Genomic DNA, 57,671 nt, shown 5'->3' with positions numbered 1-57,671 from the left:
GTTTCGGGTAGCGTTCGAATACGCCGCCCCAGATCATGAAGGTCAGCGGACGATACAACCACCACATCACCTCGGACACGTAGATGCCCATGGCGCCGGGCAGACTGTCACTGCGGTCTTCCTCCGGCCAGTTGGCACCAAAATACTCCGGGTGTGGCGCCGGCCCGGAGTGGAAGTGAATGATGACCCCGAGGTCTTCACACACCTCCCAGAAGGGATCGTATTTACGGTCGTGGTAGGGGGCCTGGTCTTCCCACAGGGTCGGGATCATCACCGAGGTAATGCCGTTGTCCACACACCAGCGCACTGCATCGACCGCTTGCTGTATATCCCACAACAGGGGAATGGAGGCCACCCCGATATGCCGCGCCGGGTTGTGGGCACAGAATTCCGCCAGCCAGCGATTGTGGGCCATGGCGCCCGCCCACTGCAGTTCGGGTACCGCGTTGCGGGGGGACAGGCCGAGGCCCGCCCCGAAGGGCGGCGTGTTCATTTCCGTGATGCCGTCGGGAAAAATAATCTCCGCCGCGATACCATCACCGGCGAGCATTTTCAGGCGCTCGTTATAATCCCAGGCGCCGGTCAAATCCTGCTCAATGGGTGCGCGCCACTGGTCGTTGATTTCCTTGATCAGGAAGCTCTGCTCGGCTTTCTGCATCATGTCGACCTGGATGGGGACCGCCATATCCAGCATTTCGTGGTAACGGGACTCGACATAGGGTTTATAGTCGGCAATACGCAGGCCGGCGTGGCAGTCGGAGGACACCACTATCAGGCGATCAGACATGACAACAACACTCACACACTACGGGCACGTGATTATTAATCGGCATAAGGGTGGCCCCGCTCACAACTTATGCTCATATGAGCATGCTTGCACATATGTATACAAACTAGTTTAATGAAAACCGGAATGCAAGACCCCCAGGAAAAATTCATGGAGACCACTGCCCCCCTCGACCGACGGGAAAAACGTAAACTCGAGACCCGGGCCCGGATCGAGGACGCCGCCTACGCCCTGTTCCAGCGCCAGGGCATTGAGGACACCAGTATCGAGATGATCTGCCGGGAGGCGGATGTGGCGAGGAGGACCTTCTACAGCCACTTTCCCAATAAACACGCCCTGCTGGGCGGACTGGGTGTCTCGCGGCTCTACAGCCAAGCGGAGCCCATGCTGCGACACCTCATGGAACAGTTCGAGAGCACCCGGGAGCGACTTGAGGCGATGATCGACTACATCGAGGCGAGCTTTTCCAAGTACCAGGAGATTGACCGGCAGTTGATCCTGACCGCGCCGGCGGTATTCGCCAACGACCCCGACCAGCAGCGCCAGATCAACCGCAGCGCCAAGGACAGCTTTGCCAGCCTGATTGCCGCCGGCCAGGCGGCGGGGGATGCCAGCCGGGCCTACTCCCCCGAGATCCTGGCGGCGATGATCGTCGGTACGCTCAATACCCTGACGGTGAGTTGGGCCATCGACCCGGACTATCCCATCTTCGCCAAGCTGGAGGAGGCCCGGGGGATGTTCGAGGCGTTGATCTGTAGCGATTAGGGGGGATCAACCCCTCAGGCAGCGAAGGACGACATCAATGTCCTCCACCGTGTTATAGACGTGCGCTGACAGGCGCAGACCTTCTGCTCTCTCGTCAAAAGCGACCCCCGCCTCGCCCAGCCGCGCCACCGCAGCGGGGTCTTCGGGTTTGACAATCACCGTTCCGCTGCGTTGTGCCGGCGCTGCCGGCGAACGCAATTCCCCGGGCGCGAGGCCGGCGATCAAGCGGTCGCCGAGCGCCAGGTTGTGATTGCGGATGTGCTGGATGCCGATACGGTTGACCAGCCCCACACTGTTGGCGGCCAGCACGAAGGGCATGACCGACGGGGTACCGCCCATGAACCGGCCGGCGTCCGCGGCGTAATCGAAGTGATGGATGTCGAACTCGAAGGGATTGCTATGGGAGAACCAACCCACGTCGAGGGGCTCCATTTCGGCAAAACGTTCCGGCGCCAGCCACAGGAAGCCGGCTCCAGGTCCGCCACAACACCATTTCACGCAGGAGCCCAGCACCACGTCGGCCTGCCACTGCTGCAGGTCGATGGGGATGACCCCCAGGGACTGGGCGACATCGACAATACCCAGTATGTCACGCGCGCGGGCCAGGGCGAGGATCTCCTCCACCGGCGCCAGCTGGCCGGTATTCGACCAGGCATGCGTCACCAGCACCGCGCACACGTCATTCGTGAGCGCCGTCTCCCACAGAGCCGGGTCCTGCAGGTCACCTGTGGCCGGCAGCATACGACTGCGATAGCCCAGTTTCTGTGCCTGTTCGATCACAAACCCGACGGAGGGAAAGTCGCGCTCAGTGAACAGGATGACATTCCGTTCGGGTTGCGGACGCTTCGCTCCCAGTACTTTGACCAATCCACTGGATACATTCACCTGGGGGCATATCGCCTCCGGCCGGGTATTCAGCAGGCGCGCCAGGGCGCGTGGAAACCCCTGCAGTGCCTCCATCCACTGGGGCCAGGGCTCGGCCGTGCCGGCTTCCCAGGGGTCGAGGAACCCCTGGCGCAGAGCCTCCAGGCTGCTGGTCGGCAGGCGACCCACCGAATGGGACAACAAGTAGATACCCGGCGAGGGCGCATAGCAGGTCGCCCACTGCGGGTCGACCAGCCCGTCTACAATGTCACTCACGATGCCTCCGGTGCCAGCAGGCCACGCAGGGTCGCCAGCTCCCGGTAGCGCGATGGAATATCATCCCGCGGAGCGCCGGCACGCAGATCACAGAGGGTTTTCAGCGCCTTCAGCAGTACCGGCAGGGGCGGCCCGCTGGCGGTCAGGCCCGCGTCATCCGCCCGCTCGCCCTCGTCGGCGGGTTGCACGATGAACTTCTCCACTAACTGCTCGTGATGCTGCAGGGCGGTGCGGCCATGGGCCTCGCACACCTCCAGGAACAGGCGGAGGTTGCCCTGGTACCACGGCGCCCCCTGCTGGTCCAGCTCTGCCAGGAAAGCATCCAACAGGCTCTGGCGGCGCATACAGTCGCGCAGGACGAGCTGGTCGTCGGGGCGCATGAACAGGAACTTGTCGACCAGGATCTGGGAGTAGTACGGGTCGTCGGCGCGGCACAGCCCCAGCAACAGGTCGATCACGTTGATGCCGGCAAAGTCACCGGCATTGGCTCCGCGGTACTCCCGCAGGCCCACCCGGTGCGGCTTGTAGTAGGGTCGCACGCAGTAGAAGAAGCGCTCCACATCCAGCACCTCGAACAACTCCGCGTTGTAGCGGTGCACCTCCTCCAGCGAGGCTTTCGCCTGGCGCAGCAGGTCCGCCGCCACCGGGTGCGATATTCCCAGCGGCAACAGGTGCAGCAGGGCCTCGGCGGCGCGAATATAACCGAAGGCGCCGCGGGTGTTATAGGCGATGAAGGTGATTTCGTCCTCCAGCGAGGTGAAGGACTTGAACACACCATTGTGCGCCCGGTTGTGGGTTTCCAGGTGGGCCGAGGCAAAGCGCGGCACAGTGCCGAGGGAGGCACCCAGTTGCATGGCCAGGGCCGAAGCTTCCGTCAGCGGCGAGCGGGTTTCCCGGCTGGGCTCGGTGAGTTCGTGGCGACGACAGGCCGCCATGTAAAAACCCACGTTGCCGAGCAGGTCGAAGTTGGCATCGAAGCCCTCATCCGTATTGCCCTCCCCCAGCAGCACGCTGATATGGTCACGGCCCTCGGTCAGCAACTGCTGCTTGATGGCATCGCCGACGCCGGCGACATTGGCACGGTCGGCCTGGGCAAAATAAAGGGCTTCGAGCTCGCTGTTCATGTCGCGGAAGGGTCCGCGAATCCAGGCGTCGAAGGCCGCGGCATTGGGTGTAATCACGGTACTGCTCCGGGTTAGTCTGTAGTGGCGGCTGCGTCGGCGAGAACGCCAGCCCGCCGCCAGCGCAACAGTCGCAATAGCAGGGCGGCATTGATCAGCATGATGCAGCCGTAGAGTGTCGGCACGATGGCCAGCTCCCAATTCCCCAGTATAGTGAGGCTAAGGAAGGTGGCCATGGTGGCATTCTGGACGCCGATTTCCACCGCCAGCGTCATGCGCTCGCCGTCCTGCAAGCGTGCCAGCCAGGCCAGGGCAAGGCCGCTGCCCATGGCCAGCAGATTGAGCAGGTAGATAACCGGCCCCGCCGTCAGCAGGTTGTCCAGCAACAGGTCGGCGCTGCTGACCACCGACAACAGGATCACCAGCACCAGAATCACGATGGAAACCGGTCGCAGGGCCCGCACCAACACCTCCGCCTGGCTCGGCAGCATGCGGCGCAACAGCATGCCCGCCGTCACCGGTAACACGGTCATTTGCAGCAGGCGCTCGACGGTATTGCCAACGTTCAATACCGGGGCATCGCCACCGGCGTAGAAATAATCCAGCCCCAGGCCAATCAGTACCGGCGTGGTGATAATGGTCAACAGGCTGGAACAGGCGGTCAGTGTCACCGAGAGCGCCACGTCGCCGCGGGCCGCGAACACCACCGCATTGGAGGTGACACCACCGGGGCAGGCCGCCAGAATGACCAGCCCGGTGGCCATGGCCGGCGGCAGCCGGAATAGCACGGCGAGACTCCAGGCGATCAGGGGCAGCAACAGCAACTGGCCCCCGAGGCCCACCGCAGTCGCCTTTGGCCGGCGCAGCAGGCGGCCGAAGTCCGCCAGGGCCAGGGACAGGCCGAGGCTGAACATGATGGCCATCAGGCCCAGGGGTACCACTCGGGTATTGATCAGAGCGATTACATCTTCCGACACGCTTCTCTCCCACTACTGACGGCGCCCGGTCAGGCGCCCCAGATTTCCCGTTGCAGACGCAGGAAATTCTGGCCCAGCACTTTCTCGATGATGCGCGTCGGCTGCCCTGCGGCGGCCATCATATCAGCCAGCTGACGGAACTGCCCCGGCCCCTGCAGATCGGGGATGAAGGGCACTACCCCGGGCTTCTCGCCGCGGGCGGATATCCCCGCGGCACGGCGCGCCACAATTTCGGCATCGATGGCTGCGTGATACGCGGGCATATCATCGATGGCCGTGGTTCCGCCATCGGTGCCGATACCGACGTGATCCTCGCCGCAGATATTGATAGCGTGCCCTATATGGCGAATCACGTCCTGCGCATCAGGGAAGCTGTCCGCCTTGAGGAAGGGCATGAAATAGATGCCCGCCACCCCGCCGCGCTCCGCCAGGGCACGCAGTTCAGTATCGGTCTTGTTGCGCGGCAGGTCACTGAGAGCGCGACATCCGGTATGGCTGATACAGATTGGTCCACGGGAGGCGGCAATGGCGTCCAGACAGGTCTGTTCCCCGCTGTGGCTCAGGTCCACCAACACCCGCGCATCGTTCAGTGCGGCAACCACCTCGCGGCCAAAATCGGTGAGGCCACTGTTCTCCGGCACCATGGAGCCGGCACCTACGTGGTTCCCGTCATTGTAGGTCAGTTGGATGATGCGCACACCGAGTCCGGAAAATATTGCCACCCGACTGGTATCGGCACCCAGCATGGTGGTGTTCTGGAAACCGAAGATCACCCCGGTGCGACCGCTGCGCCGGGCTTCGATAATGTCCTCGGCGCGCAGCACCTTGAGCAGCTTGTCGGCGTGTTGCTCGATGATGCGGTTCCAGCCGGCAATTTCCGCCACCGTGTACTCAAAGGGTTCCGCCGGCCCGGCCACATGCCCCAGGGTCACGTTGATGGCGCTGGTGCCGGAAGCGACGAGATCCGCCAGCGCGCGCTCATCCAGGTGCTCGTAACTACTGCCCACCGGGCCGGCGGGCGTATCCGACGGCTGCAGGCGCAGATTGGGATTGCCGATACCGCCGAGGTTGTTGATCACCAGGGTGTCGCCAAAGTCATAGTTCCCCCCCGCAGCGAGTGACGGCGATAGCCCTCCCAGCCCACTCAGGGCGGCACCGGCCATGGAGTATTGCAGTAAGTGACGGCGTGAGATTTCGCCCATGTCAGCCCTCCTGGAAGGTGTAAACGACATTGATACCCACGGTGCGCGGCTGGGTGGTAAAGATGCGGTCGGGAATGCCCTCCCGCGCCTCCACTTCCCAGTTCACCGGCTCTCGCACATCGGCGATGTTGGTGACGTAAAGAGCGGCTTCCCAGTTGTCCAGGCTGAGTCCGAGGCGCGCCCCACCCAGGATGTAGTCACCGTATTCCCGGGCATCACCGGAGCGTCTGGAAAAGGTGGTCAGCGCCGTACCGACGTAGGAGGCATCCAGCGAGGCATAGGCGTTGTAACCGCCGAGCTCGAATTGCTGCTCCACGATCAAACCGGCCGAGAAGGGGAAGGTATCCGGCAGGCGGTCGCCATCCCGGCCGGCGGTTATATCACCCGCATCGTAGGCCGGAGTATTTTCTGCCAGTTCCTGCTCGGAGTAATTGGCATTGAAGCGAATAGTCAGGCCGGGCAGCGCCTGCGGGCGCAGCACCGACTCCAGCTCCACCCCCAAAAGGTCGGCCTCGCCGGCGTTGCCGATGTAGGAAAAGGCCTGGGTGGCATCCAGCAGGCTCACCTGGATATCCGTCCACTGCATGGCGTACACAGCGCCGTTGACTCGAAGCTGGCCGTCCAGCCAGTCGCTCTTCCAGCCAAATTCGTAGTTGTCGACCAGATCTGGCTCGAAACCACGGGGTACCGGACGACCGCTGGGGGTCTGCAGGTTCAGGCTGTTGGCGCCGCCCTCGCGGAAACCCTGGGAATAGACCAGGTAGGTCAACACTTCATCGCTGAAGCGCCAGGAGGCCTGCAGTTTGTAGATGACGTCGCTGTTGTCGGCTTCCAGTGGCGTTTGCAGGCCGGCCGGCTCGCCAAATGGCGTGGAAATCTCATTGGCCTGGGACCAGGCATCCACCTCAAAGGCGCGAAAACCCGCCAGCAATTCCAGCCGCTCGCTCACCTCCCAGGTGAATTCGCCAAACAGGGCCTGGTTGGTAAATTCAGTTTCACCGCGGGTATCAAAGAAGCTGGCGGGATTCGACGGCACCAGGCCGGTATCGGGATCGACGAAATAGCCGATGGAACTGTTGCTGGTTTCGCGCTCCTGGTAGAAGGCGCCGACAATCATCTGCAGGGGCCCATCAAAGCGCGAGGCGTAGCGCAGCTCCGCGCTGAATAGTTCGCTGTCGCGATTCTGGTTGACGCTGCCCGGCATGGGTACGAACTGCGACACATCGAAGGCGAAGAAGGTCGCGCGATCATACCAGGAGGCGGTGGCGGTGATATCGCCCGAGCCCAGCCCGTGGTCCAGGGTCAGGTTGTACATGTTCAGCTCGTCCTCGAAGGGCAGGCGGACCTGGCCGGGGCGGCTGTCCTCGTGCTCGTTGACCAGCGGCTGGTCATCCACTTCCAGGTTCTGGTACCACGCCGAGCCATTCAGGGTGGTGCGCTCACCCAGCTGCAGGGTGCCCATCAGGCGCCCACCTTGGCTCTGGGCGGAATTGGTACCGCTCTTGCCGAGGTCGGGCAAGTCGACATAGCCGCCTTCATCACGATAGAAACCCACCGCACGCAGGGCGAAACGGTCTTCCACTACCGGCGCATTAAGCATAGCGCTGACCTGGTAGGCCTCACTCGCGTCGCGGGAACGGGTGCCGGCATCCATCTGCACCGAGCCATCCAATTCCGAAAGGTTCGGCTTGTTGGTGATGTAGCGCAGGGTGCCGCCCTGGGAGCCACTGCCGTAGAGCGTCCCCTGGGGGCCGCGCAGCACCTCCACCCGTTCCAGGTCATAGAGCTGCAGATCGGTCTGGGCGACGTTGGTGCCGCCGGTTCCGGTGGCGGGAATCTCATCGAAGTAGGTACCCACCTGGGCGGCGCCGGCGGACGAGGCCAGCCCGCGGATGATGACCTGTTCGTTGCCCGGCCCGTTGTTTACTGCGCTCAGGCCGGGAATAAAGCGGGCCATGTCCTGGATGCCCATGGCACCGGTCTGCTCCAGTACCGCGCCGCCGATGGCGGATATATTGGTGGGTATATCCTGCACCGTGCTCAAACCGCGCTTGGAGGCGGTGACCACCACCTCCTCCAGGGCGAGGCTGCGTTCGCCGGGACTGCCCTGGGCGACGGCGGCAGAGCCGGCCAGGGTGCTGATGGCAAGCACCAGCAGTTGTTGTCTGGAAGGAATCATTGCTGTGTTACTCCTGTCGTTAGCTGGATGGCGCCTTGCGGGCTGCTTCCGGCTGGATATTCTCGATGCTCATTGTCGGGCTGTATTTCAGTCCTGTGCGGCCTCGGTTGCAAAGTCCGCCCGGACATAGTGGCGACCGTGTTTGACCGTCAATTCAAGTGAGCGCAGGGCGGAGAGGTCGCGGCTGGGGTCATCCCGCAGCAGCAGAAAGTCCGCACGTTTGCCCACTTCGATGGTGCCGCTGTCGCCGTCGACGCCGATGGTGCGAGCGCCAATCGCTGTCGCTGCATGGAGCACCTGCAGGGGCGTCATACCCGCGTACTGCACCAACGCCTCCAGTTCCTCATAAAGGGCCGGCCACTGCTCATTGCGGGGATTGATGAAGTCGGTACCCGTGGAGACGGCCACACCGCGCCCCGCAGCCACCTTGACCAGCTCGCCAGCGAAGGCCAGAGGACAGCCCACGTAGGGCTTGCCGGCGTTTTCCGCATCGTTGGCAAAGCGTTCTTCGGCCCTGCCGTAGAGTCCTAAGGTGGCGTCGAGTATGGTGCCGCGGGACGCCATATCATCGAACACGCCGGTGATGCGGGCATCCGCCGGATCAATGCTGGCGTAATCGGGTTCGTCGCCGTGATGGTAGATCTCCGGAACGCTGTCGGTGGTTTCAAAGGCCAGCCGGCATACGTGGGAAATCACGTCCACACCGGCAGCGACTACCTCCCTGGGCGCAGCGGGAAACACTGTTGAATGAGCCCAGACCTGCATACCCTGGCGGTGGGCCTCCGCAGTGATACGTGCCACCTCAGGCGCGGGCAGGTTGGCGTAGATCTTGATGGCGGTGGCCCAGGCACCCTTGGCCTGAGCAACCGCCAGGGCCATGTCCGTGTCGGGAGCTACGGCCTGCATCCAGGGCACAGCACCGGGCACCTCGCCGCGCGCCGAGGAGGCTGGGCGCGGGTCCTGGAAGAAGCTCTCGCCGGCCATCAGTGCCACGTAGTACACGTCCGGGCCCTCGATGCGATCCAGACGCGTATCCCGGGCCAGCCCCGCCAGCACCCGCACGTCCCCGGCCATGTCGCGCACCGAGGTCACGCCGCCGTAGAGTTGGCGGCGCAACAACAGCAGGGGCTCCTCGTCCTCGGGCGAGGTCGCCAGGTGTACGTGGGTATCGACCAGGCCAGGAATCACGTAGCGGCCGGCCCCGTCGACCACTTCCACACCCTCGGTGGCCAATTCGGAGGCCTTTGCATTGGGTACGATGGCGCTGATTCGACCGTTTTCAACCAACAGCGCGCGGTCGCGCTGCACCGGGGTACCGCTGCCATCGATCAGGTTAATTTGGGTGTAGAGCCGGGTGCTGGTCTCGAGGTCTGCCTGCTCGCCACTGGCGAATGAGGCCATCGCGAGCGCAGAGGTGGCGACCGCAAAGCGCAGGAAATTGCGAATCAGGGGAAAGCTGGTTACTTGCATCAGAAGGGAATCTCCGTACCTAAGTTTTCCTGAACAGCCCGCTGGTAGAGGTGCTGGGCCACCACCAGGTCCTGGGCGGCGACGCCCAGAGACCGGTATACCGTGATATCTCTGCGCTGCCGCCGCCCCGACAGTGTGCCCTGCAGCACTTCGCCAATTTCCCCGCAGGGGAAGTCGTCGCCGATCAGCCCCTGCTCGAGGCCCGAGCAGAGTTCACCGGCCTGATCCCAGGCAGCGGTCCGTGAGTCGAGGTAATAGCGACACAGTGGCAGCGCCGCGGTGGTGATTTCCTGGCGGTCGCGGGTACAGGCGCCCACCAGGTTCAGGTGCATGCCCGGCGCCAGCATGCTCTGGTCGATCACCGCTGAAGGGGAAGAGGTCACCGTGCACACCACATCGGCGCCGTCCAACGCAGACCGGGTATCGCTGAAGGCCCTCAGCTCCACGTCCTCCGGCACCTGGAGGCCGGCAAAGAAGGCCTCGGCGCGGCTGGTATCGCGGAAGCAGACCCGGATTTCACGGAAATCGCGCGCCGCGCACAGAGCCCCGGCGTGGGCAGCGGCCTGCTCGCCGGAGCCCACCAGGGCCAGCACCGAGGCGTCATCGCGCGCCAGTCGGTCAGTTGCCAGCGCACTGGCGGCGGCGGTGCGGCGGGCAGTGATGATGCTGGCGTCCAGCATTGCCAGGGTCTGGCCGTGCTCGGCGTCGAACAATAGCATACAGCCGCTGTGGGAAGAGAATTGGGTTCCCTCGTTGGCGGGCATGATGTTCACAACCTTGATACCAAAGCAGGCCGGGCGTTCGATGTAGCCAGGCATCATGCCCAGCATGCCGCCCTCCGGCATGAACATGCCCCAACGTAGCGGTGCGACAGTGGCGCCCTCGCTGACCAGGCGCATGGCCTGGTCTACCAGTGCAATGGTGGTATTCCAGTCCAGCATGGCGCCAATCTGGCGCCCGTCCAACACTCGCAAAATTCCGCTCCGCTGTTCTTCAGTCCGGGGCAAAGTATTCAGCGCTGGCAGCCAGGGCGTCCAATACTGCTTTTGTATGAAAGCGATAGCTTTCACATATGAAAGTGCCGGGGCAGCTCAGGCCAGGTTGCGACGGCGGGCGTAGGCGGCGCTGACATCGCGAAATTGCGACACCACCGTGGACGTGTTGTCGGCATTCAGGATCAGGTGCACATCCACTGCGGCCAGGGGCTCTATGGGGACAAAGCTGACATCGGTGCTCCAGGACGCTTCGGTACAAGCGGGCACCAGCGCAACCCCCACACCGGCGGCCACATAGGCCAGCAGGACATCGGTCTGTTCCGACATCGCCACGATATCCGGCCGGAAACCCGCCTGCCGGCACTGACTGACCACCTTGTCGTAGTTGGAGGGGAACAGATGACGCTGCAGGGTGACAAACTTCTCGTCGCGCAGTTCACCGATCTCCACCCGCTCGCGCCTGGCGAGAGTGTGGGCGGGATTCACCGCCAGTACCAGGCTCTCATGCACTACCAGCTCAAAGGCCACCTTCTGGGTGCGAAAGCGATCCGACAGGGGCTGCACCGTCAGGTCGACAAAGCCGACATCGATGCGTCCGTCCAGCAGGGCCTCGTACTGCTCGTCGGAGCGCATGATCGCGAATTCCAGTTTCACCAGCGGGTGCGCGCTGTGGAACTCCCGCACCAGAGGAATGATCTCCCGCAGGATGGCTGAGCCCATGTAGCCGATTACCAGGGTCTGGGCCTCGTTGTGCGCGGCCTGGCGGACATCGCCCACCGCCTTCTCCACCTGGTGCAGGATCGCCTCCACCCGCTGGTAAAACAGCTCTCCGGCGGGCGTCAGCGCCACCTTGCGGTGACTGCGGTCGAACAACTGCACCCCCAGTTCGTCCTCCAGATTCTGGATCTGCTGGGTCAAGGGGGGCTGGGAGATATTGAGTTTGCGCGCGGCGCGTCCGAAATGCAGGGTTTCGGCCACGGCGGCAAAGTAACGCAGGTGTCGCAGTTCCATCGGTGCAGGGTGGCTTCGGTTAGGCTGAATCGCCTAGCCTAACGGCAATTGCCGCTATAGGCACCTTGTCAATTGCGCGAAGCGGTGCCCTGCTGCCGGGCCTGCAACATCATCTGCATCTGGTTCATCAGCCGGTCGATGGAGAAACTCGCGGTCGGCTGCCGCGGCGGGAATTCGCGGAAGGTGCCCAGCCACTGCCCGACAACCTGCTGCATGGGCACAAACATCCACAACTGGTCGGCAAAGAAGCGCGTGTACATGCCCGAATCGAGCGATCTCTCGTAGGGATCGCTGCGCAGGTGGACGATGCGGGGAAAATTCAGGGGCTCCCGCGGACCGGTCCAGCCTTCCATCTGGAATGCAAAATGTACTTTCCAGTCCTTCCAGCGCACGGCGTTAAGCTGGGCATTGTCATCGAAATAAAACAGGGTTTCCCGGCGTCCCGGCCCCTTACCCGCCAGCAGATCAGTCTGGTTGTAGCCATCAAGGTAGACCCGGTACTGCTTGCCGCCAGCGCTATAACCGCTCTTGAGCTTGCCCGCAATATCTTCAACTCCGGCGGCCGCCATCAATGTGGGCATCCAATCCAGGTGGGAGAATATATCGTTGATCACCCGCCCGGGCTCCACCACCCCGGGCCAGCGCACCAGCGCGGGTACCCGGAAGCCTCCCTCCCAGGTCGAACCCTTCTCCCCGCGGAAAGGCTCGGAGCCACCGTCGGGGTAGGTACCGAGCTGAGCGCCGTTGTCGGTGCTGTAAATGACAATGGTGTTGTCACTGACACCCAGCTTGTCGAGCTGGTCCAGCAACTGCCCCACGTTGTGATCGTGCTCGTTCAGGCCATCTGCATACAGGCCATAGCCGGTGCTACCTTCCCACTTGTCGGAAAGCCGGGTCCAGTTGTGCATCCGGGTCGCGTTGAACCAGACAAAGAAGGGCTTGTCAGCGGCCACGGCGCGGTCCATGAAGTCTACGGCGGCATCGGTAAACTCCTGGTCCACCGTTTCCATCCGCTTGCGGCTGAGTGGGCCCGTGTCCTCCACCCGTCCGTCGGCATAGGAGTGAATCACACCGCGCGGCGCGAAACGCTTGCGAAACTCGGGGTCCTTTGGATAGAAGTAGGTTTCGGGCTCCTCCTCGGCATTCAGGTGATAGAGGTTGCCGAAAAACTCGTCGAAGCCGTGATTGCTGGGCAGAAATTCGTCCTTGTCACCCAGGTGGTTCTTGCCAAACTGCCCGGTCGCATATCCCAGTGGCTTGAGCAGTTCCGCCAGGGTCGGGTCTTCCGGCCGCAGGCCGATATCAGCCCCCGGCATTCCCACCTTCAACAGGCCGGTGCGCAGCGGGTGCTGGCCGGTGATAAAGGCCGAGCGCCCCGCCGTACAGCTCTGCTCGCCGTAGTAGTCGGTAAACATGGCCCCCTCGCGGGCGATGCGGTCGATATTCGGCGTGCGGCCGCCCAACATGCCGCGGTGGTACGCGCTCAGGTTTGACCAGCCAATGTCGTCACCCCAGATCACCAGGATGTTGGGCTTGTCGGCCGCTCCCGCCAGCGGCGACAGGACCAGCAGTAACAGCAGGGCAAAACGTGACAGTGACACGAGCATCTCCTTATTGGAATTTTCGGCGCGGTACAGTCTATCCAGCATTACCGGGCGCCACAGTAAGGCGCGGACCCGTCACCGGGAATGGAACGTCTATTTGTACCGCAAGCGGGCCATTGGCCGATCCTGTCACCTGGCCTAAGATGGACGACAACAGGCTTTAGGGGGAGCCGGGAGATATGGGAAAGGCTCAGGGACAGGCGCCCACGGACACCGCTGCGCAGGAGGATGCTTCCAGAGAGGTACTGCGCTGTCGCAACTGCGGTGCAGCACTGCGCGGGGAGTTCTGCCACAGTTGCGGCCAGCGCGAAGGCCATGACCTGCGCTTTTTGCAGGCCGTCGGCGAAATTACCGGGGATGTATTGACCTGGGACTCGCGCTTCTGGCGCACGCTGTTCCCCCTGCTGTTCCGGCCGGGCTTTCTCACCGCGGAATTTATCACCGGGCGCAGGGCACGCTACGTCCCGCCCTTCCGCCTCTACCTGATCATCAGCTTTATCACCTTCCTCACGCTCTCGATCACGACCAATGACGCCATGGTGGTGTTCGATGAAGATGGCGACGCAGAGATTCAGGCACCGCTTATAGTCGGTACGAACGGCATAAACGAGTCGGCCGACGTGGAGCAGAGCGAGGAAGACGAACCTTCCTCCAAGGCGATTAAGGGAATCGATCTCGGCATTGACCCCAATGACCCTTCGACTCCGCGCTGGCTGGCCAGACTGGGCGAGCGTATCGAAGCCAACGGCCACCGTGTCGAGAAAGACCCGAACCTGTTCCTGGACCAGCTTATGGACTCGCTGCCCCAGGCCATGTTCGTTATGCTGCCCTGCTTCGCCCTGCTGCTGTGGCTGTTTTACCTGTTCTCCCCGTTCCACTACCTACAGCACCTCGTGTTTGCCCTGCACTTTCATTCTTTCCTCTACCTGCTCTACCTGCTGAGCGAGGGCCTGGACTGGGCGGGCCTGGAGATCGGCGGACTGTTAACCGTAGCGATGCTGGCCTATCTGCCGCTGGCGCTGCGTCGGGCTTACGACTCCTCCACCAGTGCAGCCATTGCCAAATCGCTGGGGCTCTACCTGCTCTACGGCATCTTGCTGGCCCTGGTGCTCGCCGCGGTCTCGGTCACGGTGATTGCCCTGCTCTGAGCGCCCGCAGGTGAAGCCGGGTAGGGAATTGTAAAGTTCGGTTAAGTCGCCTTTTGCGCCCGGGAAAAATCGCTAGACTGCGAGGCTTCCCCAACTCCCGGTAGCGACAAAAACAGCGCCCATGCAACCCCGACCGAAGACAATCCAGCGCCTGGCAGGGGCGGTATTCGCAACGCTCTACCTGGCCGGCTGCGCCAGTTCGGCCATTTCACCGGAAACCCGGGACCTGGCGCTCCCGGAGCAGTGGCAGCAAGCGGAGGCTTCCCAATCCGCGGACCCCACCGCACAGTGGCTGTCCGAACTGGCCAGCCCCGACCTGGAGTCCCTCGTGGCCGAGGCCCAGGCCGGCAATTACCAGCTGGCCCTGAGCCGTGCCCGGGCAGCCGAACTGAAAGCGGCGGTCACCAGCACCGGCGCTCCCCTGTGGCCCGCCCTGACCCTGTCCGTGGACGGGGGGCGGGACGGCCTGGAAAGCGAACAGAGCGCCGACCTCGTCACCGAGTCCTGGCGCGGCAGTCTCGGCATCAGCTGGGAACTGGATATCTGGGGCAAACTCAGCGACCGCCAGCGCCAGGCGGAACTCAACTATCACTCATCCCTGGCCGACCTGCGCAGCCAGCAGTTGCAACTCGCGGCCGATGTGGCCACGGGCTGGTTCAACGCCATCGCCAACGCCCGCCTGGAAGCCCTGCTGGAGCAACGACTGGCCAACGTCAGTACCGACCTTGCCCGCCTCGAACAGGGTTACCGTCGCGGCCTGAATGCGGCGCTGGACGTGTACCTGAGCCGCAACACCGTGGCGGACAGCCGGGCCAACCTGGCGCAACAGCAGCAGAGTCTGCTGGAATCACGCACCGCCCTGCAGCGCTCGCTGGCACGCTATCCCGATGGTGATCTCGCAGCCGCCGGTCTGGAGCTGCCCGAACTGGTGCCGGTGACGGCCGCCGGCACCCCCGCCCAATTGCTGGAACGACGCCCGGATGTGCAGCAGGCATGGCTGGACTTACTGGCAGCCGACGCCGGCCTGGCCGCGGCCCACAAGGATCGCTTCCCGTCCTTCAGCCTTGTCGGTAGCGCCGGCGGCACTTCTGGTGCGCTGCACGGGCTGCTGGACGCGGGCCTTACCAGCTGGAGCATCAGCGCCGGGCTGACCCAACCCCTGTTTGAGGGGGGGCGCCTCAAATCCCTGGAGGAACAGGCCCGGGCGCGGGTGAGCCAGGCGGAACAGGCGTACCTGGACGCCGTGTTCAATGCCATGGCCGAGGTGGAAAACCTGCTGGGCGCCGAGCAGAACCTGCGCACCCAGCTGGCCGCCCAGCGGGAATCGCGTCGCAATGCCGATATCGCCTACGAACTGTCGCTGCAGCAGTACCAGCGCGGATTGGTGGACTACACCACCGTGCTGGAATCCCAGCGTCGGGCTTTCGATGCACAGACCGCGGCCATCCAGAGCCACGCCCAGGCGATTGTCAATCGCATCACACTCTACCGGGCACTGGGAGGGAACTTCGCCCTCCCGGAACCCACCACCACCTGACTGGCGAACTGTCCGAATGAATTCCCAACGACCCTACCACTCCCTCCGCAAGGCCCTGCTGCCGCTGGTGGTACTGGCCGGCCTCACCGCTTTGGCGACGCTGGCCCTGCTCAATCCACCGTCCGCCGATCGCATGCAGCCGACACCGGGCCCGCGGCTGACGGTTGAAACCGTCAGCGTACAGCCCGTCCGCTACCAGGTCGCTGTGCAGAGCTTTGGCACCGTGCAGCCGCGCACCCAGAGCAGCCTGCTGTCCCAGGTAAGCGGTGAGATTATCTGGGTGAACCCCCAGTTCCGTGACGGCGGCGTGTTCAGGGCCGGCGACGCACTGCTGCGCGTGGATGCCAGGGACTACGAGGCCGACGTACAAATCGCCAGGGCCACCCTGCTGGAGGCCCGCCAGGCGCTGGCGGAGGAGCAGGCCCAGTCACAGCAGGCACTGGCAGATTGGGAGCGTCTCGGCGACGGCGGCGAGGCCTCCGAGCTGGTGCTACGCAAGCCCCAGCTACTGGCTGCCCGCTCTACCGTCGCCTCGGCAGAGGCGGCCCTCGACAAGGCAGAACTCAACCTGGAGCGCAGCACCGTCAGCGCCCCCTACGACGGCCGCATCCTGAGTACAGAGGTCGACCTGGGTGAGGTGATCGCCAGTAACAGCGCCCTGGCGGAAATTTACGCCACCGACTACGTCGAGATCCGCCTGCCCCTGGCCAACGCCGACCTCGAGTATGTCGACTTGCCGGAGCCGGCGCCGCCGGAGGTGCACGCGCCGGTTTCCCGCGTGCCGGCGCAAATTCACTCCAGCCTGTCCGGCGGCAGCGACTGGGAAGGATTCCTGGTTCGCACCGAAGGCGCGATCGACAGCAGCACCCAGCAACTGCACGTGGTGGCGCAGGTGGACGACCCCTTCCAGCTTCTGGCGCAGGACCGTACCGGGACCCGCGGCCGCAAACCCCTGAAGATCGGCGAGTACGTCACCGCCCGGATCGCCGGCCGCAGCCTGCCCGGTGCCATCGTCATCTCCATCAGCACCATCTATCAGGGCAGTTACGTCTACGTGGTCAGTGAAGGGCTGCTGCAACGCCGGGACGTCGAGATCTCCTGGCAGAATGCCAGCGACGCCGTGGTGGCCGAGGGCCTGGCGGCTGGCGACCAGCTGGTAGTAACGCCGCTGGGCCAGGTAACCTCCGGCACACCCGTCGCCATCGCCGGCCAGGCGACCCAGGTCGCAGAGCGCCCCCGGGATAACAGTATTGCCAGGCGCGCGGATGCCCCCAGTGGCATGCTGCCGCCCCGAGGCAGCGCCGGAGGCTCGCCATGATTGCCTGGTTTGCCCGCAATGCGGTCGCCGCCAACCTGCTGATGTTCAGCATTGTGATGGGCGGTATTCTGGCGCTGAAAACCGAGCTTACCCTGGAGATTTTTCCCGACCCCGAGCCCGACACCATCAGCATCAGCGTGGCCCTGCGCAGCGCCACTCCCGAGGATGTCGAACTGGGTGTCGCCACCCGCATCGAGGAAGCAGTCCAGGATCTGGAAGGCATCGACCGCATGACCAGCCAGTCGGTCGAAGGCTCCACCACCGTAACCCTGGAACTCGATGACAGCTACGACGCCCGAAGCATCCTCGACGACGTCAAAGGTCGGGTGGACGCCATCAACACCTTCCCGGCGGAAGCCGAGAAGCCGGTCACCAGCCTCGCCATGCGCCGCCGCGCGGTCATCGACGTGGTGGTGGCGGGCGCGCTCGCCGAGGACGAACTCCTGAACTATGCCGAGCAGGTGCGCGACGACCTGCTGCGCATCGATGGCATCTCCCAGGTGGACCTGTCTTCGGTGCGCAACTACGAGATCGCGGTCGAGGCCTCCCAGGACCGCCTGCGCCAGTACAGCCTGAGCCTCGCCGACATCGCCGCCGCCATCAGCGACAGTTCACTGGACATTTCTGCCGGCAACCTGAGGGCCGCTGGTGGCGACGTGCTCATCCGCTCCAAGGGTCAGGCCTACCGGCGTTCGGATTTCGAGCGCATCGTGGTGAAGACCAATCCCGACGGCAGCATCATCCGCATCGCCGATATCGCCAGGGTCAGCGATGGCTTCGAGGAAGAGTCCCTGAAAACCGCCTTCAACGGCAGTCCCGCGGCCTTCGTCAAGGTCTACCGGGTCGGTGACCAGAGCGCACTCGACGTGGCCACCAAGGTCAAGAAATACCTCGCGGAGCGGCGATCGAGCCTGCCCGTGGGCATGCACCTGGACTTCTGGGATGACGACTCCACCATCCTGCGCAGCCGCCTGGGCACCATGCTCGAAAGCGGCATTGAGGGAGCGGTGCTGGTGATTCTGCTGCTGGCCCTGTTCCTGCGTCCCGCTATCGGCTTTTGGGTGTTCATCGGGATTCCCGTCTCCTTTCTCGGCGGCATAATTGTTATGGGCATGACCGGGACTTCACTGAACGTGATGAGCGCCATGGGCTTTATCATCGCCCTCGGACTGGTCGTGGACGACGCCATCGTGACCGGGGAAAACGTCTACACGCACCTGCGGGAGAGCGAGAGCGGCCTGCAGGCCGCCATTCGTGGCACTCAGGAAGTGGCCACGCCGGTCACCTTTGGTGTGCTGACCACCATCGCCGCATTCCTGCCCATCGCCTTTATCGAGGGTCGCATGGGGGCCATGTTCGCTCCGATTCCCGCAGTGGTGATCCCGGTGCTGCTGTTTTCGCTCATTGAGTCCAAGTTCGTCCTGCCGGCCCACCTGGCCCATATCCGCATGAATGGCGCCAGCGGCCAGCGCAACCGCTGGAGCCAGTGGCAGAACCGTTTCGCCACCCGCTTCGAACAGCTCATCCTGCGCCATTACCAGCCGCTGCTCCGTGTCGTTACCCGCCATCGCTACACCACCCTGGCGGCCTTTACCGGTGCCCTGCTACTGATCGCAGCCCTTGTCGCCAGCGGTTGGACCCGCTTCGTGTTCTTCCCCAATGTGGAAGGGGAAACCGGCCGGGCCGAGTTGACCATGCCCGTTGGCACTCCCTTCGAGGTCACCGACCAGTTCATCACCCGCATCGGCAGCGCGGCACAGGAACTGCAGGAGCGCTACCGCGACCCCGGGACCGGCGCCAGCCCGATCGTCAATATCCTCACTGTGACCGGCTCCGGCGGCGGCCGCGGCGCCAGCGCCAACCAGGGCCGGGTGACCTTTGAGCTGACCCCGGCTCAGGACAGAAGCCACGATATGACCACCACCCGCCTGGTCGACGAATGGCGGAAACTGGTGGGCAGCGTGGCCGGGGCGGAATCCCTCACCTTCCGCTCCACCATGTTCCGCGCTGGCGAACCGGTCGATGTACAACTGAGCGGCAAATCACTGGAGACCCTGAGCGCGGTGGGCGAGCAGGTCAAGGAGCGGCTGGCCAGCTACGCGGGCGTCTTTGACATCGCCGACAGCCTCTCCGACGGCAAGGAGGAACTGCACATCGAACTGACCCAGCAGGGCCACGCCCTCGGGCTGACCCGCAATGATGTGGTCAACCAGGTAGGCAGGGCCTACAAGGGCGCCCAGGCCCAGCGCATACAGCGCGGCCGCGACGACATACGCGTACTGGTGCGGCTGCCCCGCAGCGAACGCAACAACCTCGAGACCCTCAACACCCTGCTGATCGACACACCCCAGGGCGGGCGGGTGCCCCTCAGCCACGTCGCCACACTGACCCCGGATAAAGGCCCCTCCAGCATTACCCGGGTAGACGGCTACCGGGTGCTCAATATCACCGCCGATGTGCAAAAGGGTGAGGTCAATATGACGGCCCTGCAGGCCGAACTCAGCGCCTACCTCGACCAGTTGTTGCAACAGTTCCCCGGTACCGCTTACTCGCTGGAAGGCGAAGCCCGCGAGCAGCGCGAGTCCTTCGGCAGCATGCAGGCGGGCCTGGTGGCAGTGGTCTTCGTGATTTACTGCCTGTTGGCACTGCCGCTGCGCTCCTATACCCAGCCCCTGGTGGTGATGTCGGTCATCCCCTTCGGCCTGATCGGCGCCGTACTGGGACACTGGCTGCTGGGCCAGGCCCTCACCCTGCAAAGCCTGCTGGGTATGATGGCGCTGGTCGGCGTACTGGTGAACGACTCGCTGGTACTGGTGGATTATTGCAACCAGAAAGTCGCTGCGGGGGAGCGCCTGCAAAATGCCGTGATCACCGCCGGGGTATCCCGGTTCAGGCCGGTCTTCCTGACCTCGATGACGACCTTCCTCGGGCTGCTACCCCTACTGACAGAGCGCGCGACCGACGCCCAGTTCCTGATTCCGATGGCGATATCACTGGGCTTCGGCATCCTGTTTGCCACCCTGATCACCCTGTTCCTGGTTCCGACCAACCTGCTGATCGCCCAGGATATCAGCCGCCTGCTGGGCAGGGCCCGAGGGCTACCGCAGCCCGTGCCCTCCTGATGACGCCCGCCCTTCACTCTGTGACCTGTTCGGCGACCGCCAGATCAATCAGCGTATTCCCCGAGCAACTGCTCCAGCTCCCGCTGGGTCCGGGCGTAATGGGTCAGGGCCCATTTCCCGGCTTCGTCCGCGGCGGGCAGGGAATCCAGCGCGTTCTCAAGTTCAGCCAGCCACTCCAGCTGCCCTCGATACTGGCTCACTGCCAGTCCGCTGGCCAGTGACGCAGCCACTGCGGTCTGGGGCAACATTACACCCCGTTGGTTGATGTCGCTGACCAGGGCCAGCGCCTCCCGGGCAGCGGCCAGCACCTGGCCGCGCATCTCCGCCACCCGCATACGCAGGCCTTCGACATTGGAGCTGTCGGTGAGGTAAAACTTCAGCAGGGATTTGTGCTCGAGCCGGAGGCCCTCCCCCGGCGCTTCCAGCCAGGCCGCCAGTTGGCGCCGGCCCCGGGGAGTAATGGAATAGACGGTACCGCGCGCTCCGCCAGCAGCCGCAGGCCTGCCCCGGGCCAGGCCCAGCTTCACCAGACGCTTGGGTTCGTTGAATAACTGGCTGCGAGTGCGCGGCAGGATATAGCGGATGACGCTGTGCTCCATAAACCGCGCCAGCTCGGCAGCGGTCCAGTCACGCTTGGCGAGCAGGCCTAACAGGCTGTAGGCCGTGGTATTGATCATTGTATCCACGATTCTCCCGGACTCCTCTCAGCGATCCGCTGGCGCCAACTTGACCGCAAGGCAGCACTGGCGCACTATTTAGTCCAAATTGGACTTATTCAGAGATTACGCCATGAAACGCCTTACCGCCAGCCTGCTGCTGGCCGGCCTGTGCAGCCACACTGCACTGGCCCAGCCCACCAGCTCAGCCGCTGAGCACCTGTCCGCCGCCATCCAGCTGGCCACGGTGAGCCACCAGGACCAGGCGCAAATTGACTTTGCACCCTTCAAGGACTTTCTGACCTTCGTCGAGACCAGCTATCCGCTGGTGCACCAGAAGCTGCAACGGGAGGTCATCGCCGACTACAGCCTGCTTTACACCTGGCCGGGAACAGACGCGCAATTGCAGCCGGTGTTATTCGATTCACATTACGACGTGGTGCCCATCGAGCCGGGCACCGCTGATGACTGGACCCACCCGCCCTTCGACGGCGTCATTGCCGACGGCTACCTGTGGGGGCGTGGAGCGATAGACGACAAAGCCACGGTGATCTCCACCCTTGAGGCCATGGAGACACTGCTCGCAGACGGGTTCGAACCTGCACGGACACTGATATTTTCCTTCGGTCACGATGAAGAAATCGGCGGCCGCAATGGTGCGGCCAATATTGCCGCCCATCTGGAAGGTAAAAATGTGAAACTGGCCTATATGGTTGCCGAAGGGGGCATCGTCGTAGAGAACAACCCGATGCTGCCAGAGAAGCCGATGGCCATGGTGAACCTTGCTGAAAAGACCTATGCCACCCTGACGCTGGTGGCCCGCGGCCAGGGCGGCCACTCCTCCATGCCGGTCGAGGACAACGCCATTGTCAAACTGTCCCGTGCCCTGGCCACGCTGCAGGACAACCCGTTTGAACCCGAGCTGATCGAGCCAGTGTCCAGTATGCTCAGGACCGTGGGCGAAGAGGTTGGCGGACTGCAAGGATGGTTGCTGAGCAACCAGTGGCTGAGCGAGCCTCTGTTGCTGTCCCAGTTGACTAAAGACCGCATGTCCCAGGGCATGGTGCGCTCCACCACCGGCATCACCATGTTCAATGCCGGAGTGAAAGAGAATGTGATCCCCCAAGTGGCGGAGGCCAAGGTGAACTTCCGCCTGCTGCCGGGCGTTTCCGTGGAAACCCTGGTGGCGCGAGTGGGCGAACTGATCGACGATCCCTCCATCCGGATTGAGTCGGAGAGCTGGAAAACCTCACCACCCGTGGCCGACATGGAGGGCGAGGGCTACAGCATGATTCGCTCCAGCATCAACACCGCATTGCCGGAAGCGCTGGTCACCCCCAGCCTGTTGATGGCGACCACCGACACACCCCACTACCAGCACCTGACCCGCAACATCTACCGTTTCCACCCGGTGGTGGTGCGCCTGGAGCAGAGCGCGGGCGTGCACGGCACCGACGAGCGTATCGCGCTGGAGAGCATCGACAAGGCTGTAGCCCTGTCGAGCGCCCTGATCCAGGGAGCTGGCGGCGCATGAGTCGGAGGTTTTAAACCTCAGCCAATAGCCGCCACCTGGTACAGGAGATCAACATAGCCGAGGGTGGCATCGGTAATCCCCGCGACCCTCGGGTTGGTGGAGTCCACCACGTAGTATTCGTTCGGGGCATGGGCGCCGGAGCCATGGCCGAGGCCGAAGTGCCCGGCGGGCAGTGACAGGGGCGGCGCCGTAAACATGGCCCCTGGCCAGGATCCGGCGAGGCGTGGATTCAGCGTCGCATTCACGCCGGCCCGGCGGTAGGTGGCCAGCTGGGCCTGGATGATGGCGCTGGATTCGGCGGTTTCGGTGGGGTCGTATCCACCTCCGACCACGATCTCGATATCGCTGAAGCCCCGCTTGTCGAGGTGGGCACGCAGCTTGGTCTCGGCTTCGCGGCGGGTCTGGTTGGGCACCAGACGTAAATCCAGCTTGGCGGTGGCGCGGCCGGGCAGGATGGTCTTGCCGCCCGGGCCGGTGTAGCCGGCGACCAGGCCCTCGATATTCACCGTCGGTTGCGAAGCGAGCCGCTCCAGCGCCTGCTGGTAGGGCAGGTCGTCAATCCACCTGGCCACGCCGAGTTGCTCTTTTCGTGCTGCCTCACTGCCGGAGCGGGCAGCCTCGGCGATCAACTCTTTTTCCCGCGCACTCAGTGGCCGCACATTCTCGAACCAGCCCTCGATGGCCGGCGTATTGCCGTCAGCCGTGACCAGCGATTGCAACGCCTGCACCAGGCGCCAGGCCGGGGAGTCCACCATGGCCTTGTAACTGGAGTGGATATCCGCGGCCGGTCCCCGGCCCCAGCTCTCGCCACTGGCCACCAGTTCCAGCTCAACCACGCCCTTGGAGCCAAGGTTCACATTGACGCCGCCATTGATGTCCTGCCAGCTGGCTGGAATAAAAATCCCTTCCGAGCCCTTGAGGGCCTGCATGATGTCCGGGCGCTGCACAATCTGCTGGAAATGGGGAGAGGCAATTTCCTCCTCACCCTCCGCCACCAGCAGGATGTTCACCGGCGGTTTCACCCCGGCATCGCGCATGGCGTGCAGGGCGGCGAGGAAGGTCGCTTCCGGCCCCTTCTGGTTGACTGCGCCGCGGCCGACAATAGCGCGGCCAAAGCCGGGCTTGTCGACAATTTTTCCCGCCAGCGGCGGCGAGCTCCACTCGGCCGGGTCGAACTGCTTCACGTCGTACATGAAGTAGACCGCCAGGGTGCGCGGAGCGCCGTTGTCCATGACCGCATAGACACCGGGGTGACCGTCGGTGGGAATGATCTCGGCGCTGTCGAAGCCGGCGTCGAGCGCCAGCGCCTTCATGTACTGCGCCCCCTCGGGCATATTGAGGTTCTCGGCGGCAATGGAAGGCAGCGCGATCCAGTCCTGGATGCGCTTGATATCCGCAGCACGGTTGGCTTCGGCGGCCTTGCGTACCTCCGGATAGAAGCCGCCGGTAGTGGCCGCCATAACCGCCCGGGGAAACAGGGCGCTGGCGCCCAGCATCAGGGAAGTGTTAAGAAAATGGCGCCGGTCCATTCCGATGTCTGTCATATCGATCCTCCTCGGGTTCGACACGCAGTCTAGCGCCGCAACAACACCTGCGCCATTTCAGAAGGCAAAGGCTTCCGGTTCCAGCGCCATCACGGTATCGGGTGAGGCCATCGCGGCCGCCGCGTGCGCACCGGCGCGCGGCAGCAAACGCTGGAAAAAGAAACGGGCGGTGGCGAGCTTGGCGCGATAGAACGCGGCATCGGCGGGCTCCGCCGCCAGCTTCTCCTGGCACACCTCGGCCACCCGGGCCCAGATCCAGGCGTAGCTGACATAACCGGAGAACATCAGGTAATCGACCGAACAGGCCCCCACCGCCTCGGTGTCTGCCATCGCGGCCTCCCCCACCTTCATGGTGAGCTCGCCCCATTCCCGGTTGGCCGCAGCGAGGGGCTTGATAAATTCCGCCATGGACTCATTGCCGTTGTGACCTTCACAGAACTTGTGAATGACACGGGTAAAACCGCGCAGCAGCTCACCCCCGCTGCCCAGCACCTTGCGCCCGACAAGGTCCAGCGCCTGAATCCCGGTTGTGCCCTCGTACACCGTGGAGATACGGTTGTCCCGGGCAACCTGCTCCATGCCGTGTTCGGCGATATAACCGTGGCCGCCGAACACCTGCATACCGAGATAGGTAACCTCCTGGGAGGTTTCGGTACAGAAGCCCTTGGCGATGGGCGTCAGCAATTCCAGCAGCGCCGTGGCCTGTGCCGCCTGCTCTTCGTCGCCGCGGGCCGCCAGGTCCGCCTGTTGCGCGAGCCAGTAAAGAAAAGCGCGGGCTCCCTCGGTAAACGCCTTCTGGGTCATGAGCATGCGGCGCACGTCCGGGTGCACGATGATCGGGTCCGCCGGCCCACCCGGATTTTTGGGCCCGGTCAGGGAACGCATCTGCAACCTTTCCTGCGCATACCCGAGCGCACCCTGGAAAGCGCGCTCACTCATTGCCAGCCCCTGTAACGCGGTACCAATGCGCGCGGAGTTCATCAACTTGAACATAAGGGCGAGGCCCTTGTTCTCCTCGCCGAGCATGAAACCACGGGCGCCATCGTAATTCATGACACAGGTAGCGGAGCCCTTGAGCCCCATCTTCTTTTCGATGGCCCCACAATTTACGTTGTTGAATGCACCGAGGCTGCCGCTCTCCTCTACCCAGAACTTGGGGACGATAAACAGGGAAATTCCTGCAGTACCATCCGGCGCACCCTCGGTGCGGGCCAGAATCGCGTGCACGATGTTGTCGGTAAAGTCCTGCTCGCCGCCGGAGATAAAGATCTTGGTGCCGGTGATGTTCCAGGTGCCATCACCGTTGTCGGCGGCCCGGGTGCGCAGCAAACCCACATCCGAGCCACAGTGGGCCTCGGTCAGGCACATGGTGCCGGCCCACTCACCGCTGAGCAATTTTGGCAGGAATCGCGCTTTGAGTTCCGGGGAGCCGCCATTCAACAGGCAGGTCACCGGGGCGCCGGACAGGCCCGAATACATATTGAGGGCCCAATTGGCGGAGCCCACCATTTCTCCGACACACATCCCCAACGACATGGGCAGGCCCTGGCCGCCTTCTTCCTCCGGCACCGTCAGGCCCTGCCAGCCGCCCTCGCCCCAGGCCCGGAAGGCCTCGGCAAAGCCCTTCGGGGTGGTGACACGGCCGCCCGAAAATTGGCAGCCCTCGGCATCACCGGACTCGTAGATGGGCGCCGCAACGTCCTCCGCGAATCTCGACCCGCCCTCGATGATGGCGTCAACCAGTTCCGGTGAAAGCGGGTTGCTGTCCTGCAGTGCGGCGTAGTGGGCGTCGCAGTCCAACAGGTCACGCAGGACAAACTGGATATCCCTGAGGGGGCTCTTGTAAGCGGGCATGGGTACTCCTTGCATGGCGCCAGTAACGGCGTTCAGTCTAGGCAACCCCCCTTGGCGCCACCACTGCGGCGGGGGCCACAAATCGCTGGCATTTCCTTGCAGGTCCGTATGTGTGGGAGGGCAGGGATGGTAATCCGGCGCCGGGCTCCTTACCCTGACCCTATGTCGACTGGGCAACGACCCTGCACCGGATCAGAGAATGAGTGGAAATCGCGAAGCGCGGGAACAGAAGAAAATGGGGCTGGCCATGCAGGCCCTGGCCTGGATCGTACTGATGGCCCTGCTGGGAGGTTATTTTTCCGGCCTGCTGGAACAACAACAAAACCCTAACCAGAGCGTCAACACCGTCACCGGGGCCAACGGGATCCGCGAAGTAAGCCTCAAACGCAACCGCTACGGCCACTATGTGACCAGCGGTAGCATCAACGACCAGCCCGTGCTGTTCATGCTCGACACCGGTGCCACAGGCATCGCGGTCCCCGACTCCGTGGCCCGGCAACTCGGGCTGGAGCGGGGGCAGCGCATCGCCACCCAGACCGCGAACGGGACCGCGGCGGCCTATATCACACAGCTCGATAGCGTCGGGGTCGGCGATATTCGCCTGGCCCGGGTACCGGCCACCATTCTGCCCGGGCTCGACAGCAACCAGGTGCTGCTGGGCATGTCATTCCTCAAACACATCGAATTCACCCAGCGCGGCGATACGCTGACACTCCGGCAATACCCCCGGCAGGACTGAGCAGACCACGTCAAAACGTAAATTCGCACTGGCCACGGGACCCACCCGCAGTCGTTTGCTAGAATGCGCCCCCGACTGACAAGCTTCCCAGTGCCATGAAAATTACCTCCTGGAACGTGAACGGCCTGCGCGCCGTGATGAAGAAAGACTTCGCGGCTTCACTGCAATCCCTGCAGACCGACGTCATTTGCCTGCAGGAGACCAAGGCCCAGGATGACCAGGTCATTGCGGCCCTCGAAGGCATCGACGGCTATCACGTCTACAGTAATTCCGCTGAACGCAAGGGCTACTCCGGCGTTGCCATCCTCAGCCGCACTCAGCCGTTGGCAGTTCAGGCGGATATCGGCATCGAGGAGCACGACCGGGAGGGACGGGTTCTGACCGCGGAGTTCGAAGACTACTACCTGGTGACCGTCTACACCCCGAATTCCGGCAGCGAACTCGTCCGCCTGCCTTACCGACAGGGCTGGGATAACGCGTTTCTGGAATTCGTAAAGAAACTGGAAGCGCACAAACCGGTACTGATGTGCGGTGACTTCAACGTCGCCCACCGTGAAATCGATATCGCCCGTCCCAAGCCCAATTACAATAAAAGCGCCGGCTATACCCAGGCGGAGATCGATGGCATGGATCGCATCATCGCCGCCGGTTTTACCGACACCTTCCGCCACCTGCATCCCGACGAAGTGAAGTACAGTTGGTGGAGTTATCGCGCCGGGGCCCGGGGCAAGAACATTGGCTGGCGGATTGACTACTTCCTTGGGTCCGACAACCTGGTACAGGAACACATTACCAGCGCCGATATTCACAACGAGATCATGGGTTCGGACCACTGCCCGGTTTCGGTGGACCTGAACGCTACCCTGGCGGGCTAGCAAAGGGGCCGACAACCACCCACGCCAGCTTGCCAAACCCAACGCATTCCGCGGCCCCGGTGGTATAGTGAAAGCAATATGAGTCCTCACCCAGGAGGATTGGGCAGTTGAATTCCAGAGCCAACAGCAGTCGCGAACGCATTCTCGGCACCGCCGAAGCCATGATTCTGGAACACGGTTTTGCCGGCACCACCATCGAGGACATTATCGACAAGGCCGCCATCACCAAGGGCGGATTTTTCTATCACTTCGAAGGAAAGCTGGCGCTGGCCAAGGCCCTGGTAGAGCGCTATATCGAACAGGACGACGCGATGTTCCTGGAGCTCAGCGAGCGCGCCGACGCCCTCAGTGAGGACCCCCTGCAACGCCTGCTGATTTTCCTGAACCTGTTGACCGAGACAGTGGCGGGGATGACCTCGGTGCACCCGGGCTGCCTGGTGGCCGCCTTCACCTACGAAACCCAGCAATTCAACGACGAGATTCGCGACATGATGCAGCAGGGCATGCTCGGATGGCGCGCCATGCTGCAGGAGCGCCTGGAGGAAACCCTGGCGATCTACACGCCGGTTATCGAAGTCTCACCGAGCGCGCTGGCCGACATGTTCAGCTCGACCCTCGAGGGCGGCATCCTGCTGGCAAGGATCTACGATGACAACGAGGCATTGATGGAACAGGTGCAGGCCTACCGAACTCACCTGCGATTGCTGTTCGGCGATATTCGCCCCCCTGCCGTCCAGGAGTCGTGAGCCCACTGGCCCGATCCGTCAATTGAGCTAGACTGCAAAAGGTCATCAACCTCTCAAGTTGGAGGTGCTGTTATGGACCGCCGTCAGTTCTGCCGCTCCGCCGCAGGAGCCAGCCTCGCCTGTACCCTGCCCTTTCCCTTCCTGTCAGCCGCGCACGCCAGCACCAGTCTTCGCGCAGTGACCTCCGACGGTGCCGAAACCGAACTGGAGCGCGCCGCGGTTCGCGAATTCGGTGGCGAGCTCGACGGACCCGTCATGATTGCCGGCGACTCGGGCTACGATGCCGCCAGACGCATCTGGAACGGCATGCACGACAAACATCCCGCGCTGATCGCCCGCTGCGCCAGCAGCCGGGATGTCGTTCACGCGGTCACCTTCGCCCGCGAGCGTAATCTGCTGGTGGCCATACGTGGCGGTGGCCACAGCTGGCCCGGCAAATCGGTCTGTGAGGGGGGCATCATGATCGACCTGGCCGACCTCAACCAGGTCGACGTGAATCCCGAACGCAAGATTGCCTCCGCCGCCGGAGGTGCATTGCTCAACAACCTGGATACCGCGAGCCTTGCCCACGGGCTGGTCACCACCGCCGGGGTGGTGTCACACACCGGCGTGGGTGGCTTCACCCTCGGCGGAGGCTTTGGCCGTCTCAATCGCCGCTACGGGCTGGCCATCGACAACCTGGCCGGCGCCCGGATTGTCACTGCCGACGGCAAGCTGAGGACCGTATCCGCCAGCGAGGAGCCCGAGCTGTTCTGGGGGCTGCGCGGCGGGGGTGGCAATTTCGGTGTCGTCACGCAGTTCGACTTCCGCCTGCATCCGTTTAACAGAAACGTACTGTCCGGCCTGATCATGTGGCCCATGGCACAGGCTCGGGACGTGCTGGAATTCTACGGAGAGTGGTCGGAAAAAGTGTCGAACGACCTCTACACCGGCCCCCTGATGGTCACCACACCCGAGGGCGATGGCCTGGTGGGCATGGAGGTCGTTTACGCCGGTGACCCGGCACTCGGGGAGAAAGAACTGGCCCCCCTGCGGGCCATTGGCAAAGTCGCCGAGGACGGCATCAAGGTACAGGACTACATGGTCCTGCAGACCCACGAGGATGCCACCTTCCACCACGGCGTGCGCTCCTACGCCAAGAACGGGATGGTCAAACACATCACCCAGGGGCTGGTCGACGCGATGATCGAGGCCTACCGCCCCGACCCGCGTCTGGCCTTCTTCACCCACACCGCCGGCGGTGCGGTCAAGCAGGTGGGAGAGCTGGATACCGCCTTCCCCCACCGCAATGCCGAAACCATGGTGATTGTGGCCGGCGCCTGGCTGGACCCGGCGGAGGACGCCTCGGCGATGGCCGCGGCCCGGGAGTGGTTTGCGGCCCTTGCCCCCTTCACCGGTGGTTACTACGACAATATCGAGTTCGAGGGTGACAGCAGTGCCGCTGGCAACTACGGCCCCGCCTACTCGCGACTCCAGAAACTGAAGTCACAGTACGACGCGGGCAACCTGTTCCGGCTCAATAGCAACATCAAGCCGGCCTGACGGCCGGCTGGACTCGCAACGGCCTTAGCCGAACTGGTAAAACGCGACCTTGTTGCCATCCGGGTCGCGGAAGTAGGCGCCGTAGAACATGTCGGGAATGCGTTGACCCGGTTCGCCGTCGCAGGTCCCGCCAAGCTCGATGGCTTTATGGTACAGCTTGTCTACCAACTCCTTGGAACCGGGATTGATGGCGATCATATTGCCATTACCGGGGCTCGGATCTTCCTCGTTATAGGGAATGCACACGGCCAGCATGGGCTCCCCCATGCCCTTGCCGATCATGGCGATGCGGTCCATGTCGAACAACACACTGGCACCCAGGTCTTCCAGCAGGGCTGTGTAGAAGGCCTTGGCTTTTTCCATGTCGCTAACACCGATGGTGACGTATCCGATCATTGTTTTATCCTTTGTATGGCATTGAGTTTCAGGGTTTGAATCGCTTGTCGCGAATATACAGTGTGTAGGAACCGTCATCGCGGACGTTCCGTTTTTCCATGTCGAACAACTCTGTGACCTCGATCAACTCACTGAGTTTCCGATAGCCGTAGTTGCGCGAATCGAAAGAACTCTGGTTGGCGATGTGCTGGCCCACAAACGAGATGTTGGCCCAGCCGAGCTCGTCGGAGGTGGCATCCACCGCCCCGCGCAACAGGTTGATGAGTCGGGCATCCTGGTTGAGGGTCTTCTTGCTGGCCTTCTTGCTCTGGTTCGCAGTGCTTTTTGTACCGCTTTTTTTGGGTTCCTCCTGTGGCGCCATCAGGGCCTCGAGAAAAACAAACTTGTCACAGGCGGCCTGTAAAGACGTCGGGGTTTTCTGCTCGCCAAATCCGTATACCACCAGCCCCGCCTCGCGAATACGGGTGGCCAGGCGGGTGAAGTCGCAGTCGCTGGTCACCAGGCAGAAGCCGTCGAGCTTATCGGTATAGAGCAGATCCATGGCATCGATGACCATGGACGCGTCGGTGGAATTCTTGCCCCGGGTATAGCTGAACTGCTGGATCGGGCTGATGGCGTATTCGTGAAGGATGTCTTTCCACGAACCCAGCTGTGGCGTGGTCCAGTCCCCGTAAGCGCGTTTGACACTGGCGACACCGTAGGTCGCAATCTCCTGAACCAGCACCTCACACACCTTGGGGCTGACATTGTCGGCGTCGATCAGTACCGCCAGCTTGCGGCGCTGTTCCATCTGGTTACTCACGTCGTCACATCCACCAGCCGGGATACCACCAGGGCACGGGTCATTTCGAGGCCTTTTTGCGCGCAGCTTTCTTTACGGCCTTCTTCGCTGCCTGCGGCTTGACACCCATCGCCCGGGCCGCCGCGGCGTTCATTTCCATCCCGGGTACGACTCCCAGGTACTCCCGCTTGCCCACCGCCAGGCCATTGTGACGCAGGATGTCGTAGGCCGTGGTGTAGTGGAAGTAGAAGTTGGGCAATACCCAGCCGTGCAGGTAGTCAGCGCCCTTGAAATAAAGCTCACCAAAGGGCAGGGTCAGGGTGATATCCCGTGTCTCGCTGTCGGCGTATTCAGCCGGTTTGATAGTACGGATGAAGGCCAGGGTTTTCCTGATTCGCGCCTCCAGTTCGGCGAATGTCGACTCGGTATCCGCGAACACCGGCGACGGTTGGCCCGCCAGCCGGGCGCAGCAGCCCTTGGCGTGATCGGTCGCAATCATCACCTGCGCCGCCAGGGGCAGCATGTCTGGCGCCAGCCGGGCATTGAGCAGCACCTCGGGTGCAATACCCCGGGTCTTGGCATCCTTCGCCGCCAGCTTGAGGATGGCAGACAGATTTTTCAGGTGGTGGGTAAACACCGGGGCGGAACCCTGGTACATCAGATTGGCCATGGGATTTTCTCCGTGGGGAGCACGCAGCTCGTTAGAGTGGTTTTAAGCGTGCCAGTATCATAGACGCTGGCCTGCCTGGCACGCCAGTTCGGAACGCCTCTCTCGCGATTTCTGCTATGGTTGCAGCATTATCCCCGCGGACCCGGCGATGACCATCAACCCCCGCACATTGCCTGCGCTACTCCTGCCGTTGCTGCTGATCGCCTGTGGCGGCGGTGGTGGAGGGAGCGGAGGGGGCGGAGGCAGTTCCACCCCCGCCGCCAATCAGTCCCCGCAGGCGATCGCCAGCGCGCCGACCACGGTGACAGCAGACACCCCGGTGGAACTCGACGGCAGCGACAGTCGTGACCCCGACGGCAGCATCACCACCTGGAGCTGGGAGCAGGTGACCGGCCCCATCGTGAGCCTGAGTGGCGAGGACACACCCACTGCCAGCTTTATCGCGCCACCGGTGGGTGATTCCACCGTCTTCAGCTTTACCCTGACCGTCACCGATAACGATGGTGCTACGGCCAGCGCCAGCGTAACCATCAGCGTCGAGCCCGCTGCCGGAACGGCCCGCTTCAGCCTCTCGGGAACCCTCCTTGCCTCGCCAAACCAGACGGTCGACAGTGACGTCAACAACCCCGACACCCCCTACCGCAGTAACGACTCCCTGGCCGAGCGACAGGCCATCGACAACCCGGTGACACTTGGGGGCTACGTCAACCAGCCCGGCACCGGCGCGGAAGGTCGCTCTTTCGCAAACGGGGATGTCGATGACTATTTCGGTGTCGACCTGCTTGCCGGGCAGGTCGTCAGCCTGCTGGTGGCGGACAGCTCGGAAACGGGCGCCGACGCCGACCTCTACCTCTACAACAGTGCCGGGGAAATCGTCGACTTCTCGGTGGACACCCAAAGCCTGGAGCAGGTCTCGGTGCCGGAGGATGGCCGCTACGCGGTCAACGTATTCGCCTATAACGATGCCACCAATTACATCCTGAGCATCGGTAATCCGGGCGATATCAGTGCAACCGAATCCCGGCGCACCGACTTTATCCCCGGCGAAGCCATCGTCAGTTACCGGGAAGCCGCAGACCGCCGCCTGGGGCCGGACCTCGACAGTGAGGACCTGGCCTGGAGGATGGGCATGCGCCAGCGCGCCGGCGGCGCCGGGCGCCCGCGCCTGCTGGCGATGGAGCCCGCTGCAACGAGCACCACCCTGAGCCTGGGAAGCGCCGCCAGTCGCGCCGCGCAATTCGCCGATCCGGAAGCGAAGATGCGCTGGCAAACGCTGATGGCGATCAAGCGACTCATGCAAGACCCCGAAGTGGCTGCGGCCAGCCCCAACTATCGCCTGCGGCCGCTGCTGATCACCAACGACCCGGCGCTCTCTTACCAGTGGCACTATCCGCTGATCCAGCTGCCAGGCGCCTGGGATATCAGCACGGGAAGTGCCAATGTAACTGTGGCTGTGGTGGATACCGGCATCCTGCGACACCACCCCGACTTCGACGGGCAATTGCTCCAGGGTTACGACTTTATCCGCGACCCGGTTCGCGCGGGCGATGGCAACGGCATCGACCTTGAGCCCGACGATCCCGGCAACCGCGCCGAGCCAGCCAACAGCAGCTATCACGGCAGTCATGTGGCCGGCACGGTGGCCGCTGCCGGCAACAACCACACCGGCGTGGCCGGGGCTGCCTTCGGGGTTCGGGTGATGCCTCTGCGCGCCCTCGCCGACGATGGCGGCACCAGCTATGACGTGCTGCAGGCGGTGCGCTACGCCGCCGGCCTGGACAACGACTCCGGCACTTTGCCGACACGCCCGGCAGACGTCATCAACCTGAGCATCGGCGGTGAGGGCTTCAGCAGTATTGCCCAGAATTTGTACCGCCAGGTGCGCGCCAACGGTACGGTGGTAGTAGCAGCGGCAGGTAACGAGGCCTCTACGGCTCCCTCCTATCCTGCGGCCTACGACGCGGTAATCTCGGTGGGCGCCGTGGACCCGCGCAAGCAACTGGCGCCCTACAGCAACCGCGGCCCGCTGATCGATCTCACCGCGCCGGGGGGCGACAGCAGCCTGGATGTGGGCGGTGACGGCTATCCGGACGGTGTCCTGAGCACCGGCGCCACCGGTCGTGGAAGTTCTCTCGATTACGGGTATACCTTTATCAGCGGCACCTCCATGGCGGCGCCCCATGTCAGTGCGGTGATCGCTTTGATGAAGTCAGTCAATCCGAACCTCAGCCCGGACGCCATCGCCCAGCTGTTACGTGAGGGGCGTCTGACTGATGACCTCGGCGCCCCCGGTCGGGATGACAGCTTTGGTTACGGGCTGATCAACGCCTACCGCGCGGTCACCGCGGCACTCGAGGTGGGTGGGGGCAGTGACGGCGGCCAGAGCCAGCTCAGCACCTCCGCCAGTAATTTCAGCTTCGGCAGCAGCGTGCAGGAACTGGATGTCACCCTGCGGGCGAGTGGAGACCAGGACCTGCAAATTCTCGAGAGCAGCAGTTCTGACACCTGGCTGAGCATGGAGCCGCAGGATATCGATGGGCGGGGCCTCGGCCGCTACACCCTGCGAGTCGATCGCACCGGACTCGATACAGGTGTGTACACCGCGACCCTGACGATTCGCTCTACCGCCAACACCCTGCAGTTGCGGGCACAGATGGCGGTGGGCAGCAGTGGCGATACCGACCTGGGCACTCTCTACCTCCTGCTGTATCACCGCGCCAGCTCGGCCGTGGTCGATCAGGCCGCGCTACAGGTGGTCGAGGGAAGCTATCGTTATCGCTTCGAGGCTGTCAGCGAGGGGGAATATGAGCTGTACGCAGGCACCGATGCCGACAACGACCTGGTCATCTGCGATCCGGGGGAAGCCTGCGGGGCGTGGCTCACGGTAGAGCAGCCGGCCACAGTGATTCTGGATCGCGATCTCGAAGGCGTCGACTTCCCGGTCGACTTCCTGGTCTACCTGCCGGGAACCCAGGCTGCGGACAGCGCGCCGCGCCAACAGCCCGTGCTGCAGCGCACTCCCTGAGCGGAGTCCGGTTACTGCGCTGAGCGCGCTGTCCGGCAGTCAAAGGCCGCTTGAATTGGAGCGGTCTAACCGGGCCTGTCAGCAGGGGGCGCGGTGAGCAGTGCAAAAAACCAGCCTCCTACCGCGCCCGCCAGACACTGTCCCGCCAGTCCCATCGCGCTACGCGCTGCGGCAACCGGGCTGATATGCAGGACCAGCTGCAGCGTTATGTGCAACACCAGCACCGCCACTGCACCAGCCAGGCTATACCAGAGCAGACGGCCTCCGCCCACCAGGCGGATGACCCCCGCCGCGACAACAAACGCGACAAGTAGCGCTACCGCGAGCAGGACAAGGTATGTGCTGGTCATCCCCAGCAAGTCGTGCCAGGTGGCCTGTACCTGTACCGTCGCACTTACGGCAACGCCCATGTCCCGCAAACTATCCATCACCGACGCGGTTGCCAGCACCACCGCCAGTATGTAGGTCAGGATCAGGGCCGGGAAGTAGGCCTTCAATGCACGGAGCATGTGGAATCTCCACCGGGGTTCGAGCCTATAATGGCGCGAAGTTCATTGCGGGGAAAGCCCATGGCATTGCAACCCTTCCGACGTCTGGCAGGCAGCCTGCTCCTGGCCTGTATCAGTACCGTGGCGAGCGCCGCGGATTATCGCCTGGAAACGGTCAGTGAGGGGCTGACCTTCCCCTGGTCAGTGGTACAGCTGCCGGACGGCGACTTTCTGGTCAGCGAACGTGGCGGCCGCCTGCTGCGCGTACCGTCCTCCGGCGGCGAAGGCAGGGCGCTGGCGGGAACACCGCCAACCTACGTCGCCGGACAGGGCGGTTATTTCGACGTCCGACTGCACCCGGACTACCCGGACAATCACCTGGTTTACCTGTCCTTTGCCGAGGGAGACCCGGGCGACAACGGCACCGCCGTCATTCGCGGCGTACTCGGCTCTGCGGGCCTGGAACAGGTCGAGCAGGTACTCCGGGTGGCAGATCGCAAGGACACCCCACAGCATTACGCCGGGCGTATGCTGTTTCTCCCCGATGGCAGCCTGCTGGTGGTGACCGGCGACGGCTTCGATTATCGCGAGGCAGCCCAGGACAGGGACAGCGAACTGGGCAAGGTACTGCGCATACTGGATGATGGCGGCACACCGCAGGACAATCCCGGCGTGTCTTCCAGCCGACCAAAAGTCTGGACCATGGGACACCGCAACGCACAGGGGCTGGCACTGGATGCCGACACAGGTCGCGTTTACCTGCACGAACACGGCCCCCGGGGCGGCGATGAACTCAACGAGTTGGAGCCAGGCAACAACTACGGCTGGCCAGTCATTACCTACGGCATCGACTACAGCGGCGCTTACGTCAGCCCCTATACGGAGCTGCAGGGAATGGTCCAGCCGCTGTATTACTGGGTACCGAGTATCGCCCCTTCCGGCATGGCGTGGTACGGCGGCGACAAATTCCCCGAGTGGCACGGCGACCTGTTCATCGGTGCCCTGGTCGACCGGGAGGTCCGCCACCTGCAACTCAGCGATGGCAAGGTGGTATCGGAACGCCCCCTGTTCTCGGAACTGGGGGAGCGGATCCGGGACGTGTACAGCGCCCCGGACGGCTATCTCTACCTGTTAACCGATAGCGAAGCAGGAAAGCTGATTCGAGTGGTGCCCGTGAACGAGCCGCGCTAACGCGACTCGCTCCCCGCACTCAACTTAGCCCTGTTTTTCGGGGGCGGCCTTCCGTGGGGCGGCCTTCCGTGGGGCGGCCTTCCGCGGGGCGGCTTTCTTTTTCCCGGCCTTTTTCCTGGCAGGTGCTTTTTTAGCTGCCGCCTTTTTCTTCACTGCAGCTTTTTTCTTCGGTGCGGCCTTTTTCTTCGCTGCGGCCTTTTTCTTCGGTGCGGCTTTCTTTCTGGTTGCCGCCTTTTTCTTCGCGGCAGCCTTCTTCACCGGCGCTTTTTTGCTGGCGGCCTTCTTCCTTGCGGGAGTCTTTTTGGTCGCGGTGCGTTTGGTTTTGGCTTTTGCTGCGGCCTTTTCCACCATCGCGGCAGCGCGTTCTGCCGCCTGGGCCTTGCGCGCCTCCAGTGCAGCATCTGCCTGCATGGGCATCAGCTTCTCCGCGGCCTCAAATGCGGACTTGGCAATACTCGCGACCGCCTCCGCCAGTTCCTGCACCTGCTTCACCAGCTCGTCGACCCTCTTCTGGTTGGCCAGGGTCATCTTGCTGCGCAGCGCAGTCCGGGCTTTCTTGAGACGTTCGTTGGCGGTGGTCTGCTTTTTGCGCGCGGCGGCCAGATCTTTTTTCGCCCTGGCGTGAACCTTCTCGGTTTCCGCCAGCAACTTCCTGCGCAACTGCTCTACTTTCTTATTGGCCTCTTCGGCCATTTTGGTGGCCTGAGCCAGTTCCTTTTCCAGCATGAGATCGCACTCCGTAAATGGACGGGTACCGCTATTGCAGTTTAGCGCCAATCTCGAAAGGTGTAATGCAATTCTTCCGCTGCAGGTGAGTGCTCGCTCAGTCCTGTTCCGGGAGTGCATCCAGCTTGCGGTACAGGGAGCGCAGGCTGATGCCGGCAATTTCTGCCACACGGCTTTTATCGTTGCCGTGCGCGGCCATCAGGGTCTGGAGATAGCGTGCTTCCGCAGTTTTGAGATCAACCCAGTCCGCTGCAGCCGGTGATGCGGACACCCGGGCCTGCGCGGTATCGCTATCCAGCAGCGCCTCGGCGATAACTTTGCGGTCCAGCAGGTTGGTATCGGACATCACCAGGGCGCGCTGCAGCAAGTTGCGCAACTCACGGATGTTACCCCGATAGCGCTGCTGGCAGAGCAGCTGGACAGCGGACTCGGTCAAGCGGTATTTCTTGCCCTTGCCCAGGCGCTTCAGTAACAACTGGGCCAGCTGCGGGATATCCTGTCGGCGTTCTTCCAACGACGCCATGTGGATGGGGAATACGTTGATCCGGTAGTAAAGGTCGCTGCGAAATGAGCCCTCCTCCACCATTGCCGGCAGATCGCGATGGGTGGCACAGACCAGGCGAAAGTCCGACGCCTGCAAGTCCGTGCTGCCGACACGCCGAAACGTGCCTGTCTCCAGTAGACGCAACAATTTGACCTGCAGATGAAGGGGCACATCGCCGATTTCATCGAGGAACAGGGTGCCGCCATCGGCCAGCTCCACCAGCCCCTTTCGCGATGAGTGGGCCCCCGTAAAGGCCCCTTTGACATGGCCGAACAGCTCACTCTCAAACAGGGTGTCGGTGAGGCCGGAACACTCCAGGGTGACCAGCGCGTGATGCTTACGGGCGCTGGCCATGTGAATCGCTCGCGCCGCCAGCTCTTTGCCCGTTCCCGACTCCCCCAGCAGCAGTACCGAGGCATCCGTGGGGCCCACCCGGGTAATCCGTGCAAGCATCCGGTGGTAAGCGGCAGAGCTACCCACCATTTCCACGTCGCCCAGGGAACCACTGGCCAGCGGTACCGGTTTCAGCAGCTCTACAAAAAACTGGAGCTGTTGCCGGGCATCGTAGATGGGGAGCATTTCCACATCGACGTGCTCGCGGCCGCGGGGCGTCTCGTGTACGTGCAGCACACGCTCCTTGTGCCCGGAAGACGTAGCGGCGGCCAGCGGGCAGGCCTCTCCCGCCTGGTCACAGGGTACATCGTAGCCGTGAGATACGCGAAAGCAGTGGTGTGCCTGTTCCGGCTCCAGTTCCAGCTCGCCAAAGGCCTCGCGATAGGCGGTATTGGTCGCGAGAATCCGGTAATCGGACGCCACCAGAATTGCCGGGCAGTCAAAACCCTCCAGCATGTGGCCGAGGGCGGTGGCGTTCAATGAATCGGTGGCAATGAGCATCCGCCTAGTTTACGTGCTGGCGACCTGCTGACAACGTGTGTCAGTCACTCTCCTCCACGGTGCACGCCAGCGCGACCTCACAGGTCATTGAATTGGTAATCAGGCAGCCCGCCTCCGCCTTGTGCAGGAGACGCTCCGCCTGCTCCACCGGACCACCCTGAGGTATTCGCAGGCTGACCACCAACTCCACGCGGGTGAAGCGCGTGACCCGATCGACCCTCTCCAGCACGCCCTCGGCCGCACAGTCCAGGGAAACCCAGTCCAGCCGCGATGCACGCGCCACCGCGCGGAAGGTCAGCACGAAACAGTCCGCCACTGCGCCCACCAGCAGCGACTCCGGCGACCACAGGTCACCCGGGCCGCCGAATTCCGCCGGCGGTGCGGTGGCCATGTCATCGAGCCCCTCACTGCAAAGTACAACATTGCCTGAATCACCGGCTCTGGCGGTAACCCGGTAGTGGTGTGGCAATTCCTGCATGGTTCAAATCTCCCAGTTAAGTACCGATTGATCCCGCTCGTCTTCCAGCTCTCGCGTCAGACGACTCACGGCATCGTGATGTGAAAGAAATACGCGGCCACTCAACGCCTGCAGAAAATGCGTGCTGCGCAGCAGGTCCATGACCGGCCCCTTGACCTCTGAGAGGTGAAGGGAGACGCCGCGATCGGCCAGCTGTTCATTGATGGACTCCAGCACTTCCAGCGCGCTCAGGTCGATCTCGTTGATGGCTGCACACAGCAGCACCACGTGGCGCAACTCCGGCAGGCTATCCACCCGGGCCATGAGCCTGTCTTCCACGTAGCTGGCATTGGCAAAATACAGACTCTCGTCGATTCGTACCTGCAGCAGGTCCGACCGCTTGAGTACCTCGTGACGATCGACATTGCGGTAATGGCCCGTACCCGGCACCTCACCGATGACCGCCATATGCGGCCGGGAGCTGCGGTACAGGTGCATACCCAGTGACACCAGCACTCCGCAGGCCACACCGGCCTCGACGCCCAGCAGCAGTGTCACCAGCAGGGTCATACTGACCGCCGCAAAATCGGCTGTGTTGTAGTTCCACGCACGCCGAATAATGGAAAAGTCCACCAGTGACAGCACCGCAACGATAATGGTAGCCGCCAGGGTAGCTGTAGGCAGCCACGCCAGGTACGGTGTAAAAAACAGGGCAGCCAGGCCTATACCGACTGCCGTCAGCAGTCCCGCCGCCGGCGTTTCCGCACCGGCATCAAAGTTCACCACCGAGCGGGCAAAACCGCCCGTGACCGGGTAACCGCCAGAAACGGAGGCGGCCAGGTTGGCAGCACCCAGGCCGATAAGCTCCTGATCGGGGTCGATCTTCTGCCGCCGTTTTGCCGCGAGGGTATGCCCCACCGACACCGATTCAACAAAGCCGATCAGGGAGATCAACAGGGCCGACACCCACAGCTCGCGCCAGGGCAGGCCTGCCACGGCGGGCAGTGAAAGTGCCGGCAGCCCCGCGGGGACGTCACCCACCAGGGCTACGCCCTGTTCATCGAGTTTCAGCCAGTAAGCCAGCAGGCTGGTCGCGATCACCCCGAACACCGGCCCCGCACGGCACAGTACCTTGGCAGGCAGAGCCGGCATCTTCATCCGCTCCAGCAGCCCCGGCAGGCCGAGCCGGGTCCAGAACAGGAAAGCCAGCACGCCACCCCCGACGAGGAAGGTCGGCATGTTGAGCTGCCCCAGGCCGCGCAGCAGGTCCGGTACCAGCGACAACACGGTGTCGCCATGGGCCTGTATACCGAAGATGTGTTTCAGCTGGCTCAGCGCAATGACCAGGCCCGAAGCCGTGATAAAGCCAGAAATGACCGGGTGAGAGAGAAAATTGGCAAAGAAGCCCAGCCGCAACACGCCCATCAGCAACAGCATCAGGCCGGACATCAGGGCCAGCAGTACCGCAATGGCCAGGTAGGCCTCGCTACCCGGTGCCGCCAGTTCTCCAATCGCCGAGGCCGTCATCAGCGAGACAACGGCGACCGGCCCAACCGAGAGGGTACGGCTGGTACCCAGCAGGGCATAGGCCGCCAGCGGCAGCATACTGGCGTACAAGCCCACCTGCGGCGGCAACCCGGCCAGCAGGGCGTAGGCCAGCGACTGGGGGATCAGCATGATGGTAACGATAACCGCCGCCACGGAGTCGTTCAGCAGTGTTTCCCGGCTGTAGTGACGTGCCCAAACCAGGGGCGGCAGGAATTTTGCCAGGCGAATGTTCGACACCTCCAAGCAATCAGCCCTCGGTGATGACTGGCTTCGCCAGCCATTCACGGCCGCGCAGCATGGCCCGCCAGTAAATAGGCGGCAGCATCCACTCCTTGAGATACCAGGCCATCCGGCTCGGCTCGGTACCGTTGATCAGCCAGCGGGGCATAATGGGCAGCAGCTTACCGCCATAGCCAAATTCTGCCAGTACGATTCGCCCCCGCTCCACCGTCAGCGGGCAGGAACCATAGCCGTTGTAGTTGGCGATACCAGATGCGGCGCCAAGGGCGTGCAGGACATTGTTGGCAACCACCGGTGCCTGCATACGTGCAGCGGCAGCGGTCTTGGCGTTTGATGCATTCATCGCATCCCCCAGGGACCAGATATCCTCATAGCGCTTGTGCTGCAGCGTGAACTGGTCGACGTCCACCCAGCCTGCGTCATCCGCAAGGGGGCTGGCGCGCACGAAGTCCGGTGCAATCTGCGGCGGCACCACGTGAATCATATCAAAGGTACGCTCTACCACTTCTACCTCGCCTTCCGAGGTAGTCCTCCGGAACCAGGCGGTTTTCCTTTCGCCGTCCACGCGAAACAGCTCGTGCTGGAAGTTCAGCGCTGCGCCATAACGTTCGACATAGCGCATGAGGGCCGGCACATACTCGGGTACCCCGAACAGCACCGCGCCTGCGTTATAAAACTCCACATCGATACGATTCAGGCGCTGCTGCCGCCGCCAGTAATCCGCCGAGAGATAAAGCGCTTTCTGCGGAGCCCCCGCACACTTGATGGGCATCGGAGGCTGGGTAAACAGGGCCCGGCCGCTATTCAGCTCCTGTACCAGCTTCCAGGTATAGGGCGCCAGGTCATAGCGGTAATTGGATGTCACGCCATTGCGCCCCAGCGTCTCGACGAGACCTTCCACACCCTCCCAGTTCAGCTTGAGCCCGGGCGCGACCACCAGCTGGCGATACTGGACCAGACGACACCCTTCCAGTACAACCGACTTATGCTCTGGATCAAAGGCCGCGACGGCCGCCTTGATCCAGTCGACACCGGAAGGAATGAGCGAACCCATGGTGCGTGCGGTTTTCGCGGGCTTGAAAATCCCCGCACCGACAAAGGTCCAGCCAGGCTGGTAGTAGTGCACATCGGCGGGGTCGATAATGGCGACCGACAGCCCCTTGTCCCGTTCTCGCAGACTCGCGGCACAGGCGATACCCGCCGCGCCACCGCCCACGATCACCACGTCGTAGCGGGTCAATACCATCTCGCCCGGACTCACGCCACTGTGGGCGACGCGGGCGGCCACACCGGTCATGTCGTAGCCCGCCTGCCGGGCCCGCAGCAGGATCCTTTCGAGGGAGAGGTCACTGCCACCCCGGGACAGCGCCCACAGGGTGGTTGAGCGCATGCCGGTACGGCAGTAGGCGTGGACCGGGCCCGACGCCTCGCGCAACAGGGCGCCGAACTGCGTCGCTTGTTCATCGGTGACGGCTCCGCTGGTCACCGGCAGGTAATGTGCGGCCATACCGAGTGCCTGGGCCTCGCGCTCGATCTCGGCGAAGTTGGGCTGGTCGGAACCCTCGCCATCGGGCCGGTTACAGATGATGTCGCGCACACCCTGGTCGGCCAGCGCCGCCAGGTCCAGGGGTAACAGCTGCCCGGATACGGTCAGCCCGCTATCGAGTTCTTTCATGTCCATGGTCTTCTCCTCCCTCGCGTCACAGTACGTTCAGGGGTAATTTCAGGTAGACGGTGCCGTTGTCCTCGCCCTCTGGCAGGTGTCCCGCGCGCATATTTACCTGCAGGGACGGCAGGATCAGGCGCGGCATGCCGAGGGTGGCATCCCGCGCTTCGCGCATGGCGACGAAATTGTCTTCGCTGATGCCGCCTCCCACATGGATATTTTCCCGCCGTTCTGCGACCACCGTGGTTTCGAACTCGACAGCCCGCCCATCCGGCATGTAGTCATGACACATCAACAGGCGCACGCTGTCGGGCAGCGACAGGACACGCTTGATCGACTGGTACAGCGTGCGGGCATCCCCTCCGGGAAAATCGGCCCGGGCCGTGCCGCCGTCGGGCATGAAGAGAGTGTCTCCCACAAAGGCTGCATCCCCCATCACGTGCGTCATGCACGCAGGGGTGTGCCCCGGCGTGTGCATCGCGTGGCACTCCATGTTGCCGACGAAGTATGAGTCACCATCGGCAAACAGGCGATCAAACTGCGAACCATCGCGCTGAAACCCGGTGCCGGCGTTGAATATCTTGCCGAAAGTCTCCTGCACCGTGACGATATGTTCGCCTATACCGATGAGTCCGCCCAGCTGCTCCTGGATATAGGGCGCGGCGGAGAGATGGTCGGCGTGGACATGGGTTTCGATCAGCCATTGCAGCTCGAGACCTTCACGCTGGATATAGGCGATGATCTTGTCGGCACCCTCGTAGCTCAGGCGGCCGGCGGCGTAGTCGATCTCCATCACCGAATCCACCACGGCGCAGGCGCTGGAGCCCGGATCCCTGACTACGTAGGAAAAGGTATTGGTGTCCTCGTCGAAGAAGGCCAGGACTTCCGGCCGACAATCGAGATTCACCTCAAAGTTAAACGGCTTGCTCATGGCGTCACCTCGGTCGTATCAGTGGTAGGTCAATTCGGTCACCCGGCCGTGGAAGACCCGGTAGACATAAACGGTATAGAACAGGATCAGCGGCAGGGTGATCACCACACCCACCAGGGTAAACTGCAGTGACGCGACGGATGCCGAGGCCTCCCATATGGTCATCCGGCCAATCACGATATCGGGAAATACGCTGTAGGCCAGCCCCAGCGAGGCCATCACGCAGATCGCCACACAGGCGGCGAAAGGCACCCAGGGCAGCGCCCGCAGCCGGCCGATTCGCGCGAGGTGATAGGCCATGATCACGAATGCCAGGGCACACACCAGCGGAATTGGCACCAGGTAGAACAGATTGGGCAGGCTGAACCATTTGTCGGCGATACGCTCACTGACCAGCGGTGTGGCAATGGAGACCAACAACAGCCCCAGCCCCATGGGCAGCAGCGACAACCGGGCCCAGCGAGTGGCTTTTTCCAGCAGTTCGCCCTCCGCCTTCATCAACAGCCAGCTGCTGCCCAGCAGCAGGTACAGCGCCGGCAGGGTCAGGGCGATCAGGGCGGAGAAAAGGAGGCCCAACGTACCGCCCTGCAGGCCTGTCACGTAAGACCCCAGCATCCACCCCTGTGCCAGCGCCGCCACCAGTGAGCCGCCGAAGAATGCGCGATTCCACAGCGTGCGCCGGTGATCGCCGGCCTTCACCCTCAGGTCAAACGCCACACCGCGCAGGATCAAGCCGAACAGCATGATCGTCACTGGCAGGTACAGGGCGGTCAGCACCACACCATGGGCTGCCGGGAAGGCGATCAGCAGGACGCCCACCCCCAGCACAATCCAGGTTTCGTTGGCATCCCAGAACGGGCCGATCGATGCAATCATCAGATCTTTCTCCGACTCGTCGGCGAAGGGCAGCAGCATGCCCACGCCCAGGTCATAGCCATCCAGGACCACATAGATGAGCAGCGCGAGGCCCATGGCAGCAACATAGATAACAGGCAGCCAATATTCCATCTCACGCCCCTCCCGCTACGGCAGCCAACTCACCCACCGCGATAGTGCGCTGAGACTCGGCCGGCTTACTGGACAGGTTGCGTACCGCGCCGATGTAGGCGGCCAGCAACAACACATATAGCATTACATAGCCAAACAGGGTGCCCGAGAGGGTCGCGCTACTGTGGTCTGCCGCCACATCCTGAACCGTCAGCAAGCCTTCGACAATCCACGGCTGGCGGCCGATCTCGGTGACATACCAGCCCGCCAGTACCGCCAGCCAGCCGGAGAACGTCATCAGGGACAGAACCCGGAGCAACGGCCGGCCCGGCTCCCGCCGACGCAACAGTACAGCGGCCGCCCACCAGGCGCTGACCAGCATGGCCATGCCGATCCCGAGCATCACACGAAAGGCCCAGAAAACCGGTGCCACCGGGGGATGCTGCCCCGCAAAGTCATTGAGACCCTGTACCTCGCCGTCGACCCGGTGGGTAAGGATCAGGCTCGCAGCATAGGGGATTTCCACGGCCAGGCGATTGCTGCGGCTGGCCTCGTCCGGCAATGCCACCAGCGTGAACGGGGCCCCCGCTTCGGTGTCCCAGATCGCCTCCATTGCCGCCACCTTGGCCGGCTGGTGAGCGAGGGTATTGAGCCCGTGCAAATCGCCAGAGAGGATCTGCAGTGGCGCCACCACGGCCGCCAGCAGCACACCGGTTTTGAGCACCTTGCGGGTGCCGGGGCCACCGAGCCCGCGCAGCATGCGCAGGGCACTGAGCCCGGCTATCAGGAAGGCGGTGGTCAACAGCGAGGCCAGCAGCATGTGCACCAGGCGGTAGGGGAATGAGGGATTAAAGATCACCGCCCACCAGCTTTCGACCATGAACACGCCATCTTCGATGCGATAACCGGCCGGCGTCTGCATCCAGGAATTCAGGCTGAGGATCCAGAAGGCCGACAGCGTGGTCCCGAACGCCACCAGGAAACTGGCAAGGAGGTGCATGCGATTGGATACGCGGTCCTTGCCGAACAGCATGATCCCGAGAAAGGACGCCTCGAGGAAGAATGCGGTCAGTACCTCGTAGCCAAGCAAGGGCCCGGCAATGTTGCCCGCTCTCTCCATAAAGCCGGGCCAGTTGGTACCGAACTGGAAACTCATGGTGATACCGGAGACGACGCCCATGGCGAAGGTAAGGGCGAAGACTTTCACCCAGAAGATGTAGGCGTGCTCCCAGTCACGGTTGGCGGTGCGGGTGAACTGCCAGCGAAAATAGAGCAATACCCAAGCCAGGCCAATCGATATGGCGGGAAACAGGATATGAAAACTGATATTGGCGGCAAACTGGATACGCGCCAATACAACGGGATCGATGTCCACAGGACTTCCTTCTTTGCCATGCAATGCCCAACCGCGGGCAACCACGCGCCGCAGATGACGACGCAATCAACAATCACCAGGTGAATAGCAATGGCTGTGCCAACCCTGAACAACAGGCACAAATAAGGATTATCCCATTGTTTTTATTATGTTTTTACATTCCAACAATCACAGCACCGCAAGCCAACCACCTTGCATTCCTGCCATATTCGTCAGCGAATTGTCATTTATGACAACACCAATTCCACCTCACCCAGCCCTTCCGCGCAAAGCGGGAAGCCACAACTCACCCCACCATTGCCCGATGCCAACACCCGTTTTTGAGGTACACTCGTCCCGGAATGGCAGCAGGATTCCGGCCCGAACACCTGCTCCAGCTCCAGCGGTACTGTAGAAACCAAAGATAACCGGGAGAATACAGGGGATGTTCCAGACCAGTCTCAGCAAGCCCTTTGCTACCGCGCTCACGCTAAGCTTCACGCTGACCACCCTGCTACCGGCAACGTCGCTGGCAGAGTCGCTGCATCCCAGCCTCGACGACCGGCACACCTTCCTGGCCGGAGCCTACTTCCAGGAGTCCGACCCCAGCATTGGCGCACGACGCAATGGACAAGCGGGCCGGAACGTCAAACTCGACGACCTGGGGGCCGATAGCGACTATGTCAGCTGGCTCGCCGGGTATCGCTGGCGCTTTGGCGAACGCTGGTCGCTGGCCCTCAATGCCAATGTCTTCAAAGCCGATGGCCGGGACAGCGTGGAACGCAGCTTTGAATTCAACGGGCAGACATTCGAAGCGGGCGCCAGCCTGAGCTCGGAACTCAACCTGAACGCCTACATCGCGGACGTTATGTACAGCGTGTACAAATCCGAGCGGGCCGAACTACAGGTAGGGGGCGGTATTCACGCCTTTGACTACGAAATAAAGTTCACTGGTGAGCTGAACGTCGACGACGCCTCGATACTGCGCACCTCCACCACCGACGACCTGCTCGCCCCACTGCCCAACCTGCGCCTGCACGGCATTTATGCGTTCTCCCCCCGCTGGGCCGTTTACGGTACGTTTGGCTGGCTATCGGCGAATATTGACGCCTGGGACGGACGCTACCTCTACGCCAACGTGGCCACCGACTACCGGCTAACCAAACGCCTGGCCGTAGGACTGGGCTACCAGGCCGTATCCGTGGAGATAACGCACGAGGGTGGCCATGTGGAATCCAGCCTGGATATCACCTACCAGGGACCCACACTCTACATGAGCTACGCGTTCTAGAGAGTTGCAGGCGGCGCTCGAAGACCGCCCTTGCCAGGATAGAAGCAGCTTGCGGCACACCGTTCAGGGCATGCCGCAATCCCGCAATGACTACTTGCTGACCTGCAGCATGAATTCCGCCGCGGCCTTCAGGCTTTCATCGTCGAGATGGGACTGGGGCGGCATCTCCGGGTAGTCCTCACGCTTTTTCACCGGGTTTTTGGCGTAGGCCACAATGCCGTCGGGGTTGTCCATGTAAAGCGCCTGGAGAATCTGCGTCGGCGGTCCGATCATGCGGGAATTGTAGGCGTGGCAACCGGCGCAGATGCCGTAGTACACCAGCTTGCCAGTTTCCATATGCTCCTTGTTGCGGGGCGGCACGCGCTCCGGCAGGGTGTAGCTCGCCACGTTCATGGTGGTGTCGAATTCACACTCGGTGTACTTGCCAAGGCCAATGGTGCGGAAGCGCTCCGGGTTGAGTATGCAGCCGTCTTCCATACCCACCGTGTCCACGATGTCCGGCCCGGTGGTTTCCAGCATGGCGGCCAGGATCGCGCGCACGGCCGGCGCCGGGTTCTCGCCGTTGCTGTGCATGATGTTATTCAGAATCACCGGACGGTTCGGGTTGGGCTCCGAATCCGGGTCGTTGGCGGCGCTGCTGGCGAGATCAAAATTGGTGAAGGTAATACCCACCGAGTCATTGCCGGAGATGATGTTGCCCTCGATCACGACATCGTCGCAGGCCATCACCAGCACGCCGGTACCGGGCGGGATGTTGGACACCAGCGACCCCGGAATAGCGAAGTTCTCGTGGTTGTTGTTCACCACGAAGTTATTGCGAATGATCACGTCACCGCAGCTCTTGATGGGCAGGCCGGGCGTAATGAAGGCCAGGATGCCGCCGGTGTTGTCATAGACGTAGTTGTTCTCCACCAGCGCCTTGCGACTGTTCTCGATCTCGATACCGGCCACACTCTCGAACACCTCGTTGTGCACAACATCCACGTTGTCGGACATACCGACGTAAATTGCAGCATCCTCGATACCGGAGAGGATGTTGTGGGACACGATGCCGTTCTTGCCCAGCTGGGGGAAGATACCGTACACCCCGGTATCCACCACGATGTTGTTGCGGATGATGAAGTTGTTGCCCGCCTGACCCATCACCCCGTTGCCCTTGTAATGGGTGATGTAGAAGTTCTCTACGGTGACGCCGTTGCCCGAGTACAGGATGGCGTCGTTGCGCACCCCCTCACCTTCCAGCACCGCGTACTTGCCTTTCTCGATCACACCGGAGAGCGTGATGTTGTCCTTGTCGATGTAGACCGTTTCCTTGTAGGTGCCGGGCATTACCTTGATCACGGCGCCAGGGCTGGCGGCGGCAACCGCCTCCTGAATGGACTCACCGTCCTTGACCACTATCAGTTCGCCCGAGGTGGGGGTCTCCCAGTTGCGCGCGCCCGCATCAGTCGCAGCAGCGGCAACCTCCTCAGCGCCACCGGACGTGAAAGCCGCCTTCGGTTCGCTGTTGACTTTGATGACCGTGGGCGCTGGCGCCCGCGACTGACCCAGGTAGAAACCCCCCGCCAACAAGGCGAGGGCCCCCACTGTCACTACCAGCTTATTCATTGTTGTGCTCTCCACTTGTCAGCTCGCCCCCGCGAGCATTACTACGGTGTACGGGTGCCAGGCCTGAAGGCAGCAATTCGGGCTCCCGCGGTTTGAAACTCTCGTCCGTCAGGGTCTTCATGAAATCCACCAGCCGGTCCAGTTCAGTGTCACTGAGATTGGGCTCCCAGATATGCCAGTGGATCTTCAGGTCTTCGCCCTCGGGCACGGCGTGGCCACGCCCCAGGGTGTAGAACTCCGCCGCCTCTTTCAGGGACGCGAAGCGGCCCGAGTGCATGTAGGGTGCGGTCAGTTCGATGTTGCGCAGTGATGGCACCTTGAAACCGCCGCGCTGGGTCGGGTCGCCAACCGCCCCGGCACCGGGATCAAAGGGCATACCTTCCGGCTCGGGTGTCCCCAGCACCGCCACCTGCTGGTTGGTAAACAGCGGCGGCGTGTGACACTCGGCGCAGCGCGCCACAAAGGAGCGGAAGATATTCAGGCCCTCTTTTTCGTTCTCGGACAGGGCGTCGGCGTAGCCATGGGCGTACTGGTCGTAGCGACTATTGAGGGAGACCAGTGAGCTTTCGAAGGCCGCCAGTGCCGTATACACCTGATCCAGGCCGATGCCTTCACCGGCTATATCCACGGCCGGAAAAGCAACGCCGAAAAGCTCGAGATAGGCAGCACTGGCATTCAGGTCGGCGAGCATCCTGACCGGATCATTGGCCATTTCAGCCGGGTGGTACAGAGGGCCCTGCACCTGTTCTTCCAGGGTGCTGGCCCGGGCATCCCAGAAAAAGCTTTTCAGGAACGCCACATTCCACAGACTCGGCGCCGAACGCGTGAGCTGCTGTCCGTTGTGGCCGATACTGCGACCAAGGCCATCGGCGAAGCCCTTGTCCGGCTGGTGGCAACTGGCGCACGACTGGCTCCCGCCCGCCGACAGCAATGGATCAAAGAACAGGTAGCGGCCGAGGTCAATCTGCTGGGGGCTGAACCCGTCCCGGTATTCCGGCAGCCCGGTCTTGAGGCCACCAACGCCGGCATCCTGGAGCGAGGGGTACATCTGGTACAGGCTGCGCAGCTCGCAGTGACCTGTGTTCAGCTCAAAGCCCGGCGGGCAGTCATTGTTCAGCTGGATACGTCCACCGGCGCCGGCGGCGGGCCACGCAACGCTGGCACCCAGTGCCAGCAACATTGCCATCAGGCGCAGGGGTTTCACTCCGACGCTTCCGCCTGCGACTGAATAAAGGCGATCACGTCGGCCAGGGCCTGCTCCGACGGCAGCACCGCCGCCATGGCCCGCATCTGCCGGCCGGTACGATCACCCGCTACTGCACCGCGGCTACCGTCCCGGAAAGCCTTGAGTTGAGCCATCAGGTACCAGTCGTCACTGCCGGCAAGGGCCGGGGAGTTCAGCGCCACATTGCCCTCGGCAGTGGGCCCGTGGCAGGCGCCACAGAACTGGTTGTAGTAGTCCGCCCCCATGGCCACATCGCCTTCTACAGTACCCTCAGGCACCGCACTGTCGAGTGAGGCAATATAGAAGGCGACGTCCAGCAAAGCCTGCTCGTCGGGCAGGGTGGCAGCCATCGGAGCCATCTGCCGGGCCTGCACGGATGCCCCCTCAGCGCCGCGCAGTCCGCTGCGGAATTTCCCCAGCTGCTCTACCAGGTACACTTCCCGCAGGTGGTTGAGTCGCGGTGCCTGCAGGGCAACATTGCCACCGGCGTCGGCACCGTGACAGGTGGCACAGGTGGCGTACAAAGCCTTGCCGCGCTCGAGGTCGGCTTCCGCCAGGGCCGGCCGGGCCACCAGGACCAGAGCGCCCAGCAGGCCGGGAATTAACCAGCGCATGATTTTCTCCCATCTTTAATTGGTACTATCGTACCAGTTGATTTGCCAATGATACCACTCCCGATGAAACGTAGCTGAATTTCCACGCCACACCGGCCCCGGCCTACGCGGCAATGTAACGCCACTGCAAATGGGTTCGCACTGGGGCCGCGGAGAGCGGGACAAACGCATATGGCTGAGCTAGACTCGGGAGTGCCGGGGTAGAGCCCCGACTCGATGTCAATTTTTTTCCGGGGAATCCAGATGGAATACAACCCAGAGGTACACAGCATCAAGTGTCCAAAGTGTGGACACGGCATGGAAGAAGTAGGCTACGGCGGCGTCACCATCGATCGCTGTACCAACTGTCAGGGTCTGTGGTTCGATACGGGCGAGGCAGATGAACTGAAAGCGAAGTGGATGGGAGACGCCCTGGATACCGGGAAACCGGACGAAGGCAAGAAGTGGGATACCGTGGAAGACATAGCCTGTCCGCGTTGCGGCAAGGATATGGAGAAAGCCTCTGACCCCAAGCAGACTCACATCTGGTACGAGGTCTGCGACGAGCACGGCATGTTCATGGATGCCGGCGAGTTCACCGACTACAAGCACGAAACGCTGGCCGACCGCTTTCGCAGCCTGATCAAGGGCTCACGCTGACGCCTGGGGTGGATGGCGCTTACGCCATCCACTCGCCTATCCAGGGCAACCCCGGCAAACCCCGGCAAACCCCGGGAGAGCCCAGTGCAGGGGCAACGTTTCAGGTTGCTTTCAGCTGTCTGCCGCAGCATCTTCACTATTCGCCCGTGCCCGGGCAACCACCCGGGTAACGGCACGCTTCCAACACCAAGACCGGACACCATAACACCGAGGCCCTGACCGGCGGCCCGACAGGCTTGCGCCCTACATGATCAACCTTCGTACACGGTTTTTTTACGGCAGTGGTGGCGCGGTGTACGCGGCCAAGGAATCTGCCTATGCCATGTTCATCCTCTTGTTCTACACCCAGGTGCTGGGCCTTGGCGGCACTGTCACGGGCGCCATTATTGCCCTCAGCCTGGTGTGGGACAGTGTGTCGGACCCCTTGGTGGGCTCCCTGTCCGACCGCCTGCGCAGTCGCTGGGGCCGACGCCATCCCTTCATGGCCCTCAGCATCGTGCCGCTGGGCCTTGGCTTTATCGGCCTGTTCAGCCCACCGCCGGCCGTGGTCGCGTCACAGGGTGTGCTCGCTGCATGGCTGCTGTTCTGGTCCCTGTGGGTACGCACATTCGTCACGACCTTTTGCATTCCCCACCTCGCCCTGTCCGCCGAGCTCACCAGCGACTACCACGAGCGCAGCCAGATACTGGGGACGCGACTGGGCTTCCTGTTCCTGTTCTCCGTGCTGCTGCCGGCCGCCGGCCTGCTGCTGATCTTTCCCACCGCGGGCGGCGTGGACGGCCGCTTTATCGCCAGCAACTACCCCTGGTATGGCGCGCTCAGCTGCGCTGCCGTCTGGCTGGCTGCCACCCTGTGTACATTCGGCACACGCCGCTATATTCGCTCCTCCCGCAGCGCACCGGTACCGAGAAACGGGCGCGGCCTCGGAGCGCTCACCCGCGACCTGCTTCGCACCCTGGAGAATCGACGCTTTCGCACCTTGATCGGCTACGAGTTTGCCTGCATGGCCGCCTACGGCGTTATCATCAGCCTGAATATGCTGGTCTGGACCTACCTCTGGGAGTTTTCCCCGGGTGAGTCCTCCATCATTCTTTCCCTGCCCAGCATCATCGCCATCAGCCTGGTCATGCTGAGCATGGGGCCTCTCGGGCGACGCTTTCCCAAGCACCGGCTGGTGCAGTGGTCGATGGCCGGCATGATCCTTAACTGCCTCTGGCTGTACCCGCTCAAACTCGCCGGACTGTTGCCAGACAATGACGGCACCCTGGTCTTTGCGCTGAACTTCCTGTTCATGCTCTTTTTCATGTACTTCTTCCTGCTGCGCAGCATCTACACCCAGTCAGTGGTGGCCGACATCACCGACGAGCATGAACTCTCCCACGGCCTGCGCCAGGAAGCCGGTTTTTTCTCCATGATCAACCTGATCAATAAATCCGCCACGATTGTCGGCCCCCTCTATGGAGGCCTGGTACTGGACGTGATCGGTTTACAGGCCGGCGCCCTGCCCGGCGAGGTGCCACAGGATACCCTCACGGGACTGATCTACGCGCTGGGCCTGGGTGTGCTCCCTGCGCTGCTGGTGTCGCTGGCGCTGGCGCTGAAAATCTCCATGAGTGAAAGCCAGGTGCAGGCAATCCAGCAAGCCCTGCAAGTACGCCGCCGGGAGGAGTCCGCCGCGGGAGGCTGAAGCGGAAGCTTGCCCGGCCCGCGCGGCCTGGGCCACAATGCCCGCCCCACCCAGTGGCCGGTACTCCACCATGACAGAACGCACTGACGATATTCGTATCAGCCGGGCCCAGCCCCTGATCACGCCCTGGATCCTGCAGGAAGAACTGCCCCTGCCCGAGGCCCAGGCAGACCTGATCGCCAGTGCCCGGCGGGAAATCGAAGCCGTTCTGGCCGGCCACGACCGTCGCCTGCTGGTGATCGCCGGCCCCTGCTCGGTGCACGACCCCGCCGCGCTGCGGGATTACGCCACTCGCTTCAAGGCCCTGTGCGAACCATTGCAGGATGCCATCGTGCCGGTGCTGCGGGTGTACTTCGAAAAGCCGCGCACCGTCATTGGCTGGAAAGGGCTGATCAACGACCCGGACCTGGATGACAGCTTCCACATCAACAAGGGCCTGCACCTGGCGCGCCAGGTGCTGCTGGACATTGCCGACCTGGGCCTGCCCGCCGCCAGCGAGTTCCTGGACACGACCTTTGGCCAGTACTACGCGGACCTTGTCAGTTTCGGGGCCATCGGCGCGCGCACGGTGGAAAGCCAGGTACACCGGGAGCTGGCCTCGGGATTGTCCATGCCGGTCGGCTTCAAGAATGGCACCAGCGGCAAGACCGGGGTGGCGATAGACGCCATCCGCAGTGCCAGCCACAGCCACTGGTTTCCGTCACTGACCAAGGAAGGGACTCCGGCGGTGCTGCAATCGAGCGGCAATCCCCACTGCTATCTCATTCTGCGCGGCGGCAGTGATACCGGACCCAACTACCACCCCGCTGCGATACAGGAAGCCGCCGAGGCGCTGGCGGCCAAAGGCCTGCCCGCCTCGGTCATTGTCGACTGCAGTCACGGCAACAGCGAAAAGGACCCGGTGCGCCAGCGAGACGTTGTGCTCAGCCTGTGCGAGCAAATGGAACAGGGCCAACGGGCCATTCGCGGGGTGATGCTGGAGAGCCACCTGGTGGCGGGCAACCAGCCGATGGCGGCACGCGATGCCCTGACCTACGGCCAGAGCATCACCGACGCCTGCCTGTCACTGGATGATACGGCGCCGCTGCTGGAGCAACTGGCAGCAGCCGTACGCCGCAGCCAGCACTGATTACCAGGTGTAGCCCACGCGGAAACGGTAGGTCTGGTCCATTTCCTCCACGCCCGGGGGAACACCGCTGTCATACTCGAGCAACACCTCGGCTGCAGCCTCGATGCTGAACATCAGCGGGAAGGCCAGGCCGAAGGTAGTATTCATGATCAGGTCACTGGCGTCATCGAGGTTGAGGATGCCGTTGTGATCGAAATACAGCCGCGAATCCCCCCCCAGAATGTTGCTGGTCGCGTTCGCGGTCCAGTTCAAACCGGGGTATTCCTTGTCGTCGGCAACGATGAAGTTCTCATTCACGTACACCGCACCGACTTCGCCCGAGAGCGTGAGGACCGGTTCCTCATAAAACTGGTGACCCAGGTAGGGACCGATGTAATACCGCAAATCCAGGTCCGCGAACTTGTCCGCCTCGGCGGCGCCAACCATGCCGGTGTAGTAGGTCGGGTCTTTCAGGAAGTAGTCGTACTTGCCGTTGGCCTTCCAGTTCTCGGCATTCTTGACGCCATTGGCCTCGTCCACCTCGCCGACCATTTTGGCAGTAAAACGGTCACGGAGGCTGCGCCACACGGATTCCAGCTTGTAATCGAACTCTTCAGTATCGGTGTTGCCATCCTCGATGGTCAGGGCAGCACTCGCCAGACCAGTCCAGCGGTAGCCATCGCCCAGCTCCCAGGGCTGCGGGTTCATGACCGCCAGATCCGCCAGCGAGTAGGGCGCCGCGGGAACCAGCGAGGGCGGCAGCACCAACTCCGTGTCCTGCACCACGACCTGCTGGTCCTCGACCACGGTTCCGTCCCGCAGCTTCATGACCACGGCTTCGCGGGTCTGCATGGACTGGATCTTGTCCTGGGCGATTTTCAGGGTCCCGGCGAATTCGGTTTCCACCGTCACCACCCCGTCGCGGGTGGCGGTCACGGTGCCGAGAATGCGGGAGCCGTTCTGCAGCACGATTTCGTCAGTGGTGGGTGTAGCGGAGAGGTTGGTGCCATCATCGGCGACCGCTGCGGCAATCTGGGCCGCCAGCAATCCAGCAGCACAGAGGCTGCCGGCACGGGTACGTAAACCTGCCATAACATTCTTCCTGTCTTTTCCCTACGGGAGCGAAAGGTCACCGCCGCCGGCGCCGATCGCTCATTTTTTAAGCGGCGCCACCATACCGGAAATCGCCTGAAATCCCCACCCCGGGGGGCGGTAATTGTCCGCCAGTTCTCATTCCAGTACTTCCACCGGGTCGCCCACACCGATTGTGCCGCCCTGCTGATACAGCAGGTTCTGCCCGAACAGTATCTGGCCGTCGAAGCGGCGAAACGCGGCCAGCGCCCGGTTTATATACGGATCGCGTTCCCCACTGGACTGGTCGATGGCGGGAATCGCGCAGCGAGCGCAGGGCTTGGCAACCTGCAGCTCTACCCCCCCGATACGGATTCTGCGCCAGCCGTCTTCGGCAAATGGCCCGCAGCCGGACACCACCAGGTTCGGGCGAAAGCGGTTCATTGGCACAGCGGGATGGCCATTTTGCGCCAGTCGGTTGTTGAGTTCCGCCAGTGAGGCAGCCGATATCAGCAACAGGGGGAAACCATCGGCAAAACTCACGGTTTCCCCCCGCAGAGCATAGTCCAGGTCCACCGGGCGGCGAGTCTCATCCGCCATGTACACCAGCCTGCAGGGCCGCCCGAGCGCCCGGGTCAGCCAGGTTGCCGCAGCGTCCCCGGCATCGAGGGCAGGCACCCTGTCAGACCATACGGTCACTTCCAGGGCCAGCGCCCCTGCGCCGGGTACCGGCACCTCGCAAACGGAGCCCTCGCGTGTCAACAACAGCCCGCCACAGGACTCCACCCTCACTCCGAGCAGGGCCATGGCCGGCACCTGGCGCTGACTGAGAAACTGCCCCGAGGGCTCTACCACCATCCAGCGGCGGTCGCCAACCGGCCCAAAGCGATCCAGGTCGACTTCGCCGAGCGCTATGCCGCCGCAGGACTTCAGCGGGTAGATATGAATCGATTCGAGGATACATTCAGTCACTTGCTTCCCCCCCAAGGCCGGCGTCGACTACAGGCTGGTGTTCACTGAAAACAGCCTCGAGCAGTGACTCCAGGCCGCTGTCGACACCGGTTGTGGTCAGGCCCAGCCGCACTACCACCAGTTCCTGCTCGGGAAATACCACCACCGCCTGACTGCCGTTACCCGACGCGTAAAACAGTGTCTCCGGCAGCCGGGAAAAACTGGCGCCCGCCGTATTCAGCCAGAAGCCACGGCCATACTGGCCATCCCGCGACGAGGGGCGGGGCGTCACCGCCGCCCGCTGCCACGCCTGAGACAATACATCGCTGCGCCCATGCCAGGCGTCCAGCCAGAGCTGCCCCACTCTTAACCAGTCCCGCCCTCGCAGGTAAGTGTAGGAAGAGCCCACCTGCACGCCGGATGCATCCGCCTCATAGACGGGATGCTGCAAGCCGAGTGGCCCGGAAAAATTGTCCGCAAGCCAGTCGCGGTAACCTCGCTCCCCCAGGGACCGTTGCCAGATCATGGAGGCGACATTGGTGTCGCCACTGGAGTAACTGAAGTGCTCGCCGGGGCTGTAGGCCTGCCCGGTCGCCGGTGCCACCGCCCACATTGCCCGACTCCGGTACAACATGCGCGTGGCGTCGTCACCGGGCGCGTAGGTCTCCTCGAAACCGAGCCCGCTCTCCATGTGCAGGAGGTGGCCGAGATTGAGCCCGGGATCAACCGCCCCGGCAAGATCATCCCGCCCCTCTGCTCGCAGCGCGTCAGCCACCGGACTATCCAGTGACAGATCACCACGCTGCACCTGCAGGCCAACCCAGGTCGCCATCAGGCTCTTGTTCATCGACCAGCCCTGCAGGCGGGTGGCGGGCGACACCGGGGGCCGGTAGCGCTCCCCGACGAGCTGCCCCCGGTGGGAAACCAGCACAGCCAGGGTATTCCGCCCACCGCCGCCGGGTTCGCCGAAAGCGGCATCCAGGGCGTCGGCGAAGGGGCCGTCTTCCGGAGCGTCGGTCGCGCCAGCCCAGCGAAAGTCCCCCGCTGGCTTCGGCGGCGAAGCGGGCTCGCCAAACAGGGTGCAACCCGCCTCGCGACGATGCTCTGCCCGGGCCGAGACACCCAGAAACCGACTGCTTACTCCGCCCGCGTCCGCTTGCACTCCCTGCCGCAATGCGCCACGCAGCGGTCCGATAATCGCCATGCGCGGTGCCACGTCCCGCGCCCAGACCGCGTCCAGCGGCAAACCGGAGACCAGTATTCCGGAGCAGAGTTGCTTGGCGGTATAACCGACTGCGACCTGCAATGCCGGGCGCGCCGCCCACCACAGCAAGAGCACCAGCCCGCACAGCAACACTCCGACCGTCGCCACTTTTCGCATATAGTTTCCGCGACTCGCAAAAGCGCCCATATTACCGGGCCGCGCGGTACAGCCCAAAGCGCAACACTGTTAAACTTTTTCCCTCTTTTTACCCAGCCAACCCACCGCTGTGGAGGAACACGGATGACTGCCCTGGATTTTGACCTGTTTGTGATAGGTGCCGGCTCGGGCGGGGTACGCGCGGCGCGGATGGCCGCGGGCTATGGCGCCCGGGTGGCGGTGGCCGAAGACCGCTACATGGGCGGCACCTGCGTCAACGTGGGCTGTGTACCGAAAAAGCTTTACGTTTACGCCTCCGAATACAGCAAGGCCTTCGAGGATGCCCGCGAGTT

At 63.0% G+C, this 57,671-nt stretch carries 48 protein-coding genes (2 of these 48 running past the window's edge); 17 read left to right on the top strand and 31 right to left on the bottom strand.

Going from position 1 to position 57,671, the window contains the following annotated elements; translation table 11 throughout:
• Window positions 1–787 carry the 5' portion of an amidohydrolase family protein gene (locus FV139_RS10450; RefSeq protein ID WP_148068368.1) on the bottom strand. 428 nt of this gene lie to the left of the window's left edge, so 787 of the gene's 1,215 nt are visible here — the first part of the coding sequence; it begins with the start codon at window positions 785–787; its stop codon lies off the left edge, out of view.
• Window positions 788–937: 150 nt separating this feature from the next.
• Between FV139_RS10450 and FV139_RS10445 the strand changes: the two genes are divergently transcribed.
• On the top strand, window positions 938–1,552 hold the full coding sequence (locus FV139_RS10445) for a TetR/AcrR family transcriptional regulator (protein ID WP_187276480.1): 615 nt from the start codon (window positions 938–940) through the stop codon (window positions 1,550–1,552).
• A gap of 6 nt (window positions 1,553–1,558) precedes the next feature.
• Here FV139_RS10445 and FV139_RS10440 read toward each other — a convergent pair whose 3' ends face one another.
• The 9 genes from FV139_RS10440 to FV139_RS10400 form a co-directional block, all read right to left on the bottom strand.
• A complete protein-coding gene (locus FV139_RS10440; RefSeq protein WP_235898617.1) occupies window positions 1,559–2,692 on the bottom strand; it encodes an aminotransferase class V-fold PLP-dependent enzyme in 1,134 nt (377 codons plus the stop codon).
• Complete coding sequence (locus tag FV139_RS10435; RefSeq protein WP_235898616.1) at window positions 2,689–3,873, bottom strand: PrnB family protein; 1,185 nt, start codon at window positions 3,871–3,873, stop codon at window positions 2,689–2,691. The genes FV139_RS10440 and FV139_RS10435 overlap by 4 nt, the downstream gene beginning before the upstream one ends.
• Window positions 3,874–3,887: 14 nt before the next feature.
• Window positions 3,888–4,790, bottom strand: a complete 903-nt coding sequence (locus tag FV139_RS10430) for a bile acid:sodium symporter family protein (RefSeq protein ID WP_148068366.1) — start codon at window positions 4,788–4,790, stop codon at window positions 3,888–3,890.
• A 29-nt stretch (window positions 4,791–4,819) separates the two neighbouring features.
• Window positions 4,820–5,992, bottom strand: a complete 1,173-nt coding sequence (locus FV139_RS10425; RefSeq protein ID WP_213004082.1) for a dipeptidase — start codon at window positions 5,990–5,992, stop codon at window positions 4,820–4,822.
• A gap of 1 nt (window position 5,993) precedes the next feature.
• A complete protein-coding gene (locus FV139_RS10420; RefSeq protein WP_148068365.1) occupies window positions 5,994–8,171 on the bottom strand; it encodes a TonB-dependent receptor in 2,178 nt (725 codons plus the stop codon).
• An 87-nt stretch (window positions 8,172–8,258) separates the two neighbouring features.
• Window positions 8,259–9,641, bottom strand: coding sequence for an amidohydrolase family protein (locus FV139_RS10415; RefSeq protein ID WP_148068364.1), 1,383 nt, complete (start codon window positions 9,639–9,641; stop codon window positions 8,259–8,261).
• Entirely contained in the window at window positions 9,641–10,609 is a 969-nt protein-coding gene (locus FV139_RS10410) for an ornithine cyclodeaminase family protein (protein WP_148068363.1), read from the bottom strand. The genes FV139_RS10415 and FV139_RS10410 overlap by 1 nt, the downstream gene beginning before the upstream one ends.
• 123 nt (window positions 10,610–10,732) lie before the next feature.
• Complete coding sequence (locus FV139_RS10405) at window positions 10,733–11,647, bottom strand: LysR substrate-binding domain-containing protein (protein WP_148068362.1); 915 nt, start codon at window positions 11,645–11,647, stop codon at window positions 10,733–10,735.
• A 68-nt stretch (window positions 11,648–11,715) separates the two neighbouring features.
• The gene (locus tag FV139_RS10400) at window positions 11,716–13,254 is read right to left on the bottom strand and encodes an arylsulfatase (RefSeq protein ID WP_148068656.1); all 1,539 of its coding nucleotides are present in this window, start codon (window positions 13,252–13,254) and stop codon (window positions 11,716–11,718) included.
• Window positions 13,255–13,430: 176 nt separating this feature from the next.
• Between FV139_RS10400 and FV139_RS10395 the strand changes: the two genes are divergently transcribed.
• The 4 genes from FV139_RS10395 to FV139_RS10380 all read left to right on the top strand — a co-directional run bounded on the left by FV139_RS10395 (window position 13,431) and on the right by FV139_RS10380 (window position 20,376).
• A complete protein-coding gene (locus FV139_RS10395; protein WP_148068361.1) occupies window positions 13,431–14,399 on the top strand; it encodes a DUF3667 domain-containing protein in 969 nt (322 codons plus the stop codon).
• Between the two features lie 121 nt (window positions 14,400–14,520).
• The gene (locus FV139_RS10390; protein ID WP_148068360.1) at window positions 14,521–15,936 is read left to right on the top strand and encodes an efflux transporter outer membrane subunit; all 1,416 of its coding nucleotides are present in this window, start codon (window positions 14,521–14,523) and stop codon (window positions 15,934–15,936) included.
• Between the two features lie 16 nt (window positions 15,937–15,952).
• A complete protein-coding gene (locus FV139_RS10385; protein WP_148068359.1) occupies window positions 15,953–17,254 on the top strand; it encodes an efflux RND transporter periplasmic adaptor subunit in 1,302 nt (433 codons plus the stop codon).
• On the top strand, window positions 17,251–20,376 hold the full coding sequence (locus tag FV139_RS10380) for an efflux RND transporter permease subunit (RefSeq protein WP_148068358.1): 3,126 nt from the start codon (window positions 17,251–17,253) through the stop codon (window positions 20,374–20,376). Before FV139_RS10385 ends, FV139_RS10380 begins: the two co-directional genes overlap by 4 nt.
• Before the next feature lie 44 nt (window positions 20,377–20,420).
• Here FV139_RS10380 and FV139_RS10375 read toward each other — a convergent pair whose 3' ends face one another.
• On the bottom strand, window positions 20,421–21,062 hold the full coding sequence (locus FV139_RS10375; protein ID WP_148068357.1) for a PadR family transcriptional regulator: 642 nt from the start codon (window positions 21,060–21,062) through the stop codon (window positions 20,421–20,423).
• Window positions 21,063–21,165: 103 nt separating this feature from the next.
• Here FV139_RS10375 and FV139_RS10370 point away from each other — a divergent pair, with 103 nt between their 5' ends.
• The gene (locus FV139_RS10370) at window positions 21,166–22,566 is read left to right on the top strand and encodes a M20/M25/M40 family metallo-hydrolase (RefSeq protein ID WP_148068356.1); all 1,401 of its coding nucleotides are present in this window, start codon (window positions 21,166–21,168) and stop codon (window positions 22,564–22,566) included.
• Between the two features lie 17 nt (window positions 22,567–22,583).
• Here FV139_RS10370 and FV139_RS10365 read toward each other — a convergent pair whose 3' ends face one another.
• Window positions 22,584–24,110, bottom strand: a complete 1,527-nt coding sequence (locus FV139_RS10365) for a M20/M25/M40 family metallo-hydrolase (RefSeq protein WP_213004081.1) — start codon at window positions 24,108–24,110, stop codon at window positions 22,584–22,586.
• 57 nt (window positions 24,111–24,167) lie between these two features.
• Window positions 24,168–25,964 carry an acyl-CoA dehydrogenase C-terminal domain-containing protein gene (locus FV139_RS10360; RefSeq protein WP_148068355.1) on the bottom strand — a complete coding sequence of 599 codons (1,797 nt, stop codon included), beginning with the start codon at window positions 25,962–25,964 and terminating at the stop codon, window positions 24,168–24,170.
• A 199-nt stretch (window positions 25,965–26,163) separates the two neighbouring features.
• On the opposite strand from FV139_RS10360, the gene FV139_RS10355 reads away from it, so the two are divergent.
• From FV139_RS10355 to FV139_RS10340, 4 genes are all read left to right on the top strand, one after another.
• Complete coding sequence (locus tag FV139_RS10355) at window positions 26,164–26,703, top strand: retropepsin-like aspartic protease family protein (RefSeq protein ID WP_235898615.1); 540 nt, start codon at window positions 26,164–26,166, stop codon at window positions 26,701–26,703.
• A gap of 95 nt (window positions 26,704–26,798) precedes the next feature.
• Entirely contained in the window at window positions 26,799–27,578 is a 780-nt protein-coding gene (locus FV139_RS10350) for an exodeoxyribonuclease III (protein ID WP_148068354.1), read from the top strand.
• Window positions 27,579–27,685: 107 nt separating this feature from the next.
• Complete coding sequence (locus tag FV139_RS10345) at window positions 27,686–28,324, top strand: TetR/AcrR family transcriptional regulator (RefSeq protein ID WP_148068353.1); 639 nt, start codon at window positions 27,686–27,688, stop codon at window positions 28,322–28,324.
• A 72-nt stretch (window positions 28,325–28,396) separates the two neighbouring features.
• Window positions 28,397–29,866 (top strand): FAD-binding oxidoreductase, encoded by a 1,470-nt coding sequence (locus FV139_RS10340; protein WP_148068653.1) that lies wholly within the window; start codon window positions 28,397–28,399, stop codon window positions 29,864–29,866.
• Between the two features lie 24 nt (window positions 29,867–29,890).
• On the opposite strand, the gene FV139_RS10335 is transcribed toward FV139_RS10340, so the two are convergent.
• Genes FV139_RS10335 through FV139_RS10325 form a run of 3 tightly spaced genes read right to left on the bottom strand, consistent with a single transcriptional unit; the run spans window position 29,891 to window position 31,713 of the window.
• Window positions 29,891–30,262, bottom strand: a complete 372-nt coding sequence (locus FV139_RS10335; protein ID WP_148068352.1) for a VOC family protein — start codon at window positions 30,260–30,262, stop codon at window positions 29,891–29,893.
• Window positions 30,263–30,290: 28 nt separating this feature from the next.
• Window positions 30,291–31,064 carry an NYN domain-containing protein gene (locus FV139_RS10330; RefSeq protein ID WP_235898614.1) on the bottom strand — a complete coding sequence of 258 codons (774 nt, stop codon included), beginning with the start codon at window positions 31,062–31,064 and terminating at the stop codon, window positions 30,291–30,293.
• A 40-nt stretch (window positions 31,065–31,104) separates the two neighbouring features.
• Window positions 31,105–31,713 (bottom strand): DUF1993 domain-containing protein, encoded by a 609-nt coding sequence (locus FV139_RS10325; RefSeq protein ID WP_148068351.1) that lies wholly within the window; start codon window positions 31,711–31,713, stop codon window positions 31,105–31,107.
• 148 nt (window positions 31,714–31,861) lie between these two features.
• Here FV139_RS10325 and FV139_RS10320 point away from each other — a divergent pair, with 148 nt between their 5' ends.
• Window positions 31,862–34,738 (top strand): S8 family peptidase, encoded by a 2,877-nt coding sequence (locus tag FV139_RS10320; RefSeq protein ID WP_148068350.1) that lies wholly within the window; start codon window positions 31,862–31,864, stop codon window positions 34,736–34,738.
• Window positions 34,739–34,803: 65 nt separating this feature from the next.
• Here FV139_RS10320 and FV139_RS10315 read toward each other — a convergent pair whose 3' ends face one another.
• Window positions 34,804–35,247: a hypothetical protein gene (locus FV139_RS10315; protein WP_148068349.1), complete on the bottom strand. Its 444-nt coding sequence runs from the start codon at window positions 35,245–35,247 to the stop codon at window positions 34,804–34,806.
• 60 nt (window positions 35,248–35,307) lie between these two features.
• Here FV139_RS10315 and FV139_RS10310 point away from each other — a divergent pair, with 60 nt between their 5' ends.
• Window positions 35,308–36,417: a PQQ-dependent sugar dehydrogenase gene (locus FV139_RS10310; RefSeq protein WP_148068348.1), complete on the top strand. Its 1,110-nt coding sequence runs from the start codon at window positions 35,308–35,310 to the stop codon at window positions 36,415–36,417.
• A gap of 24 nt (window positions 36,418–36,441) precedes the next feature.
• On the opposite strand, the gene FV139_RS21050 is transcribed toward FV139_RS10310, so the two are convergent.
• The 8 genes from FV139_RS21050 to FV139_RS10270 all read right to left on the bottom strand — a co-directional run bounded on the left by FV139_RS21050 (window position 36,442) and on the right by FV139_RS10270 (window position 45,785).
• Window positions 36,442–37,143: a hypothetical protein gene (locus FV139_RS21050; RefSeq protein ID WP_187276479.1), complete on the bottom strand. Its 702-nt coding sequence runs from the start codon at window positions 37,141–37,143 to the stop codon at window positions 36,442–36,444.
• 97 nt (window positions 37,144–37,240) lie between these two features.
• On the bottom strand, window positions 37,241–38,581 hold the full coding sequence (locus FV139_RS10300) for a sigma-54 interaction domain-containing protein (RefSeq protein WP_148068347.1): 1,341 nt from the start codon (window positions 38,579–38,581) through the stop codon (window positions 37,241–37,243).
• Between the two features lie 40 nt (window positions 38,582–38,621).
• Complete coding sequence (locus tag FV139_RS10295) at window positions 38,622–39,059, bottom strand: OsmC family protein (protein WP_148068346.1); 438 nt, start codon at window positions 39,057–39,059, stop codon at window positions 38,622–38,624.
• A gap of 3 nt (window positions 39,060–39,062) precedes the next feature.
• Entirely contained in the window at window positions 39,063–40,823 is a 1,761-nt protein-coding gene (locus FV139_RS10290) for a SulP family inorganic anion transporter (RefSeq protein ID WP_187276478.1), read from the bottom strand.
• Window positions 40,824–40,833: 10 nt separating this feature from the next.
• Window positions 40,834–42,507, bottom strand: coding sequence for a bifunctional protein tyrosine phosphatase family protein/NAD(P)/FAD-dependent oxidoreductase (locus tag FV139_RS10285; RefSeq protein ID WP_148068344.1), 1,674 nt, complete (start codon window positions 42,505–42,507; stop codon window positions 40,834–40,836).
• 19 nt (window positions 42,508–42,526) lie between these two features.
• Window positions 42,527–43,423, bottom strand: coding sequence for an MBL fold metallo-hydrolase (locus tag FV139_RS10280; RefSeq protein WP_148068343.1), 897 nt, complete (start codon window positions 43,421–43,423; stop codon window positions 42,527–42,529).
• Between the two features lie 18 nt (window positions 43,424–43,441).
• Window positions 43,442–44,431: a cytochrome d ubiquinol oxidase subunit II gene (locus tag FV139_RS10275; RefSeq protein ID WP_148068342.1), complete on the bottom strand. Its 990-nt coding sequence runs from the start codon at window positions 44,429–44,431 to the stop codon at window positions 43,442–43,444.
• A 1-nt stretch (window position 44,432) separates the two neighbouring features.
• Window positions 44,433–45,785 (bottom strand): cytochrome ubiquinol oxidase subunit I, encoded by a 1,353-nt coding sequence (locus FV139_RS10270; RefSeq protein WP_148068341.1) that lies wholly within the window; start codon window positions 45,783–45,785, stop codon window positions 44,433–44,435.
• Between the two features lie 424 nt (window positions 45,786–46,209).
• On the opposite strand from FV139_RS10270, the gene FV139_RS10265 reads away from it, so the two are divergent.
• Window positions 46,210–47,055 (top strand): hypothetical protein, encoded by an 846-nt coding sequence (locus tag FV139_RS10265; protein ID WP_148068340.1) that lies wholly within the window; start codon window positions 46,210–46,212, stop codon window positions 47,053–47,055.
• Between the two features lie 90 nt (window positions 47,056–47,145).
• On the opposite strand, the gene FV139_RS10260 is transcribed toward FV139_RS10265, so the two are convergent.
• The 3 genes from FV139_RS10260 to FV139_RS10250 are packed head-to-tail and all read right to left on the bottom strand — an operon-like array spanning window position 47,146 to window position 50,502.
• Entirely contained in the window at window positions 47,146–48,663 is a 1,518-nt protein-coding gene (locus FV139_RS10260; protein ID WP_148068339.1) for a parallel beta-helix domain-containing protein, read from the bottom strand.
• On the bottom strand, window positions 48,656–49,867 hold the full coding sequence (locus FV139_RS10255; protein WP_407946814.1) for a cytochrome-c peroxidase: 1,212 nt from the start codon (window positions 49,865–49,867) through the stop codon (window positions 48,656–48,658). Before FV139_RS10255 ends, FV139_RS10260 begins: the two co-directional genes overlap by 8 nt.
• Window positions 49,864–50,502, bottom strand: a complete 639-nt coding sequence (locus FV139_RS10250) for a c-type cytochrome (RefSeq protein WP_148068338.1) — start codon at window positions 50,500–50,502, stop codon at window positions 49,864–49,866. The genes FV139_RS10255 and FV139_RS10250 overlap by 4 nt, the downstream gene beginning before the upstream one ends.
• 243 nt (window positions 50,503–50,745) lie before the next feature.
• Between FV139_RS10250 and FV139_RS10245 the strand changes: the two genes are divergently transcribed.
• From FV139_RS10245 to FV139_RS10235, 3 genes are all read left to right on the top strand, one after another.
• Window positions 50,746–51,141 carry a zf-TFIIB domain-containing protein gene (locus tag FV139_RS10245; protein ID WP_148068337.1) on the top strand — a complete coding sequence of 132 codons (396 nt, stop codon included), beginning with the start codon at window positions 50,746–50,748 and terminating at the stop codon, window positions 51,139–51,141.
• A gap of 247 nt (window positions 51,142–51,388) precedes the next feature.
• Entirely contained in the window at window positions 51,389–52,828 is a 1,440-nt protein-coding gene (locus tag FV139_RS10240; protein ID WP_148068336.1) for an MFS transporter, read from the top strand.
• A 70-nt stretch (window positions 52,829–52,898) separates the two neighbouring features.
• On the top strand, window positions 52,899–53,957 hold the full coding sequence (locus tag FV139_RS10235) for a 3-deoxy-7-phosphoheptulonate synthase (RefSeq protein WP_148068335.1): 1,059 nt from the start codon (window positions 52,899–52,901) through the stop codon (window positions 53,955–53,957).
• Here FV139_RS10235 and FV139_RS10230 read toward each other — a convergent pair whose 3' ends face one another.
• From FV139_RS10230 to FV139_RS10220, 3 genes are all read right to left on the bottom strand, one after another.
• Window positions 53,958–55,028: a DUF481 domain-containing protein gene (locus FV139_RS10230; RefSeq protein WP_148068334.1), complete on the bottom strand. Its 1,071-nt coding sequence runs from the start codon at window positions 55,026–55,028 to the stop codon at window positions 53,958–53,960. It abuts the gene before it with no gap.
• A 138-nt stretch (window positions 55,029–55,166) separates the two neighbouring features.
• Window positions 55,167–55,979 carry an MOSC domain-containing protein gene (locus FV139_RS10225; RefSeq protein WP_187276477.1) on the bottom strand — a complete coding sequence of 271 codons (813 nt, stop codon included), beginning with the start codon at window positions 55,977–55,979 and terminating at the stop codon, window positions 55,167–55,169.
• Window positions 55,972–57,339: a serine hydrolase domain-containing protein gene (locus FV139_RS10220; RefSeq protein WP_148068333.1), complete on the bottom strand. Its 1,368-nt coding sequence runs from the start codon at window positions 57,337–57,339 to the stop codon at window positions 55,972–55,974. The genes FV139_RS10225 and FV139_RS10220 overlap by 8 nt, the downstream gene beginning before the upstream one ends.
• Before the next feature lie 123 nt (window positions 57,340–57,462).
• Between FV139_RS10220 and gorA the strand changes: the two genes are divergently transcribed.
• A protein-coding gene (gene gorA / locus FV139_RS10215; protein ID WP_148068332.1) for a glutathione-disulfide reductase crosses the window boundary here: on the top strand, window positions 57,463–57,671 show its 5' end (the start). 1,150 nt of this gene lie beyond the right edge of the window; 209 of the gene's 1,359 nt are visible here — the first part of the coding sequence; the start codon lies at window positions 57,463–57,465; its stop codon lies off the right edge, out of view.

It is taken from the genome of Parahaliea maris (assembly GCF_008064665.1).
GTDB lineage: Bacteria > Pseudomonadota > Gammaproteobacteria > Pseudomonadales > Halieaceae > Parahaliea > Parahaliea maris.
The sequence above is the reverse complement of the archived record's forward strand: the minus strand, read 5'-3'. Positions and strand labels throughout refer to the sequence as shown.

Excerpts from the sequence above, each read along its gene's own strand:
- FV139_RS10445 (WP_187276480.1), top strand. The coding sequence starts at position 938 with ATGGAGACCACTGCCCCCCTCGACCGACGGGAAAAACGTAAACTCGAG.
- FV139_RS10425 (WP_213004082.1), bottom strand. The coding sequence starts at position 5,992 with ATGGGCGAAATCTCACGCCGTCACTTACTGCAATACTCCATGGCCGGT.
- FV139_RS10420 (WP_148068365.1), bottom strand. The coding sequence starts at position 8,171 with ATGATTCCTTCCAGACAACAACTGCTGGTGCTTGCCATCAGCACCCTG.
- FV139_RS10415 (WP_148068364.1), bottom strand. The coding sequence starts at position 9,641 with ATGCAAGTAACCAGCTTTCCCCTGATTCGCAATTTCCTGCGCTTTGCG.
- FV139_RS10405 (WP_148068362.1), bottom strand. The coding sequence starts at position 11,647 with ATGGAACTGCGACACCTGCGTTACTTTGCCGCCGTGGCCGAAACCCTG.
- FV139_RS10400 (WP_148068656.1), bottom strand. The coding sequence starts at position 13,254 with ATGCTCGTGTCACTGTCACGTTTTGCCCTGCTGTTACTGCTGGTCCTG.
- FV139_RS10395 (WP_148068361.1), top strand. The coding sequence starts at position 13,431 with ATGGGAAAGGCTCAGGGACAGGCGCCCACGGACACCGCTGCGCAGGAG.
- FV139_RS10390 (WP_148068360.1), top strand. The coding sequence starts at position 14,521 with ATGCAACCCCGACCGAAGACAATCCAGCGCCTGGCAGGGGCGGTATTC.
- FV139_RS10385 (WP_148068359.1), top strand. The coding sequence starts at position 15,953 with ATGAATTCCCAACGACCCTACCACTCCCTCCGCAAGGCCCTGCTGCCG.
- FV139_RS10380 (WP_148068358.1), top strand. The coding sequence starts at position 17,251 with ATGATTGCCTGGTTTGCCCGCAATGCGGTCGCCGCCAACCTGCTGATG.
- FV139_RS10370 (WP_148068356.1), top strand. The coding sequence starts at position 21,166 with ATGAAACGCCTTACCGCCAGCCTGCTGCTGGCCGGCCTGTGCAGCCAC.
- FV139_RS10365 (WP_213004081.1), bottom strand. The coding sequence starts at position 24,110 with ATGACAGACATCGGAATGGACCGGCGCCATTTTCTTAACACTTCCCTG.
- FV139_RS10360 (WP_148068355.1), bottom strand. The coding sequence starts at position 25,964 with ATGCCCGCTTACAAGAGCCCCCTCAGGGATATCCAGTTTGTCCTGCGT.
- FV139_RS10355 (WP_235898615.1), top strand. The coding sequence starts at position 26,164 with ATGAGTGGAAATCGCGAAGCGCGGGAACAGAAGAAAATGGGGCTGGCC.
- FV139_RS10350 (WP_148068354.1), top strand. The coding sequence starts at position 26,799 with ATGAAAATTACCTCCTGGAACGTGAACGGCCTGCGCGCCGTGATGAAG.
- FV139_RS10340 (WP_148068653.1), top strand. The coding sequence starts at position 28,397 with ATGGACCGCCGTCAGTTCTGCCGCTCCGCCGCAGGAGCCAGCCTCGCC.
- FV139_RS10335 (WP_148068352.1), bottom strand. The coding sequence starts at position 30,262 with ATGATCGGATACGTCACCATCGGTGTTAGCGACATGGAAAAAGCCAAG.
- FV139_RS10325 (WP_148068351.1), bottom strand. The coding sequence starts at position 31,713 with ATGGCCAATCTGATGTACCAGGGTTCCGCCCCGGTGTTTACCCACCAC.
- FV139_RS10320 (WP_148068350.1), top strand. The coding sequence starts at position 31,862 with ATGACCATCAACCCCCGCACATTGCCTGCGCTACTCCTGCCGTTGCTG.
- FV139_RS10315 (WP_148068349.1), bottom strand. The coding sequence starts at position 35,247 with ATGCTCCGTGCATTGAAGGCCTACTTCCCGGCCCTGATCCTGACCTAC.
- FV139_RS10310 (WP_148068348.1), top strand. The coding sequence starts at position 35,308 with ATGGCATTGCAACCCTTCCGACGTCTGGCAGGCAGCCTGCTCCTGGCC.
- FV139_RS21050 (WP_187276479.1), bottom strand. The coding sequence starts at position 37,143 with ATGCTGGAAAAGGAACTGGCTCAGGCCACCAAAATGGCCGAAGAGGCC.
- FV139_RS10300 (WP_148068347.1), bottom strand. The coding sequence starts at position 38,581 with ATGCTCATTGCCACCGATTCATTGAACGCCACCGCCCTCGGCCACATG.
- FV139_RS10295 (WP_148068346.1), bottom strand. The coding sequence starts at position 39,059 with ATGCAGGAATTGCCACACCACTACCGGGTTACCGCCAGAGCCGGTGAT.
- FV139_RS10285 (WP_148068344.1), bottom strand. The coding sequence starts at position 42,507 with ATGGACATGAAAGAACTCGATAGCGGGCTGACCGTATCCGGGCAGCTG.
- FV139_RS10280 (WP_148068343.1), bottom strand. The coding sequence starts at position 43,423 with ATGAGCAAGCCGTTTAACTTTGAGGTGAATCTCGATTGTCGGCCGGAA.
- FV139_RS10275 (WP_148068342.1), bottom strand. The coding sequence starts at position 44,431 with ATGGAATATTGGCTGCCTGTTATCTATGTTGCTGCCATGGGCCTCGCG.
- FV139_RS10265 (WP_148068340.1), top strand. The coding sequence starts at position 46,210 with ATGTTCCAGACCAGTCTCAGCAAGCCCTTTGCTACCGCGCTCACGCTA.
- FV139_RS10260 (WP_148068339.1), bottom strand. The coding sequence starts at position 48,663 with ATGAATAAGCTGGTAGTGACAGTGGGGGCCCTCGCCTTGTTGGCGGGG.
- FV139_RS10250 (WP_148068338.1), bottom strand. The coding sequence starts at position 50,502 with ATGCGCTGGTTAATTCCCGGCCTGCTGGGCGCTCTGGTCCTGGTGGCC.
- FV139_RS10245 (WP_148068337.1), top strand. The coding sequence starts at position 50,746 with ATGGAATACAACCCAGAGGTACACAGCATCAAGTGTCCAAAGTGTGGA.
- FV139_RS10240 (WP_148068336.1), top strand. The coding sequence starts at position 51,389 with ATGATCAACCTTCGTACACGGTTTTTTTACGGCAGTGGTGGCGCGGTG.
- FV139_RS10235 (WP_148068335.1), top strand. The coding sequence starts at position 52,899 with ATGACAGAACGCACTGACGATATTCGTATCAGCCGGGCCCAGCCCCTG.
- FV139_RS10230 (WP_148068334.1), bottom strand. The coding sequence starts at position 55,028 with ATGGCAGGTTTACGTACCCGTGCCGGCAGCCTCTGTGCTGCTGGATTG.
- FV139_RS10220 (WP_148068333.1), bottom strand. The coding sequence starts at position 57,339 with ATGCGAAAAGTGGCGACGGTCGGAGTGTTGCTGTGCGGGCTGGTGCTC.